The following is a 55113-nucleotide window of genomic DNA, read 5'->3' on the forward strand; positions in this document are numbered from 1 at the left end:
CCCTCCATAGGCCGTTTCCTTCCGAGAGCTTCTGTTTCTAGCGGCGCTTGATGCTCACCAGGAAGGTGCGCCAGGTCTGCGGGGTGAAGGTGAGGACCGGGCCGGTGGGGTCCTTGCTGTCGCGGACGCCGACGATGCCGGGCAGGTTGTCGGCGACCTCGACGCACTCACTGTTGCCGCTTCGGCTGGACTTGCGCCAGGTCGCGCCGGTCAGCTCCATGACGACATCACTTCCTTCATCAGCTCGACCGACTGGCGGCGGGGTAGGGCCTCGCTGCGGACGCTCTCCCACCTCGCCAGCAGGATAGCCACGTCCTCACCTTTGTCGACCGATGTGCCGCCGAGCTGGTGCTCCAGGTAACCGACCCAACCACCGTCATCGCCCCGCGCGAGGGTGAACGGTCCGGCCAGGCCGACGTGGCTGCTGATCTCCGTCGGAATGACGTGCACGCTGATGTGAGAGCGCTCGACACAGTCGACGAGGTGCGCGATCTGCTGAGTCATCAGGCCACGAAAGCCCTCGTCGGCGCGTCGGAGGACGGGCTCCTCGATCACTGCGACGAGTTTGGGCGGCTGCGATTGGTCGAGGATGGACTGTCGATCCATCCGGACCGCCAGCCGCTTCTCCACCTCGCCGTCGCTCAGCATGTCGTCGGCCCGGATCACGGCTCGGGCGTAGTTCTCGGTCTGAAGCAGGCCGGGAATCAGCGTGGGGTGGTAGCAGCGGAGTTGTCGGGCGGTGCGTTCGGCTTCCAGCCAGGGGCGGAACCAGCTCGGCTGGCGGTCGCGTTCGGCCATCTTGAGCAGCGAGGTGAGCAGGCCGCCCGTGTTCAGCACCTCGTCGGCCCGCTTGAGGAACAGGCGGTCGAGCGGTCGCTGGCCCAGCTCGACGGCCGACACCTGCGAGCCCGAGTAGTGGACCAGCTTCCCGAACTCCTCCTGACTCAGCTCCGCGTTCACCCGCAGCCGCCGCAGTTGGGTCCGGATCAGCTCCGAGGTCGGCTCAGCTTCCACAGTTCCTCCACGATCCGCCCGGCGTGGTGCCGACAGGTCCGGCCGGACGACTCCGTTTCCCGGGCCGCCCCACGGTCACCGTCGATGCCTTCCGACCGTAGTCGTGTCCTCACCAGACTGTCACGCAGCAGGTCGTCCGACCTGCTCCGGGGCCGCCCGTGGAATCCCCCGATACCGGGCGGCCCCGACTCACGCCTGAGGAGGTCGAGATGCGCGGTGGTCTGCCCGTACCCCGGCTGGGACCGCACGCCGACCGGCCCCGCGCCCATCCGGCGGACCGCACGCCCCACCTGCCCATCCGCCCGCTGTGGGTGTGCCGGGCGTGCGGGGGGCCGTGGCCGTGCGCGGAGGCGCGGCTGCTGCTGAAGATCGAGTACGGCGACCGCCCGGTCGACCTGGCGATCTACCTGTCCGGGCTCTACCACGAGGCGACGCACGACCTGTTCCGGCTGAATCCGCACGACGGCCCGACACCGCGCGAGCTGTTCGAGCGCTTCGTGGCCTGGGGTCCCTACCGCCGGCCGGCCGTCGATCCGCCGCCGACCCGATGACGTGCGCCACGTTCCCGTGCTGAGGGGCCCTGCCCGGCGGGCCGACGGTGCGAAACTACCGCTGTTAAGTAGGGGCCCTTCCTCTACCGGAGGCGATGACAAGGGGCCCTTCCTTGCACACCGGAGGGAGCAAGGGTGCGCTGGCGCAGTTTCGTCGCGGTCGGGGACAGCTTCACCGAGGGCATGGACGACGCGTACCCGGACGGCACCTACCGGGGCTGGGCCGACCTGGTCGCCACCCGGCTCGCCGCCGAGGCCGGCCCGGACTTCCGGTACGCGAACCTCGCCATCCGCGGCCGCCTCTTCCCCCGCGTGGTCGACGAGCAGGTGCCCGCCGCGCTGGCCATGAAGCCCGACCTGATCAGCTTCGCCGCCGGCGGCAACGACATCCTGCGCCGCACCTTCGACCCGGACAGCCTGCTCGCGCGTTTCGACGACGTGGTCGGGCAGCTTCGCTCCGGCGGTGCCGACGTGATCCTGTTCCGGTTCGCCGACGTGATGGCGCGGCTGCCCGGTCAGCGCCTGGTCGCCCCCCGGGTGGAACTGCTCAACCGGGCGGTCGGCGAGACCGCCGAGCGGCATGGCGCGATCCTGGTCGACCTGTACGCCGACGACACGTACCTCAACCCGATGCTGTGGAGCACCGACCGGCTGCACCTATCCTCGGCCGGGCACCGGCGGGTGGCCGCGCAGGTGCTGACCGCCCTCGGCGTCGGCTGTGACGAGGACTGGCTGCTGGTCCCCGAGCGCCCCCTGCCGAAGCCCTGGCTGACCGCCCGCACCGACGACCTCCGCTGGGCCACCCGACACCTGGCCCCCTGGCTCAAGCGCCGCCTGACGGGCCGCAGCTCCGGCGACACGGTAACGGCCAAACGCCCCACCCTGACCCCCCTGACCGACTGACCCCACCCCCCACCCCACCCCACCCCACCCCACCCTTGTCTCGTCGATCATGGAGTTAGCGGGTGCTTCGATCTCCGAATCGCCCGCTAACTTCATGATCAACGAAGCGAGCGCGGGGGTGCCGGGTGCGATCCGGCGTACCTTGGGGATCATGTCTGTGCCACGGGATCCTGATCCCCGACTCCAGTCCTACGCGGACCCGCAGAAGCTGGTCACCACCGGGTGGCTGGCGGAGCACCTGGGCGACGAGGGGCTCGTCGTCATCGAGTGCGACGAGGACGTGCTGCTCTACGACACCGGCCACATCCCCGGTGCCATCAAGGTCGACTGGCACCTGGAACTGAACGACCAGGTGACCCGCGACTACCTGGACGCCAAGAGCTTCGCCGAGCTGTGCGCGGCCAAGGGCATCGGCCGCGACGACACCGTCGTCTTCTACGGCGACAACTTCAACTGGTGGGCCGCGTACGCCCTCTGGGTCTTCACCCTCTTCGGCCACCCGGACGTGCGGCTGCTCGACGGCGGCCGGCAGAAGTGGATCGCCGAGGGGCGGGAGCTGACCCGCGACAAGCCGACCCGCCCGCGCGCGGAGTACCCCGTTCCGCAGCGCGACGACGCGCCGATCCGGGCATACCGCGAGCAGGTCATGGCGCACATCGCCGCCGGCCGGCCGCTGGTGGACGTGCGGTCGCCGGGCGAGTACACCGGCGAGATGCTGCACATGCCCGACTACCCGCAGGAGGGCGCGCTGCGCGGCGGGCACATCCCCGGCGCGGTGAACAAGCCGTGGAAGTCCGCGGCGAACGACGACGGCACCTTCAAGTCACCGGACGAGCTGCGGGCGATCTACGCCGACCAGCTCGGGCTGAGCCCGGACGACGACATCGTCGCGTACTGCCGGATCGGCGAACGGTCCAGCCACACCTGGTTCGTGCTGCGGCACCTGCTGGGGTACCCGCAGGTGCGCAACTACGACGGTTCGTGGACCGAGTGGGGCAACCTGGTCCGCGCCCCGGTCGTCAAGGGCGACCAGCCCGGCGGTCTGGAGAGCTGAGGATCATCAAGAAGGCCCTGTGTTCAACAGGGGCCTTCTCCTTCCGGCCGTCCCGTCAGGTAGCGCTGGATGGTCGGCCCGACCCAGGCGACCACCTCCGCCGGCGGCATCGCCACGACCGGCGGCAGCCGGACGATGTAGCGGGTGAGAGCGAGGCCGAGGATCTGGCTGGCCACCAGGCCGGCCCGGCGGCCGGTGGTCGCCGGGTCGGTGCCGAACGTGGCGACGGCCGTGCTGAGCTGGTCGGTGAAGATATGCCGGATCCGCTCGGCCGCGCCCGGGTTGGCGCTCGCCGCCCGGAGCAGCGCCGCGAGCGTCTCGTCGCCCTCCCAGCGGTTGAGGAAGTGGCGCACCAGGGCCTCCCCGAGCCGGTCGGGCGGCACCTGCGTCAGGTCCGGCAGGCGCAGGTCGAACTCGGCCGCCGCCGCGAACAGCCCCTCCTTGCTGCCGTAGTACCGCATCACCATCGACGGGTCGATCCGTGCGTCTGCGGCGATGGCCCGGATGGTGGCCCGGTCGTACCCGTCGGCGGCGAAGCGGGCCCGCGCGGCCCGCAGGATCGCGGCCCGGGTGGCGTCGGAACGGCGGGGGCGGGCTGGCACTGCCTCGGTCATGTCCACGACCGTATGCCAACGCGTGTTGACATCGCAACGCGAGGTGTCCTAGCGTTGCCAACAACGGTTGGCCAACGAATGTTGGCATAGATGATCGCGGAGGTGCCGGATGCTGCCGACGGAGACGGACGTACTGGTGGCCGGGGCCGGGCCCACCGGGCTGACCGCCGCGCTCACGCTGGCCCGGCGCGGGGTGCCGGTGACCGTGGTCGACCGGCTGGCCGAGCCGCCGGTGACCTCGCGGGCGGCCGTCGTGCATGCGTACACCCTGGAGGAGCTGGACCGGATCGGGGCCGGCGCCCCGCTCATGGCGCGCGGGGCGCGGGCGCCGGCGTTCACCGTCCAGGACCGTGACCGGGCTGACCCGGCTGGCCACCCTGCCGCCCGCCCGGCCCGCAACCTGCTGCTGCGCCTGCTCTCCGCCCTACCCCCGGCCCGCCGGCGGAGGTGGGGGTCGCCCGCAGCACCGGCCACGCCGCGAGCGTGACCAGCGCGTAGACCACCGCCGCCGTCGCGGCCACCGGCGCGACCCCGTACGCCGCCCCGGACAACCCGGCGAGCACCCCGCCGACCGGCGCGGTGAGCGACCCGATCATCCGCTGCGCCGAGCCCACCCGGCCGAGCAGCCCGGCCGGGACGCGCTGCTGCCCGTACGCCGCCCACAGGCTGTTCCACACCGTGGTGCCGGCGGCGAAGAGGGCGAGCGCGACCCCGCCCGGCACCGGGTGTCGGGCCAGCGCGAACCCGACCAGGGCGAACGTCTGGGCGGCGAGCACCACGCGGAGGGCGGGCACCGTCCCGAGCACCGCCGCCGTCCGCCCGGCCGCCAGCGCCCCACCGAGGCCACCCACGATCGCGGCGGCGGCGAACAGCCCGTAGCCGGCCGGGGGCATCCCCAGCACGTCGAGCGCGTAGAGCACCAGCACCGCCTGCAACCCGCTGATCGCGAGGTTGCTCCCGGCGGTCAGCAGCGTGACCCGCCACAACGTCGGCTCCCCCCGCATCCACCGGACACCCTCGACGGCCTCCGTCCACACCGACCGCAGTCGCCCGCGCCCCGCCGGCCGGTGCGTCGCGCGCGAACCGTGCGGGTGACCCGTCCGGGCGGGACCGACCGCGAGGACGAGGAGAGCGGCGGCGGCGAAGGTGAGGGCGTCGACGGCGAAGGGGAGTGCCGCGGCCAGAGCGAAGAGGACGCCGGCGGCGGGAGCGCCCAGGAAGCCTCCCGCCACCGCCGTGCCGGCCTGGAGGCGGCCGTTGGCGGCGGGCAGGGCGGCCGGCGGCACCACCGACGGCAGCAGCGCGAACGAAGCGGCGTCGAAGACGGTGCCCAGCGCGGCCAGCAGGAACGCTGCGGCCACCAGCACCGGGACGCTGGCCCGGTCGAGGACGATCGCCACGGCCAGGGCGGCCGCCACCGCGGCCCGTACCCCGTCCACCGCCGCCATCGTCCGACGGCGGTCCCAGCGGTCCGCGTACACGCCCCCGAGCAGCCCGAACAGCAGCGGTGGAAGTTGACCGGCCACCGTCACCGCGGCGATCACCCGGGGATCGCGGGTCAGGCCCGCGACCAGCAGGGCGAGCGCGGGCGTGCGCAGGGCGTCGCCGAAGCGGGAGGAGACGGCCGCGGTCCAGAGCAGGCGGTAGTCACGGCCGAGGGCGGGAGCGGTCATACCGGTGACCCTCCGGCCTCGACCAGGTCGAGGGTCAATCCGCACCGCTCCCACCACCCGGGCCGGTCCCGCTACGCTGCGCCGATGACGCAGGTGTGGCGGGACTGGGGTGACGTCCTGACCGCCACGGCGGTCGGCCTGCCGATGGTGGCGCTGCTCGTCGCCGTACTGGCCGGCCTCCGGCGGGACGCCCCGACGCGCCGTGCGGCGTGGTGGCGCAGCGTCGCCGAGGTCGGCGCGGTGGCCGGCACCCTCCCCTGGGTCTGGATGATCCTCACCCCGCGCGACGCGCCCCGCGAGCTCGACCTGGTGCCGCTGCGCGACCTGGCCGGCCTGCTCACCGGAGCCCCGGCCGCCGTCGTGGTCCAGGTCGTCGGGAACCTGCTGGTCTTCGCCGCGCTGGGCTTCTTCGCCCCGGTACGCGTACCCGCGCTCGCCGGCGCCGGCCGGCTCTTCCTGCTCGGCGCCGCCGGCTCGGTGCTGGTCGAGTCGGCGCAGTACGCGCTGGACCTCGGGCGGGTCACCTCGGTCGACGACGTGCTGCTCAACGCGGCCGGGGCGGCCCTGGCCGGGCTGCTCTCGCGGCCATGGTGGGCCACCCGCCGTACGGTCCCCGCGCGTGCCACCGTGCCGGCCGGATGTGAGCGACCGACCGGTAACCACGCCTCCACCTGAGGCGGCGCGCGGTCTACGCTTGCCCGGTGACGGTGGAGCAGCACGCGCGGGGCACGACGAACGGCGGCACGGGTTCCGGCCGGCGCCGGTCACGCAAGGACGAGATCCTGGAGATCGCGGTCGGGCTCTTCGCCGCCCGTGGCTACCACGGCGTCTCGATGGACGACATCGGCGCGGCCGCCGGGGTCACCGGTCCGGCGCTCTACCACCACTTCGCCGGCAAGGAAGCGATGCTCGTCGCCGCGCTGATCCCGGTCAGCGAAGGGCTGCTCGCCGGCGGCCGCGAGCGCTCCGCCGGCCACCCGGACGACCCGCGCGGCGCGCTCGAGTCGCTGATCGACTTCCACGTCGACTTCGCGCTGGCCAACCCGGCCGTGATCGCCCTGCACCTGCACGAGCTGGACCGGCTGCCCGACGAGCCGCGCCGCCGGATCCGCCGGCTCCAGCGGCTGTACGTCGAGGAGTGGGTGACCGTGCTGACCGCGCTGCACCCGGGCCTGCCCGACGGTGAGGCGCGGGTGCTCGCCCACGCGGCGTTCGGCCTGATGAACTCCACCCCGTTCCTCGGTGGCGAGGTGGACCGGCAGCGCCGGGCCGAGCTGCTGCGCGGCGCGACGCTCGCCGCCCTGCTCGCGCCCACCGGATCCTGACCTCCGACTCGTGAGTAACCGGTTCGGCGTGATTCCCTAGCTTCCGTTCGACCCCCGGACGCTGGAGGAAACATGATCGAGTCGCTGCTGGTCGCCAATCGGGGCGAGATCGCCCGCCGGATCATCCGTACCGCGAAGCGGCTCGGGGTTCGCGCGATCGCGGTGCACTCGGAGGCCGACGCCGGCCTGCCGTTCGTGACCGAGGCCGACGAGGCCGTCTGCGTGGGTCCGGCCAACCCGGCCCAGAGCTACCGCAACACCGAGGCGATCCTCGCCGCCGCCAAGTCCACCGGCGCGCAGGCGATCCACCCCGGCTACGGCTTCCTCTCCGAGAACGCCGAGTTCGCCCGTACCGTCGAGGCGGGCGGCCTGATCTGGGTCGGGCCCGGCGCGGACGCGATCAGCGCGATGGGCGACAAGATCAACGCCCGGAACCTGATGGCGGCCGCCGGGGTGCCGGTCGCCCCGGGCACCACCGACCCGGCGGCCGACCTGGACGCGGCGGTCGCCGCAGCGGCGGAGATCGGCTACCCGGTGATGGTCAAGGCCGCCGCCGGCGGTGGCGGCATGGGCATGGGCGTCGCCGTCGACGAGGCTGCCCTGCGCACCGAGTACGACAAGGTGCGCTCGTTCGCCGAGCGGATGTTCGGCGACGGCTCGGTGCTGATCGAGCGGTACTTCCCCCGGGTGCGCCACGTGGAGGTGCAGATCCTGGGCCTGGCCGACGGCCGGGTGGTGGCTCTGGGCGAGCGCGAGTGCTCGGTGCAGCGGCGCAACCAGAAGCTGGTCGAGGAGTCGCCGTCCCCGGCGGTGTCGCCGGAGCTGCGGTCGCGCTTCCTGGCCGCGGCGGTGCGCGCCGGTGAGGCCGTCGGGTACCGCAACGCGGGCACGGTCGAGTGCCTGCTCGACCCCACCACCGGGGAGTTCTTCTTTCTGGAGATGAACACGCGCCTCCAGGTCGAGCACCCGGTGACCGAGCTGGTCTACGGCGTCGACCTGGTCGAGGAGCAGCTGCGGGTGGCGGCCGGCCTGGCGCCGACGTTCGACCCGGACGCGCTCACGCCGCGCGGCCACGCGATCGAGCTGCGGATCAACGCTGAGGACCCGAAGCGCTTCCTGCCGGGCCCGGGCGGGATCACGACCTGGGTCGAGCCGACCGGCGAGGGGGTGCGCGTGGACTCCGGGTACGTCGCCGGCAACACGGTCACCCCGTTCTACGACAGCCTGATGGCGAAGCTCATCGTGAGCGGCAAGGACCGAGCGGAAGCGATCGCCCGCGCCAAGGCCGCGGTGGCGAGCTTCGAGCTGGCGGGCCCGAAGAACAACCTCCCCTTCTTCGCCGAGCTGCTGGAGAACCCTGAGTTCCTCTCCGGCGACTACGACACCGGCATCGTGGGCCGCATGCGCTGACCGCCGTTCTGCCTTGATCATGGAGTTAGCGGGTTCGTCTGCCCCATTTGTCCCCGCTAACTTCATGATCAACCGGAGTGGGGCGGGGTGGGTGCGCGCCGGGCGGGCGGGGTGGCAGGGTGGAGGCATCCAACGTGATGCCGTCACAGTGAGGTGACCCCTATGACGAGCCTGCCGGAGTTCGTGTCCATTCGGGAGGTCGGGCCTCGGGACGGGTTGCAGAACGAGGAACCCATCCCGACCGACGCGAAGGTGCGGCTGCTCGACGCGCTGTCGCGGACCGGCGTGAAGCGGATCGAGGCCGTCTCGTTCGTGCACCCGAAGGCGATCCCGCAGATGGCCGACGCCGACGAGGTGTGGCAGCGGGCCGCGAAGGTCGACGGGGTGCGCTACTCGGCGCTCGTCCCGAACACGCGGGGCGCGCAGCGCGCCCTGGCCGCCGGCTTCACCGAGATCGAGGTCGTCGTCTCGGCGAGCGACACGCACAACCGGCGCAACGTCAACCGCTCCACGGAGGAGTCGCTGGACGACATCTCGGAGCTGATCGACCTGCTGCACGGTGCCGGCGCGCGGGCCGAGGTCATCATCGCGACGAGCTTCGGCTGCCCGTACGAGGGGGACGTCGACCCGGCCCGCGTGGCGGGCATCGTGGACCGGGTGGTCCGCGACGGCGCCGACCGGGTGGCCTTCGGTGACACCACCGGCATGGGGACGCCGCGCCGGGTCCGCGAGCTGCTGACGGCGGTACGCGACCGCAACGCCCACGTCCCGGTGCTGCTGCACTTCCACAACACCCGGGGCACCGCCCTGGCGAACCTGCTGACCGCCCTCGAACTGGGCGTCACCGAGTTCGACGCCAGCGTCGGCGGCCTCGGTGGCTGCCCGTACGCGCCGGGGGCCAGCGGCAACCTCGCCACCGAGGAGGCCGTGCACATGCTGCACGACATGGGCATCGACACGGGGATCGACCTGGACGCCCTCATCGAGGTCGCCGAGCTCGCCGAGAACCTCACCGGAAAGCGCCTCCCGTCCGGCGTCCTCCGCGCCGGCCCCCGCACCCGCCTGACCCCGATCCCCTCCTGACCCGCCCCGGGGTGCCCCGCCCCCGTCCCCCGCCCCCCGCCCCCGCTGTCCCCGCGATCTTGCACTTTCTGCCCCGACGAACTCGGTCAAAGGGCGTATAAGGCTGGCCGGAAGTGCAAGATCGCGGAGAGGTGGGGGTGGGGCGCGGGCGGGGGTCGTCGCGGGGTGGCTCGGTGCGCTAACCTAACGATCGTTCAGGTCGGTTGGCGTGCTCACGAGGCGCGTGCGCGGCGGGCAGGGGGGAGCGTTGTGACGCTCGACGGTGAGGCACTGGAGCAGCTGCGCAAGCGCGCCAAGGCCGGCGGTGCGGACAAGTACCACGCGGCCAACGCCGCCAAGGGCAAGCTCTTCGCCCGGGAACGGGTCGCGCTCCTGGTTGACGAGGGCTCGTTCGTCGAGGACGGCCTGTACGCCAACGCGCTGGCCGAGGGCCTGCCGGCCGACGGCGTCGTGACCGGCACCGCCACCATCGACGGTCGGCCCGTCTGCCTGATGGCGAACGACTCGACGGTCAAGGCCGGGAGCTGGGGCGCGCGGACCGTCGAGAAGATCATCCGGATCATCGAGCGGGCGTACACGACCGGCGTGCCGATGGTGTACCTGGTCGACTCGGCCGGTGCCCGGATCACCGACCAGGTCGAGCTGTTCCCCGGCCGCCGGGGCGCCGGGAAGATCTTCTGGAACCAGGTCCGCGCCTCCGGGTCGATCCCGCAGGTCTGCGCCCTGTTCGGGCCGAGCGCGGCGGGCGGGGCGTACATCCCGGCGTTCTGCGACGTGGTCGCCATGGTCGACGGCAACGCCAGCATGTACCTGGGCTCCGACCGCATGGTCGAGATGGTGACCGGCGAGAAGACCACCCTCGAGGCGATGGGCGGGGCCAAGGTGCACTGCGCCGAGTCCGGCGTGGGTCACTTCCTCTGCAAGACCGAGGCCGAGGCGCTCGACGTCGTCAAGAGCTACCTGTCGTACCTGCCGGCGAACTGGACGCAGGCGCCGCCGACGGCCGAGGTCGTCGCCGCGCCGGAGAAGGCCGACCTCGCGGCACTGGTTCCGGCGAGCGAGCGGCAGGCGTTCGACATGCGGCGGTACGCGAAGGGCCTGCTCGACGAGGGCAGCTTCTTCGAGATCCAGGCGCTGTGGGCCAAGGAGTTGACGATCGGCTTCGGCCGGCTGAACGGTGAGGTTGTCGGCGTCGTCGGCAACAACTCGATGTTCAAGGGCGGCGTGCTCTTCGTCGACTCGGCCGACAAGGCGACCCGGTTCGTGCAGCTCTGCGACGCCTTCAACGTCCCGCTGCTGTTCCTCTCCGACGTGCCCGGGTTCATGGTCGGCAGCGCGGTGGAGAAGCAGGGCATCATCCGGCACGGCGCCAAGATGATCACCGCGATCTCCGAGGCGACCGTACCCAAGATCTGCGTCGTGGTCCGCAAGGCGTACGGCGCGGGCCTCTACGCGATGGCCGGCCCCGGCTTCGAACCGGACGCCACGATCGCCCTGCCCACCGCGAAGATCGCGGTGATGGGCGCCGAGGCGGCCGTCAACGCCGTCTACGCCAACAAGATCGCGGCGATCGCGGACGAGGCCGAGCGGGCCGCGTTCGTCGCCGCGAAGCGCGAGGAGTACGAGCGGGACATCGACATCGTCCGCCTCGCCAGCGAGCTGGTGGTCGACGCGATCGTCGAGCCGCATGAACTGCGCGCCGAGCTGATCCGGCGCTTCGCGGCCGCCTGCGGCAAGGAGCGGCACTTCTCCCGGCGCCGGCACGGCGTCACCCCGGTCTGACGCGCCGCCGGCCCCACCCGGCCGGCCCGCCACCGCACCGACCCATCCCGGCGTCACGAGCGCCCGGCGGCCCTTCCACACCAGGAGGAATCCCATGGACTTCCGGCTCACCGAGGAGCACGAGGCGCTGCGGCAGAGCGTGCGGGAATTCGCCCGCGAGGTGGTCGCGCCGGTCATCGCCGAGCACTACGAGCAGCACACCTTCCCGTACGAGGTGGTCCGCCAGATGGGGAAGATGGGCCTGTTCGGGCTGCCCTTCCCGGAGGAGCACGGCGGCATGGGCGGCGACTACTTCGCGCTCTGCCTGGCCCTGGAGGAGCTGGCGCGGGTCGACTCCAGCGTGGCGATCACCCTGGAGGCGGCGGTCTCGCTCGGCGCGATGCCGATCTACCGCTTCGGCACCGAGGAGCAGAAGGCGCAGTGGTTGCCGAAGCTGTGCAGCGGCGAGGCGCTGGCCGCCTTCGGCCTGACCGAGCCGGGCTTCGGCTCGGACGCCGGCGGCACCCAGACGCGGGCCGTGCTGGACGAGACGACGAACGAGTGGGTGATCAACGGCTCGAAGGCGTTCATCACCAACTCGGGCACCGAGATCACGGTCCTGGTCACCGTCACCGCGGTCACCGGCACGAAGCCGGACGGCTCGAAGGAGCTGTCCACGATCATCGTCCCGTCCGGGACCCCCGGCTTCACCGTCGCCCCCGGCTACTCCAAGGTCGGCTGGACCGCCTCGGACACCCACGAGCTGACCTTCGACGACTGCCGGGTGCCGGCGGCCAACCTGCTCGGTGAGCGCGGCCGTGGCTTCGCCCAGTTCCTGCGGATCCTCGACGAGGGCCGCATCGCGATCGCCGCGCTCGCCGTCGGTCTCGCCCAGGGCTGCGTGGACGAGTCCGTCAAGTACGCGAAGGAGCGCCACGCCTTCGGCCAACCGATCGGCAACTACCAGGCCATCCAGTTCAAGATCGCCGACATGGAGATGAAGGCGCACACGGCCCGGCTGGCGTACTACGACGCCGCCGCCCGGATGCTCGCCGGGGAGCCGTTCAAGCGCCAGGCCGCGATCGCCAAGCTGCACGCCAGCACCATCGCGGTCGACAACGCCCGCGAGGCGACGCAGATCCACGGCGGCTACGGCTTCATGAACGAGTACCCGGTGGCCCGCTTCTGGCGGGACTCCAAGATCCTGGAGATCGGCGAGGGCACGTCCGAGGTGCAGCGCATGATCATCGCGCGCGATCTCGGTATGTGACGGACACCACGGGCCCGACCTTTTGTGTGGTCGGGCCACCTTGCCCGTCGGCGTTGCTGTCGGATATCCGCAGCGCGGGGTCGGCAGGACGACGATTCGCTGTCGGCGGTCGGACGTCATCCGTACCCTTCCTGCCCATGACCCCGGATCATGATCGTTCGCGGAGACCGGGCGGCCTCACCGGGCTGCCCGACCTTCTCCGTGGACACCGGCTCGCCGCCGGCCTCACCCAGGCCGAGTTGGCGTCCCGGGCCGGCATCGGCGTACGGACCGTGCGTGAGCTGGAGCGCGGCCGCTCCCTTCGGCCGCAACGCACGACGGTCGAGCTGCTCGCCACCGCGCTCGGGCTGGCCGAGCCGGCCCGCTCGGCGTTTCTCGCCGCGGCCCGCCCGGTGCCGGTTCCCCGGTCCGCCCCGGCCGACCCCCCGCCGGCCCGCCATCACGACGCCGACGCCGCCGCACCCGTCGCGCTGCCACCCGCCGCCGAGCTGATCGGCCGGGAACGCGACGTGGCCGAGCTGGTCAAGATGCTCACCGACGAGCCGGCACCCCGGCTGGTCAGCCTGGTCGGGCTGGCCGGGGTCGGCAAGACCGCACTGGCCCTGTCGGTCGCCCACGCGGTGGCCGGACACCACCCGGGCGGGGTGGCCGGCGTGCTGATCGGAGAGGGGTCGGACGCCGCCGACGTGCTCGCCGCCTCGATCGCGGTCTTCGAGGTGTCCCGCCTCCCCGACCTCGCCGTACGCCTCGCCGGGCGGCCGGCGCTGCTCCTGATGGACGCGGTGGAGCGGGCCCCCGACCCGGTCGCGGAGACCGTGCGCCGGCTCGCGGTCGCGGTGCCGTCGCTGCGGGTGCTGGTCACCGGCCGGCATCCGGTCGGGTTGCGCGGTGAACGGGTCCGCCCGGTCTCCCCGCTGGACGTCCCGCCGCCCGGCCAGGACCACGCCGGGCCCGCCGCGCTCGCCGGATATCCGGCGGTCGCGCTGTTCGCCGCCCGCCTCGCCCAGGTACGCCCCGACCCGCCCACCCCGGCCGAGTTGCCGGCGATGGCACGGCTGGTCCGCCGCCTCGGCGGGCTGCCCCTGGCCATCGAACTGATGGCGGCGCGGGGCCGCATCCTCGACCTCAACGAACTGCTCGACCGGTACGGCGACCGCGTCCTGGACCTGGCCACCTCCTCCGGGGCGGCCGAGCGGCCGGGCTGGGACGCCACCGACCCGGCCGTGGCCGAGACGCTCCGGGACGCGGTGGCGACCAGCTACCTGCTGCTCGCGCCGGAGGAGCAGGCCGCCCTGCGGCGGCTCGCCGTCTTCGGCAACCGCTGGTCCATCGAGCTGGCCGAGGAGGTGCTCGCCGACGACGGAGACCCGGCCGGAGCGGTCGTTCCGGATCCGGTGCCGCTGCTGGACCGGCTGCTCCAACTGGGGCTGCTGAGCGTACGCGGCAGCGGGCCGTTCCGGTTCCGGCTGCTCGACGCCGTGCGGGACTTCGCCGCCGAACAGGCCGCCGGCGCCGGTGAACTCACCTGCGTGCGGCGGCGCCACGCCCGGGCGATGGCCCGGCTGGTGACCCGTACCGCGCCGGAGCTGGTCGGCGTCCACCTGACGGCGGCGGTGCACCGGCTGGACGAGGTGAGCGGTGACATCAGCTCCGCGCTGGCGCACGCCGCCGTCGACGACCCGGTGACCGCGCTGCGGCTGGCCGCCGGGCTCTCCCGGTGGTGGCGATTCCGGGGCCGGGACGTCGCCGGCCGGCGGTGGTTGCGGCGACTGCTCGCCGACCCGCGTACCGCCGACGCCGACCCGGTGCTCCGGGCGTGGGCGTCCCTGGGGGTGGCCCGGCTGGCCGCCGAACACGGTGCCGGGGGCGAGGAGATGCCGTCCGCCCGGGCGGCGCTGGCCGCGTTCCGCGAGGTGGGCGACGTCACCGGGGAGCTGGAGGCGCGGACGGTCCTGTGCGCGCTGCTGATCGGTACCGGCGGTCACGACGAGGCGCGGGAGCAGGCCGAGGCCGTGCTGACGCTCGCCACCCGGCACGGGCGGACGCGGGACATGGCGGTGGCGCAGAACAACCTCGCCTGGCACGGCATCCGGGTGGGCGACCTCGTGGCCGCGCGGCGCCGGCTGGCGGCGGTCGACCGGCTCGCCACGCAGTCCGGGGAGCAGCGACTGCGGGTGCTCGCCCAGGCGAACCTCGCCGAGGTCGCCCGCCTGGAGGGCCGGTACGCCGACGCGGTCGACCGGGGCCGGCGGACACTGTCGGCGTTGACCGGACTGGGTGATCCCGGGCACCGCCGCCGGGTGCTGGGCACCGTCGGGTTGGCGCTGGCGCAGGACGGCCGGACAGCCGAGGCGGCGGAGGTGCTGGCCGAGCTGCGGCCGACGGGAACGCCGGGGGCGTCCGGCACGCCGGTGGGGAACGGCCCGGGCGCGGCGCACGGGCCGTCCGGTGGGCCGGGGCGGACGGCTGCGTGGTCCGGGCCGGGAACGCTCACCGACCCGGCGGACGGCATCTGCGCACTGATCGAGGGCAACCTTGCGCTGCACCGGGGCGACCGGGAGCTGGCGGCCGAGTGGTTCGCCGCCGCGGCCGAGGCCGCCGCCGACAGCCAGGACCGTCGTGACCTGGTGGAAGCGCTGGTGGGACTGGCCGCCAGCACGGCGGATCCGGCCGCGCTGGACCGGTTGGACGAGGTCTGCCGCAGCAGCGGAATCCGGCTGCTGCCGCACGAGGAACAGCTCCTGTACGCCCTCGCGGCGGCTCGCGGGAGGTAGCGCCCCCGGACCGGCCGTGGGGACGGGGACCGGGGGTGGCGCGAGCGACGAAGCCCCCTCTTGCTACCCCTTGCTCATCGCTCGCGCCGTTTCCCCCCGGTGCGTCCCCGCTGCACGAAGATTAGCCACCGCCGGTGTACCGCCCTGCCCGGTTTGATCGCCTATCGCCCGGGTGTACGGCGGTTCTGCCGGTCTTTCTGCCGGTGGCCGCCAAGGGCGGTCAGCAACGGCTCCCGGAGGCCGCGTGCTCGGTCGGGAGCGGGTCGGTGCTGCCGGCCGTGGCACCTGGGTGGACGGCGTCCCGCACCCGGCGCAGGCCGTCGAGGAGTGCCTTGAGCGCCTCGGGTTCGAGCTGCCCGGTGAACCACTCCTCGATGATGCGCAGGTGGCCCGGGAGCACCTCGTCCAGCCGCTTCAGCCCGCTGGCCGTGACCACCGCGTACGAGCTGCGGCGGTCGGACGGGCAGGCGCGTCGGGTCAGCAGCCCGTCCCGTTCCATCCGGTCAACCACCCGGGTGACCCCGCTCGTGGAGAGGGAGGTCTGGGCGGCGAGGTCGGTCATCCGCAGTTGGTTGCCCGGAGAGCGGGCGAGCCGGGTGAGCACCTCGAACTCAACCGGTGACAGGCCGTGCTCGTCGAACTGGGCGGCGAACCGGGCCGACAGCCCGGCGTACGCCTCGACGAGCAGGCCGACGGCGGTGATCCGGGGATCGTCGAACACATTCTGGTTCACCAGGTCATCTTAGCAGTCCTTGACACACGGAATATTGTCGCCGCTATAGTTGCTGAAGCAGCCGTTGGCCTACTCAACAATCTCCCCGGAGGGAAGCACTCATGACCAGCAGCACCGAACCGGTTACCCGCGACTGGGAGGGCCTCACCATCCCCGCCGCCGGCACCTATCTGCTGGACGTCGCCCACAAGCGCGTCGGCTTCGTCGCCCGGCACATGATGGTGAGCAAGGTACGCGGTGAGTTCACCGACGCCACCGCGACCATCACCGTCGCGGAGGACCCGATACAGTCCTCGGTCACCGCCACCATCCAGGCGGCCAGCATCGACACCGCCCAGGCCGACCGCGACGCGCACCTGCGCAGCCCGGAGTTCCTGGACGCCGAGCAGTACCCGACGCTGGAGTTCCGCAGCACCGGCGTGAAGTCCCGTGACGGCAACGAGTTCGTCCTCTCCGGTGAGCTGACCATCCGGGGCGTGACCCGGCCGGTCGACCTGGAGGTCGAGTTCGAGGGCGTCGGCCGCAGCCCGTTCGGCCAGGACATCTTCGGTTTCTCGGCGAGCACCGAGATCGACCGCGAGGACTTCGGCCTGACCTGGAACGTCGCCCTGGAGACCGGGGGCGTGCTGGTCGGCAAGAAGATCAAGATCGAGATCGAGGGCGAGGCCGTCCGCCAGGCCTGACCGCCGCCCACGTACCAGAAAGGCCCGCGCCGCGGCGCGGGCCTTTCGCGTCGGTGCGATTTGTCACGACATGTTCGTGGGCCGTGGTGATGGTCAACCGCCCGACCAGGGTAGGGATCCCGCCAGGAGCACGTACGGCCGCAGACCTGGCCCGCCCGGCGCACCGAGCGCCGGCTCAGCCTCTGGCCCGGCGCCGTGGGCGCTCTTACCGTGGATGGTTCACAATGCGCTGCGGAACAACATCGTTCCGTCGCGCCGGCGCCGGGAGGACACATGGGCAGGGACGTCGAGCAGGGCGCCTTCTCCCGCGAGGACCGGGTCCGCTACCGGCAGAAGGTACGTCGCTGCCTGGACGTCTTCGCCCTGATGCTGGACGACTTCGGGTTCGACGCCGACCGGCCGATGACCGGCCTGGAGATCGAGCTCAACCTGGTCGACTCCGCCGCCGAGCCGGCGATGCGCAACGACCAGATCCTCGCCGACATCGCCGACCCGCTCTTCCAGACCGAGCTGGGGCAGTTCAACCTGGAGCTGAACGCGTTGCCCCGGCTGATCGAGGGCACCGGGTTCGCCGACTACGAGCACGACCTGCGGAGCAGTCTCACCCGCGCCGACGAGCGGGCCGCCAAGTCGGACGCGAGGATCGTCCTGGTCGGCATCCTGCCCACGCTCACCGAGCGCCACCTCGTCGCCGACAACCTCTCCACCAACGAGCGCTACCGGGTGCTCAACGACCAGATCGTCGGGGCCCGCGGCGAGGACATCGAACTCGACATCCGGGGCATCGAGCGGCTCCAGACCCACACCGACTCGATCGCCCCCGAGGCGGCCTGCACCAGCCTCCAGTTCCACCTCCAGGTCGCGCCGGACAGCTTCGCCGACTACTGGAACGCCTCCCAGGCGATCGCCGCCGCCCAGGTGGCGATCGGAGCGAACTCCCCGTACCTGTACGGGCGGCAGCTCTGGGCGGAGACCCGGATCGCGCTGTTCCAGCAGGCCACCGACACCCGGCCGGACGAGCTGAAGGCCCAGGGCGTACGGCCCCGGGTGTGGTTCGGCGAGCGGTGGATCACTTCGATCTTCGACCTGTTCGAGGAGAACGTCCGCTACTTCCCGCCGCTGCTGCCGATCTGCGAGGACGAGGACCCGGTGGAGGTCCTGCACGCCGGGGGCGTGCCGCAGCTCGGCGAACTGCGCCTGCACAACGGGACCGTCTACCGCTGGAACCGGCCGGTGTACGACATCATGGACGGCCGCCCCCACCTGCGGGTGGAGAACCGGGTGCTGCCGGCCGGGCCGACCGTGGTCGACATGCTTGCCAACGCCGCGTTCTACTTCGGCCTCGCGCGCGGGCTGGCCGAGGCGGACCGGCCGATCTGGAGCCAGCTCACGTTCAGCTCGGCGGAGGAGAACTTCCACGCCGCCGCCCGCCGGGGCATGGACGCCGTCCTGTACTGGCCCCGGCTCGGCGAGGTGCCGGTGACGAAGCTCGTCCTCGACGTCCTGCTGCCGACGGCGGCGACCGGGCTGGACCGGTTCGGGGTCGCCCCCGCCGAACGGGACCGCCTGCTCGGGGTCATCGAGCAGCGCTGCCGGACCGGCCGCAACGGTGCGGTCTGGCAGACGGAGACGGTGTGGGCGGCCGAGCGGCACCGGAACATGAGCCGGGACGCCGCCCTGCACCACATGGTGCAGCGGTACGCCGACCTCCAGCGCGGCAACGAGCCCGTCCACACCTGGCCGGTCGGCTGACCGTACCGCCCCGTTGGCGGCCGACGCCGTGATCGAGCGTGACCTTGGCGGGGCCTCCGCCGGTGGTCAGTCCCGGCGGGGAGGCCGGGCACGGCGGCCGGCCGTTCGCGTCGACATCTCGTCCGTTGTCCCGGCACCGTCGGTCGCGTCGGCCGTGCCGGTCGTTGCGGCGGAGGCGTCCACCTGCTCGATCTCGCCGGCTCGCTGGGTGGGCAGCCGGTCGGTGACGCTCGCCTTCTTCCCGCTCGCCCGGGCGGCTGTGGTGCGGCCGCGCCGGGTGCCGCCCGTGGCATCCCCGGCGGACGTCGACCCGCCGGGTGCCGACTCCGCCAGGGTGTCCCCGCCGCCCGCGCCGCCCGCCACGACGTCGCGCGAGGAGCCGGTGGTGTCCCGGCCACCCGTCGCGCCGGTCGCTCCGGTGCCGGCCTCGTCCGGACCCGCGCCGGATTCGGGCGCGGTGCGCTGCCGCGGCACACGGGCGGCCGGACGGCGACCGGCTCGCTGGCCGAGCGTGGCGACCAGGGCCGAGCCGCCGAGACCGACGATGACGGCGTACGGGGCGATGAGATGCGCCGACACCTGCTCCGGGCCGATCGCGGTCAACCCCGGGACGGCGAGCAGGTAGGCGACCGCGACGAGCAGCGGGCCGGCCGCACCGGAGGCGGTCGTGCCGACCCGGCGGTCCGGGTCCCGCGCCGCGCGCCGCGCGGCCAGGATGCCGATGACCAGCGCGGAGCCGAGCGACAGCAGCGCGCCCGGCCAGTAGAACCAGTCGCGGATCCACAGCTCGTCGCCGCCCGCGCTCAGCTGCCAGATGCCGAGTTGAGCGCTGGTGAGGCCGCGCCCCGCGAGGACGCCGTCGACCACTGCCACCACGGCGAGCAGCCAGAGCCAGCCGACGGTGGCGATCACGTTGCCGGCGGCGGCCCGGGAGTGCAACGCCCACACGGCGATCGCGACCCCGACCAGCACCCCCAGGGCGGCGTAGACGGCGGCGACGTCGCGGGGCGCCGAGATGTCCGGCACCACGGCGACCCGGGCCGGTACGGCCACCAGCAGCACGGTGATCAGGGCGCCGACCCCGGCGGCCACGGCCAGCGTGAACCGGCCCAGCGTCCCGCCGTCCGCGCCCCGCGTGGCACGGGCGTCGGCCGTGCCGGCGGTCCCGGGGACCGCCGTCGGGACGGTGCCGGTGGCGGACGACCCGGCCGGCGTGGCACCGACCGCGCTGTCCACTTCGCCGGTCGGGGAGTCGCTCCCGCCGCCGAGTGAGCCGGCGACGGAGGCCCCGGCAGTGTCGTCGGACCCGGCCGCCCCGCGCGCCCGCAGGCGCTGCGCGCAGACCGCGCCGAGCACCGTGGAGGTGGCGGCGATCCAGGTGGCCCAGATCAGACTGGCCGTCCAGGCCGTCGCGGCGGCCGCCCCGTCGGACGGCGGAGCCCAGTTGATGATGCCCAGCCCGTAGCCGAAGCCCAGCTGCGCGGCACCCGCACCGGCCGCGACGCCGAGCGCGGTCGTGATCGATCCTCCCCAGCCCCTGGCCATGCCCGGGAGCGTAACGTCCCGTGGTCGGCGCGGCGAGTGGTGACGGTCGACCGTCACGCAGCGCGGTTGGGCCGGCCGGGTACGGTCGCCGATGACTGAGAGACCGCAGGTTTCCCGACGGTCTCGGGAAGCGGTGGGGGAATGACGGACGGGAACGCGACGCCCGGCGCCCGGCACGACCGGGTGACGCTGGTGCTCGGCGGTGGGCTGGCGACCGTGCTGCTCGCCGCGATCGGCGCGACGACCGGCTGGATCCTGGCCGGCGAGGACGACCGGCGCGCCACGTCGACGGCGGGTGCGAGCGCGACGCCGACCGCCGCCCCGGTCACGGCCACGTCGTCCCGGCCCATTCCGTCGCGGTCCACGCCGTCGCGTCCGGCGGTCACCGGGCCGACCGTGCCGGACGTGGTCGGCCGCGACTTCGACGACGCACGGGACGAACTCGAGGAGCGGGGGCTGCGGTGGCGCCTCGTCTTCGAGGGGGGCAGCGGGCGGGCCGTGGAGCGCACCTACCCGAAGGCCGGCACGGCGGTCACCCCGGGACGGACGGTCACCCTGTACGTGAGCGGCCCGCCGCCGGTCGTACGGGTGCCGGACGTGGTGGACGAGGACTGCGCCGAGGCGGCCGAGGAACTCGCCGGGGAAGGGTTCCGCGTCGTGTACACGCTGCGCCGCAGCGGCACGGTGCTCAAGCATGATCCGGCCGGCGACAGCCAGGCTCCCTGGGGTGACCCGGTCGCCCTGTGGTGCGGCGAGCCCGCCGACGGCACGCCGTCGCCCAACCCGTGACGCGCTGATCCCGGCTGACAGCCGTGCATTTCGCTAGGTTGACGTCAGGCCGCGAGCGGAGGACGTGGGATGAGCGACGATCGTCAGGAGCCACCCGCCGGAGAGCACGACGACCGGACCCGGCCGCTGCCCCCGACCGGGGCCGAACCCGCCGACCGTACGCAGCGGTTGCCGCGACCGGAGGACAGACCGGCGGGGGCGTCCGGCGACGAGACCCGGCCGATGCCGGTCGACCGCACCGCGCCGATGCCGCCGGAGGCCCGTGGCCCGGCCGCGTGGTCGGGGCGGGCCGGGGTGCCACCGCCGCGGCCGACCGAGTACCGGGAGACGACCGAGTGGTACGCCGAGGACCAGGGGGGCCGCCGCTGGTGGCTGCCGATCCTGTGGGGCGTGCTCATCCTGCTCCTGCTCGGCGCACTCGGCGTCGGCCTGTGGCTGGCCCTGGCCGCCGACGACGACGAGCCGACCGGTCCCGAACCCTCGCCGTCGGTGTCGCTGACCCGGGCCTCCCCCACGACGGCCGCGCCGACGACCTCGGCCGCGCCGACGACCGCCTCCCCGTCGCCGACCGAGGCGGGCGAGGTGCCGATGCCGCCGGTGGTCAACCTGCCGCTGGCGACCGCCCGCGCCATCCTCGACCGCGCCGGGCTGGACTACCGCATCGAGTACCGGACGTCCGACCGGCCCGCGGGGACGGTGTTGGACACCGATCCGGACGCCGGCGACCTGGTGGAGGAGGACGAGGAGGTCACCCTGGTGGTGTCCCGGCCCGAGCCGTCACCGACCACGGCCACGCCGAGCCCGGAGCCGACGCCCACCTCCTGAAGGGGGCGCCGCTCACCACATCCGGCGTCTCGTGCCGACCAGGCCCAGCCCGGCGAGCGAGATGGCCAGCCCGAAGATCCCGGACCAGAACAGCGAGCGCCGGACGTCGTCCGGTGACTGCGGCGCCGCCTGGGCGCCACCCACGCCGGCCGCCGGCCCGGCGTCGGCCGGCGGAACCTCGGTGGGTACGCCGAGATCCTCGTCGGGGGTGTCGGGGTCCGGGTCGCCCCCGAATCCGTAGACCGGCTCCTCCTCGACCACGGTGATCTCCGGGGCGGGGACCGGTGCCGTCAGTCGGGTGGAGGAGAGAGCGGGGTCGCGGACCACAACCACGAGGGTGGTGGCGGCGCCGACGAGCGCCAGGAGTCCGAAGGCGTAGGCGATACGGGAGCGGTGCCGCCGCGCGGCGGGCTGATAGACCATGGCCATCCCAGGTTCGGGGTCCTGGTCGCGCGGGGTGGAGCTGCCGGGGCGGGCGTACCGCTGATTCTATGGCCGCGGCACGCCCTCCGGTGGCGGATCGCGGGAGGTCAGCCCACCCGGACGGGGGTGCGGGCGACCGGCCGGCGCGCCGTCCGAACGGTGTGCGGACGGTGCTGGGGCGCGGTCTGGACCTGGTGCAGACCCTCCCGCTGGACGAAGATCGACCGCCGGCTGACCGCGTCCCCCGATGCGTTCAACTCGTAGCCGTCGAGCCAGAGCCAACCGTCGTAGGTCGGCCAGTCGAGGACCCGGATCACCCGGAAGGTGATGGGCCGGAGGAACTGGACACTCGCCGCGCGAGTCACGTGCAGTACGTCACCGGAGCGGGGAAGCACATGGGCTCCTGGGAGGGAGGGCCGGCGGGCGAGCCGGCGGGAGCTTGATCGGGGGACGTCTCTGGTCCGGCCTCGGGGTCGTGCCTCGTGGAACCGGTGGTGCTGGTGGTGGTCGGGCCGTACCCGCTGGTGGCGCGCCGCCACCCGACCAACACCCGGCTGCTCCGGGTACCGCTCCCGCCGCCGCAGCCATCAGGCGTGCAGCGGTGGGGTCATCACCCCGGGGCAGGTCTGGTTGCCGTGGCCCGGGTGCGCCCACCGCCTCGCGTCCCACTGGTGGTGATCTCACCACGGCGGGGGAGTGGACGGAGACGGTGAGTGACCCGTGCCATACGGACAGAGTGCATCAGCGGCGTGCGACATGCAAGTTGCACGTCGACTTTTGCCGATACGCGAGCGGCTCGCGCAATGCAACGCTTGAAGCCGTTCGCGTTCGGACGGCACACTGAGGACCGGTTTCGCCCGTCGCGGCCGGTCGACGACCGGCACCACCCACCCCGCCGCGAACGCCCGTCCACCGGCGCGCCTGCCGGCACGACGACACGGGCGGGCGGTGTGTCGAGGTGGAGGGGGACGGGGTTGGCCAGCAGCCGGCGGTCCGACCAGCAGCCGAGGTGTCGCCGTGAGCGCGAGGAGTGAGCCGGGGTCGCTGCCCCGGGGTCCCGGGCCCTGCCGTGAGCGCGGGGTGGCGCCGTGACTGAGCGGCGGAGCCCGACGATCCGCCGTCGGCGGCTGGGCGCGGAGCTGCGCCGGCAGCGCGAGGCGGCGGGCATCACCATCGAGGCGGTCGCGGAGCAGCTCGAGTGCTCGGCGTCCAAGATCTCCCGCATCGAGACCGGCCACACCACCGCGACGCCCCGGGACGTCCGGGACATGCTCCGCATCTACGGCGTGGTCGGCGCCGAGAGCGACGAGCTGGTGCAGATCGCCCGGGAAGCCCGGCAGAAGGGCTGGTGGCACCCGTACAGCACGGTGCTGGTCGGGGCGTACGTCGGCCTGGAGGCGGCCGCCAGCTCCATCCGGGCGTACGAGCAGCAGGTCGTGCCCGGCCTGCTGGAGACCGAGGAGTACGCGAGCGCGATGATCCGCGCCGCCCGACCCGACTTCACGCCGGAACAGGTCGCACAACGTGTCCGTGTCCGGCTGGGTCGACAGTCGTTGCTGACTCAGGATGATCCGGTCGATCTGTGGGTGGTGCTCGATGAGGCGGTGGTGAGCCGGCCGGTGGGCGGGGACGCGGTGATGCGTGACCAGCTCAGACGGCTGGTGGAAGTGGCCGAACTGCCGAACGTGACGTTGCAGATCCTGCCTTTCGAGGTGGGGGCGCACGCCGGCATGGACGGCACCTTCACGATCCTGAGCTTCCCCGAGCCCGGTGATCCGGATGTCGTGTACGCAGAGAACGCCACGGGTGGGCTCTTCCTCGAGAAGAGTGACGAACTACAGAAGTACAGCTTCATCTTCGATCACATCCGCGCAGCGGCCATTCGTCCCGAGGAGTCCGTCGCACACATCGCGAAACTGGCAGAGGAGCCGCTGTGGAAATGGCGACCAAGAAGTTCCCCGTGGACCTGACGCAGGCCACCTGGTTCAAGAGCTCGAAGAGCGGGCCGAACTGCGACAACTGCGTGGAGGTGGCGTACGTGACGGGGGCGGTCGGCGTGCGGGACTCGAAGGACAAGTCGGGTCCGGCCCTGATCTTCAGCCCGGGTGGGTGGCGTGCCTTCGTCACCGGCACCCGGGGCGGCGTCTTCGGCCGGGACTGACCGTCGACCGTGTGTCCCCGTCCGGCCCGACCGGGCGGGGCCATCGGCGTGCCCGCACCACCGGCCGTTCGGCGGCTCGGCGCATGACCGCCGGTGTCCCCGTCGCCACATCGGTCCCGTCTCGTTGAACCGGTCGGTACGGCGTTGGTCGACAACCGCCGTACGGATCGGCGACCGAGCGAGGCAGGCGAGACGGATGACGACGATCGGGTCAGACAACCTCACCAACGGTCCGGGCAAGCCGGAACGGTTCGGGGGCAAGTACCGCGGGGCGCGCCGCGACACCGTGCTGACCGAGGTCGTGTCGTCGGAGGCCGAGGTCGGCGAGCGGGAGGCGCCCGCCCCGGAGCCCGCCGGCCCGCCGCTCACCCTGCCCTCGCTGGACCCGAACCCGCTGACCGAGCCGTCCTACCCGTCCGGCGGCTGGCGGGCGGAGCACCAGGAGTCGCTGGTCGACCACCCGCTGCTGCGCGGCCTGCTGATGGAGTTGCCGCCGAAGGGCAGCGTCCCCCCGCCCGGCTGGCTGGACCGGTGGTTCGAGGCGACCCGGGCCATCCTCGAACTGCTATACGTGCAGGGCTCCGGCCGTTCGCGCTGACGCCGTCCGCGCCGGGGGTGTCGCCCGCTCCACCAGGCGGTTGTGCCGCAGCGCGTGACGGACGCCGATCGCGACGACACCGAGCGCGCCGACGGTGATCGCGGGACCGGTCGCGTCGGCGCCGGTGAGCGCGTCGGGCGCGAGCGCGGCGGCCAGCGCCGGCAGGATCGCCAGGCCGGTGAGCTGCACCGGGAGCCCGACCAGCGGATGGGCGGCGGCGGCGCGCAGGCCGTGCGGCGCGGGTGTGGCCGGCGCCGCCGCGAAGGCACCGGCCCCCGCCCGGACGCGACGGACGCGGCGGACGGTGCAGGCCGCGACCGCGAGCGTCGGGACCACGGCGAGGCCCAGCCCGGCGGCGGCGCGGTCGGCCGGGGACGAGCCGCCGCTGGGGAGCCCGACGACCAGCACGGTCGCCGTGAGGACGAGGCCGGTCGCCGTCAGGGCGAGCACCCGGCCGGCCTGCCGGCGCAGGCCGCGGGCGTACTCCGCCCGGGGCAGCCGGTCCGCGAGCCAGCCGGCGGCCAACCACACCACGGCGAGCGGGAGCAGCACGACGAGCTGAATCTCCATGGTGTACAGACTTGCCCGGTCCGGCGTCGCGCGAATCCGGGCCGGTCCCCCGTTGACCCCGTAACCGGCCCCGTAGGGGTCATCCTGCCGGTGTTATGGACAACTCGGCATGTTCAATTCGCGGTTCACCGCGCTCTACCCTCAGCTCGATCAGCGGTCATCGATTCACTCGCCACGAACGGGTGGACGGTCGACGGCCGTTCGGAGGGAGGTAGGACATGGGTATCCCACGCAGGTCCGTCCTGGTCGGGGTGGCCGCGCTGGCCATGGTGGTCACCGCGACACCGGCTCTCGCCGCCGAGCCGGTGGGTACGGTCCGCAGCGCCGGCGGCGCCACCGCCGTCGCGGACAGCTACATCGTGGTCTTCAAGGACAGCGCGGTCAGCCGGGCGGCCGTCGGGTCGTCGCTGAACCGGCTCGTCAGCAGGCACGGCGGCACCGTGGCCCGGACGTACAGCGCGGCCCTGCGCGGTGCCGAGATGCGGATGAGCGCGCAGGCGGCCGCCCGGATGGCCGCCGACCCGGCGGTGGCGTACGTCGAGCAGAACCACACCGTGTCGATCAACGGCACCCAGACGAACCCCCCGTCCTGGGGCCTCGACCGGATCGACCAGCGGAACCTGCCGCTGAACAGCTCGTACACGTACCCGAACACCGCGGGCAACGTGACGTCGTACGTCATCGACACCGGCATCCGGACGACGCACTCGGACTTCGGCGGCCGGGCGACCTGGGGCACCAACACCGCCGACAGCAACAACACCGACTGCAACGGCCACGGCACGCACGTCGCCGGCACCGTCGGCGGTACGGCGTACGGCGTCGCGAAGACCACCCGCCTGGTGGCCGTGAAGGTGCTCAACTGCCAGGGCAGCGGCACCAATGCCGGGGTCATCGCCGGCATCGACTGGGTCACCGCGAACGCGGTCAAGCCCGCCGTCGCCAACATGAGCCTGGGTGGCGGGGCGAGCACGGCCACCGACGACGCCGTGATCAACTCGATCAACTCCGGCATCACGTACGCGGTCGCCGCCGGCAACGGCGACTTCCTCGGCAACCGGCAGAACGCCTGCAACTACTCCCCGGCCCGGGCCGGGCCGGCGATCACCGTCGGTGCCACCCAGAACAACGACGCCGCCGCGAGCTTCTCCAACTTCGGCACCTGTGTGGACATCCTGGCGCCGGGCGTGAACATCACGTCCGCCTGGCACACCAACGACACCGCGACGAACACCATCAGCGGCACCTCGATGGCGTCGCCGCACGTCGCCGGGGTCGCGGCGCTGGTGCTCTCGGCCAACCCGTCCTGGACCCCGCAGCAGGTCCGGGACTACCTGGTCAACAACGCCACCCCGGACGTGGTCACGAACCCGGGCACCGGCACCCCGAACCGGCTGCTCTACGTGGTCAACGGCGACACCCCGCCGCCGCCCAACGACTTCTCGGTCTCGGTGTCGCCGACCTCCGGCTCCACCGCGCCCGGCGGCTCCGTCACCACGACCGTGGCCACCGCCACCACCAACGGTTCCGCGCAGTCGGTGAGCCTCTCGGCCAGCGGCCTGCCGTCCGGTGCCACCGCCACGTTCAACCCGGCGACGGTCACCTCGGGCGGGTCGTCGACGCTGACCATCAGCACCTCGGCCAGCACCCCGGCCGGCACGTACACCGTGACCGTGACCGGCACGGCCGCCTCCGGCACCCGGACCGCGACGTACTCGCTGACGGTCACCGGCACCGGCGGCGGTTGCTCCGGGACGAACGGCACCGACGTGGCGATTCCGGACACCGGCGCGACGGTGGCCAGCCAGATCACGATCTCGGGCTGCAACCGGAACGCCTCGGCGACCTCGACGGTCGCGGTGAACATCGTCCACACCTGGCGCGGTGACCTGGTCGTCGACCTGGTTGCCCCGGACGGCTCGGCGTACCGGCTGAAGAACAGCAGCTACTGGGACAGTGCCGACAACGTCAACGCCACCTACACGGTGAACCTGTCCACCGAGGCGGCGAACGGCACCTGGCGACTCCAGGTGCGGGACGTCTACGCCGGTGACACCGGCTACATCAACACCTGGACCCTGACCCTCTGAGACCTGGTTCCCACAGGCCGGGGCCCCTTCCGGAACACCGGGAGGGGCCTCGTGCCGTCCGGGGACGGGTCGTCAGACCGCGAAACCGGCGGGGCGCTCGGTGGCGGGGGCGGGTGGCTCCGCCTTCCACAGGCCGGTCTTCTGGGCGGCCAGCCGGGCGAGGTACACCGGGTTGAGGATCACGTACCGCCGCCAGAGGCGCTTCGGCTCCAGGCCCAGCCGCCAGAACCATTCGAGGCCGGCCCGCTGCATCCACGGCGGCGGCTGCTTGAGCAGGCCGGCGTGGTAGTCGAAGGCGGCGCCGACCGCCATCAGCGGCATGTCGAGCAGCGGCCGCATGGCGTACGCGAAGACCTCCTGGCGGGGGCAGCCCAGCCCGACCAGGACGAGCCGGGCCCCGCTGGCCTTGATGCGGTCGGCGATCTCCACGTCCTCGCCGGGCTGGACGGCGCGGAACTTGGACGGCTCCACCCCGGCGATCTTCAGGGCCGGGAACATCCGCTCCAGCGCCGGGATCAACCGGGCGAGGGTCTCCTCGGTGGACCCGTACAGGTAGACCGGGAGACCCTCCTCGGCGAAGCGGCGGAGCACGTGCAGGGTCAGCGTAGGGCCGTAGACCCGGTCGGTCAGGCCCGCGCCGTGCAGCAGGTTGAGCGCCCAGCGCACCGGCTGCCCGTCGGGCGTGACCACGTCGAAGGAATTGAGGCGGGCGTTGTGCGCGGGGTCGAGCACCCCGGTCATCACGCCGTGCACGGCGAGGGCGGTGAGCGCCAGCGGCCGGCGCTCGTGCGCCGCCGCCACGACCGCCTCGGTCGCCTCGGCGTAGTCGGTGGCGTCGACCAGGACACCGAGGACGTTCCGCTTGCCGCGCCCGCTCATGCCTGGGGCACCCACTTGTCCACGTTGGCCTCGTGAATCTCGCGCATGATCATGGGTACGTCGTAGACCTGCTTCCACTCCGGATAGTCGGACTGGAAGGCCTCGTTGGAGCCGATCCACCACTTGTGGTCGCCGATGCGGTTGGCCTCGACGTACTCGGAGATCATCTCCTGGCCGGTGATCTGCTCGGCCAGGGCGAAGGCCTCCCGCATCGAGGTGTTGGAGTGCCGCCCGCCGCCCAGGTTGTAGACCGCGGCGGAGCGCGGGTTGCGGAAGAACGCCTCGAACGCGGAGACCACGTCCGAGCTGTGGATCGCGTCCCGGACCTGCTTGCCCTGGTACCCGTAGATCCGGTACTTCCGGCGCTCCATGTTGGCCCGCATCACGTAGCCGAGGAAGCCGTGCAGTTCGGTGGCGGAGTGCGCCGGCCCGGTCAGCGTCCCGCCCCGGAAGCAGGCCGTCCGCATGTCGAAGTAGCGGCCGTACTCCTGCACCATCACGTCCGCGGCCACCTTGGACGCACCGAAGATCGAGTGCAGGCAGGCGTCGATCGACATGTCCTCCCGGATGCCCTGCTCGTACGGGTGGCCCGGCTCGATCTCCCAGCGGGTCTCCAGCTCCACCAAGGGCAGGCTGTTCGGCCGGTCGCCGTAGACCTTGTTGGTGGAGCAGTGGATGACCGGGGCCTCGATGCAGTGCTCGCGGACGTTCTGCAGGACGTTGAGGGTGCCGGCGGCGTTCACGTCGAAGTCGGTGAACGGGTCACGGACGGCCCAGTCGTGCGACGGCTGCGCCGCGGTGTGGATCACCACGGCGATGTCGGTGCCGTAGCGGCGGAAGAGCTTCGCGAGGCCGTCCCGGTCCCGGATGTCGACGCTGTGGTGCGAGTACGCCCGCCCCAGCTCGTCGTTCAACCGACGGACGTTCCAGGCGGTCGAGGCTTCCTCGCCGAAGAACTCCTGTCGCATGTCGTTGTCGATGCCGACCACGTCGAGCCCGAGGCCGGCGAAGTGCCGGACCGCCTCGGAGCCGATCAGCCCGCCCGACCCGGTCACGAACGCGACACTCACACGACACCCCATCGTCCGTCGGTGGCAGAAACCATCGGAGCATAGCGTGACGTAGGACATGCCCCGATACGCCACGAGGGCCCCGCTTGCGCGGAGCCCTCGTCATGGTGGGGAAGGGGGGAGTTGAACCCCCACGCCCTTTCGGGCACACGGACCTGAACCGTGCGCGTCTGCCATTCCGCCACTTCCCCGTGGCTTCGACCCGGAACACTGTACTGCGTCCCGCCCGCCGTCTCCAGCGGGCCCGGCCATCCTACGCGGCTCCCGGTCGTTGTCGCGAACGGTTACCCTGTGTGGCGGTTACCGTTCGTGGCGGACGAAAGAGTAGCACGACGAAATCGGCCCGGCCGAACGGGCCGCCACCAGACGGCCGAGCGGCGTGTGAGCTGCGCGCGCCCCGGCCGGATACCATCATGTCCTCGGGACCCGAGGAGGAGCCGGTGAGCGTGCTGCAACGCTTCGAGAAGCGTCTGGAAGGCCTGGTCGAAGGGGCCTTTGCCAAGGTCTTCAAAGGGGTGGTCCACCCCGTGGAGATCCTCAACGCCATGCAGCGGGAGGCCGAGGCGCACAAGGCGATCCTGGCCGGTGGGCGCACGTTGGTGCCCAACCGCTACGTGATCGATCTCTCGCCGTACGACCACAGTCGTCTGGCGCCGTACGCCGCCGCGCTGGCCCAGGAACTGGCCCAGTCGCAGGCGGAGTTCATCGGCGAGCAGGCGTGGACGGTCTACGGCGACGTGATCGTCGAGATCGAACGGGGTGAGGGCCTCGACACCGGCATGTTCCGGGTCACCGCCGAGGTCTACACCGGTGGCGAGGTCGCCCCGGCGCCCGCCCCGGGCTACGACGCCGGCCCGCCGGCGTACCCCGCGTACGACCAGGGGGGCGGCTACGGTCCGCCGCCCGGCCACGGTGGCGGCCGCAACGTGCGGCTCGTCTCCGGTGACGGGCGCACCTACCCGCTCCAGATGGGCTCGACCGTCATCGGCCGTGGCGACCAGGCCAACCTGCGCCTGCCCGACGTCGGCATCTCCCGCCGGCACGCCCGGCTCGACTTCGACGGCGGCCAGGTCGTGCTGACCGACCTCGGGTCGACCAACGGCACGATGGTCAACGGCCAGCGGGTCTCCGCCGTCGCGCTCAACCCCGGTGACATGATCCAGCTCGGCACCACGACGCTGACCTTCCGCGTGGACGGCTGATCCGCCTTGCCGGAACTCGTCATCACCGTCGCCCGGTTCGGGTTCCTGATCCTGCTGTGGATCTTCGTGTTCACGGTGGTCGGAGTGATCCGCCGCGACCTCTTCGCGGGTGCCCGGTCGGGCCGGCTGGTGGCGGCGCCGCGCGCCGTCGGCGCCTCCCTCGGGCAGCCGTCGAAGCCGGCCAAGGTGAAGCGGGGGCGGGCGGCGCACCAGCTGGTGGTGACCGCCGGTCAGCTGGCAGGCACCCGCATCACGCTCGGCGAAGCGCAGATCACGATCGGTCGCGCCGAGGACTCCACCCTCGTGATCACCGACGACTACGCCTCCGCGCGACACGCCCGGCTGGTGCCGCGCGACGGGCAATGGTTCGTCGAAGACCTCGGTTCGACTAACGGCACTTACCTGGATCGCGCTAAGGTCACCGGACCAACCCCCGTCCCCCTCAGCGTGCCGATCCGGATCGGCCGCACTTCACTCGAATTACGGCCATGACTCTGACCCTGCGCTATGCGGCCCACAGCGACCGCGGTCTGATCCGAGACGGTAACCAGGACTCCGTCTACGCCGGGCCGCGGCTGCTTGCCGTCGCCGACGGCATGGGCGGCATGGCTGCCGGTGACGTCGCCAGCAACATCGTCATCGGTGCCATGGCGCCGCTCGACGAGGACGTCCCTGGTGACGCCCTGGTCGACGCGCTCCGCTCCGCCGTCAACAACGCCACCCAGCAGCTCCGCGAGACCGTGGACGCCAACCCCCAGCTGGAGGGCATGGGCACCACCCTCACCGCGATCCTCTTCTCCGGCAGCAAGCTGGGCATGGTGCACATCGGTGACTCGCGGGCGTACCTGCTGCGCCAGGGCGAGTTCGCCCAGATCACCAAGGACGACACCTACGTCCAGATGCTCGTCGACGAGGGCCGGATCAGCGCCGAGGAGGCGAGCAGCCACCCGCAGCGGTCCCTGCTGACCCGGGCACTCGACGGCCGGGACATCGACGCGGAGTACTCCGTCCGTCAGGTGCTCCCCGGTGACCGGTACCTGATCTGCAGCGACGGCCTGTCCGGCGTGGTCAGTGCGGACACCATCGCGGAGACGATGCGCGAGTACGTCGACCCGCAGCAGTGCGTCGAGCGGCTGGTGCAGCTCGCGCTGCGTGGCGGCGGCCCCGACAACATCACCGTGATCATCGCCGACGCGACCGACCAGGACATCGTCGAGGCGAGCCCGATCGTCGGTGGCGCCGCCTCCCGGGACCGGGGCATGGCCACCTCCGCCGACGTCTCCACGCCGGCGGCCCGCGCCTCGGCGCTCTCCGCGCCACGACCGGCCGCGCCCGAGGAGCCGGCGGCCGGTGCCGACGACGAGCCGGAGCGCCGCCGGCACCGGCCGGTACGCGCCGCGGCGATGACGCTGGCGCTGCTCGTCCTGCTGGGCGGGGCGGTGTTCGGCGGGTGGAGCTACACGCAGCGGCAGTACTACGTGGGTGCCACCGAGGACGGGCAGGTCGCCGTCTTCCGGGGCATCCAGGGGCAGATCGCCGGCATGGACCTCTCCACCGTGCACTCCACCAGCCCGGCCGAGCTGGAGGACCTCACCCTCGCCGCGCAGGAGCAGGTCAAGCAGGGCATCCCGGCGAAGAGCGAGCCGGACGCGGAGCGCCGCCTGGCCGAGCTGACCGCCGACACGCCGACGAACCCCAACCTCAAGCCGACCTGCCCGCCGAGCCCGACGCCGAGCGCGGTCACCGTCACGGCCACGCCGACGCCGACCGTGGCGCCGGGGACGGGCGCGCCCACCGCCAGCGCGACGCCGAGCACGCCGGCCGCGACCGGCCTGCCGGCCGCCCCGACCACCACGCCCGACGCCCTTCCCTCGGATCCGGTCACGCCGACCGTCGACCCGGCCGCCTGCCGGTCGCCCGAGTGAGCGTCGGCTCGACCCGTCAGGACGATCCGTGACCGCAGCGGCCACCCCGGCATCCCCGCCCGCCACCACGGGTGGGCAGCCCGGTGTGCGCCTGGCCCGGTCCCGGCGTAACGCCGAGCTGTCCCTGCTGCTGCTCGCGATGGTGCTGGTCGCCGCGTACGCGGCGATGGTCGAGGCGAACGTGCTCGAAACGGTCACCCCGGACTTCTGGGTGCCGGCCGCCGCGCTCAGCGCGGTCTTCCTCGGCCTGCACGTGGCGATCCGGTTCCTGGCCCCCTTCGCCGACCCCGCCCTGCTGCCGGCGGTCGCACTGCTCAACGGTCTCGGGGTCGGGTTCCTGCGCCGGCTCGACCTGGCCCGGGCCACCCCCGTCGAGCGGGCCGACCTGGCGATCTTCGCCGGTACCGGGGGCCGGCAGCTCGCCTGGACGCTGGCCTCGGTGGTCCTCGCCGCCGGGCTACTTCTCGTGGTCCGCGATCACCGCTCGATCTCCCGGTACGCGTACACCCTGGGGCTCGCCGGCATCGTGCTGGTGATGATCCCGGCGGTGCTGCCGTCGAGCATCTCGGAGATCAACGGCGCCAAGCTCTGGGTGCGTGTCGGCAGCTTCTCCATCCAGCCCGGCGAGTTCGCCAAGCTGGCCCTGCTCGCCTTCTTCGCGTACTACCTGGTCCGCAAGCGGGAGGTGCTCTCGCTGGCCAGCCGCCGGATCCTCGGCGTCGACTTCCCGCGCGGGCGGGACCTCGGCCCGGTCGTGGTGGTCTGGCTGATCAGCCTCCTGGTCCTCGTCTTCGAGAAGGACCTGGGCACCTCGCTGCTGTACTTCGGCATGTTCGTGGTGACGCTGTACATCGCCACCGAGCGGGTCAGCTGGCTGCTCATCGGTCTCGTGCTCTTCTTCGGCGGCGCCTACCTGGCGTACGTGCTGGGCAGCACCGTCGGCGGGCCGTTCGCCAACTTCTACCTGCGGGCCGAGATCTGGCTGGACCCGTTCGCCGACCCGTACGAGGACGGTTACCAGCTCGTGCAGGGTCTGCTCGCCCTCGGCACGGGTGGCCTCTTCGGGGCCGGGCCCGGCGGCGGCCAGCCGCTCAAGCTGCCCGAGGTGCAGAACGACTTCATCTTCGCCGGCATCGGAGAGGAGATCGGGCTCTTCGGCCTCTCCGCCCTGCTGGTGATCTATTTGCTCATCGTCGAGCGCGGGCTGCGCGCCGCCCTGGCGGTGCGCGACTCGTTCGGCAAGCTGCTCGCCGGCGGCCTGGCGTTCACCCTCGGCCTCCAGGTCTTCGTGATCGTCGGCGGGATCAGCAAGCTGATCCCGCTCACCGGCCAGACCACCCCGTTCCTCTCCGCCGGTGGCTCCTCGCTGATGGCGAACTGGCTGCTGATCGCACTCCTGCTCCGGGTCTCCGACGGCGCCCGCCGGCCGGTGACCGGCGGAGGCGGCGGGGTGGCCCGGCCGGCGGGCGCCCCGCCGGAGCAGCTGCACGGTGCCCCCACGGAGGTGATCAAGCCGTGAACGCACCCCTGCGCCGCGTCGGCGTCGTCGTGATCGTCCTGTTCGGGCTGCTCTTCGCGAACCTGAACTGGATCCAGGCCTACAAGGCGGACGAGTACCGCAACAGCGACTACAACGGTCGCGTCCAGGTCGCCGAGTACAAGCGCAAGCGCGGCAACATCGAGGCCGGCGGTACGGCGTTCGCCGTCAGCAAGGAGACCAGCGGCGAGCTGACCTTCCTGCGCACGTACCCGGGCGGGGCGCAGTACGCCCACGTCCTCGGGTACAAGCCGGTCAACCTGGCCGACACCGGCATCGAGAAGTCGGAGAACGACTTCCTCGCCGGCACCAGCGACCAGCTCATCGCCAACCGGGTCAAGGACCTGTTCACCGGTGACCAGACCGCCGGCGGCAACGTGCTCCTCACCATCTCCAAGCGGGCACAGGACGTCGCGTACAAGCAACTGCGCGACAACGAGAACGGCGTGACCAAGGGCGCGGCCATCGCGATCGACCCGCGTACGGGTGCGGTGCAGGCGCTGGTCTCCATGCCGAGCTTCGACCCGAACCCGCTGGCCAGTCACGACACCGACGAGGCCACCGCCGCGTACAACCAGCTGGAGCGGAACCCGGACGGCCCGCTGAAGAACCGGGCGCTCGGCGAGGTGCTTCCCCCAGGCTCCACCTTCAAGATCGTGGTGGCCGCCGCCGCCCTGGAGAACGGGGTCACCCAGGAGACCCAGATCCCGGCCGGGGCCAGCTACACCCCGCCGACCTCCGGCTCGCCGATCCGCAACGCCGCCCCGTCGATCTGCCCCGAGTCGCAGGTCACCCTGATGAACGCGGTGACCGAGTCGTGCAACACCGGCTTCGCCCAGCTCGGCGTCCGGCTCGGTGCCGACGCCATCAAGGAGAAGGCCCGGCAGTTCGGCTTCGAGCAGGACGACCTGACCGTCGGCCGGCTCGGTGAGGGTGGCCACCCGGTCGCGGCCAGCCGGACCGGCAGCATGGAGAACGCCGACGGCGGCGACGACCCGGCGGCGCTCGCCCAGTCCTCCATCGGGCAGCGCGACGTGCGGATGACTCCGCTCCAGGGCGCCCTGATCGCGGCCACCGTGGCCAACGGCGGCAGCCAGATGCGGCCGTACCTGGTCCGCCAGCTCCTCGGCCCGGACCGCACCACCGACTACTACACCGCCAACCCGCGTGAGCTGCGCCGGCCGATCAGCGGCCAGGTCGCCACCGACCTGCGCGAGATGATGGTGAGCGTCGTCGAGAACGGCACCGGCCGGAACGCGCGGATCAGCGGCTACACGGTCGGCGGCAAGACCGGCACCGCCCAGTCCGGCCCGAACACCCGCGACCACGGCTGGTTCATCGGCTTCGCACTGGACAAGGACGGCAACCCGGTCTCGGCGGTCTGTGTCCTGCTGGAGGAGGCCGGCAGCGGCGGCAGCGCCGAGGCGGCCCGGATCGGCGGCCAGATCATGCGGGCGGCGATCGCCGACCCGGGGAGTCGCTGACATGCTCAGCCCCGGGGTGCAGCTCGGCAACCGCTACCGGCTCGACGAGCGGATCGCGAGCGGCGGCATGGGCGACGTCTGGCGCGGCACCGACCAGGTGCTCGGCCGGACGGTCGCCGTGAAGAGCCTGCTCCCGGCCCTGCTGGACGACCCGGACTTCGCCGAGCGGTTCCGCGGCGAGGCGCGGACGATGGCCACCATCAACCACCCCGGCGTGGTGGACGTCTACGACTTCGGCAGTGACCAGCAGATCGCCTTCCTGGTGATGGAGTACGTCGAGGGCGACGCGCTCTCGGCGACCCTCGGCCGGGTCGGGCGGCTCACCCCCGCCCGCACGATGGCGCTGGTCGCCCAGGCGGCCGACGCGCTGCACGCCGCCCACGTCAAGGGCATCGTGCACCGGGACGTGAAGCCCGGGAACCTGCTCGTCCGGCCGAACGGCACCCTCGTGCTCACCGACTTCGGCATCGCCCGCTCCGACCTGGTCGCCCAGCTCACCGCCGCCGGGTCGGTGCTCGGCACCGCCTCGTACATCTCGCCCGAGCAGGCCACCGGCGGGGTCGCCACCCCCGCCTCGGACGTCTACGCGCTCGGCGTCGTCGCGTACCAGTGTCTCGCCGGCCGGCGGCCGTTCGAGGGTGACAACCCCCTCGAGATCGCCATGCGGCACGTCCAGGAGACGCCCCGGCCGCTGCCCGCCGACATCCCGCCGCAGGTGCGCGCCGTCGTCGAGCGGGCCATGGCGAAGGACCCGGCGGCGCGCTGGCCGAGCGCGGCCGCGCTGGCCGGGGTGGCCCGCCAGTTGAAGGTCCAGCTCTCCCAGGCCGCTCGCGCGTCCGGCCGGGCCAACCCGGTGTCCGCCGCGCCCGCGTCGCCGGCCCCCGGCCGGGCCCAGGTGCCGCCCCCGTCGGCGGCCCGCCCGCCGGTGGCTCACCGCCCGCCGGCGACCGCGCCGCAGGCGCCCCGCCCGCCGGTGTCACCGCCCCGTCCGCCGGTGGTGGCGCACGCTTCGTCGGCCCCACGGCCGCCGGCCGCGCAACCGGGCCGGCCCCACGGCCCGGCGACCGTGCCGTCGGCGCCGACCCGACCGGGGTACGCTCCGAAGCCCGCTCCTCCGCCGCCGCGGCGCCGGTCCCGGCCCGGGATGGTGTTCCTCGTCATCCTCCTGGCCGTACTGGTACTGGTCTGCTCCGGCGTGATTTCCTACAACCTGCGGTCGTCGGCGCTGCCCGGTGAACCCGGCACGTCGGCACCGCGGACGGTGACGTCCGGCGCGCTGCGGCTCGACGGACGCGACGATCCGGCCGGGACGTCGTACCGTCGACAGCAACTGCCCCGGCCGGGCGGCGACGTGACGACGACGAGCGAAGGACGACAGACGCGATGACAGCGCAGGCCCGCCTGCTCGGTGGCAGGTACCAGGTCGGCGAGCTGCTCGGCTACGGCGGCATGGCCGAGGTGCACCGCGGTCGCGACCTGCGGCTCGGTCGGGACGTCGCGATCAAGATGCTCCGGACGGACCTGGCCCGGGACGCCACCTTCCAGATGCGGTTCCGGCGGGAGGCGCAGAACGCCGCGTCCCTCAACCACCCGGCCATCGTCGCCGTCTACGACACCGGCGAGGAGCAGGCGCCCACCGGCGAGACGCTGCCGTTCATCGTGATGGAGTTCGTCAACGGGCGCACTCTCAAGGAGGTGCTGGGCGCCGAGGGCCGGCTCCAGCCGCGGCGGGCGCTGGAGATCTGCGCCGACATGTGCGCGGCGCTGGAGTTCAGCCACCGGCACGGCATCATCCACCGCGACATCAAGCCCGGCAACGTCATGCTCACCCAGACCGGCCAGGTCAAGGTCATGGACTTCGGCATCGCCCGGGCCCTGGCCAGCGGTGCCACCACGATGACGCAGACCAGCGCCGTGATCGGCACCGCGCAGTACCTGTCGCCGGAGCAGGCCCGGGGCGAGGCGGTCGACGCCCGCTCCGACGTCTACGCCGCCGGCTGCGTGCTCTTCGAGCTGCTCGTCGGGCACCCGCCGTTCGTCGGGGACAGCCCGGTCAGCGTCGCGTACCAGCACGTACGGGAGGCGCCGCCCACGCCGAGCGACCTCAACCCGGAGGTCAACCCGGCCGTCGACGCGATCGTGCTCAAGGCCCTGTCGAAGAACCCCCTGAACCGCTACCAGAGCGCCGGCGAGATGCGCGCCGACCTGCTGCGCGCCGCCGCCGGCCGTCCGGTGCTCGCCACCCCGGTCATGCGCGAGGAGGAGACGACCCAGCTGGCGCCGGCCGGCGCCGGTTACCCGCCGGTCGGTCCGGCTGGCCCGCGCACCCAGCAGATCCCGGCCCGGGTCGGCGACCCCCGCCGCCGCAAGGCGTCGTCCTGGCTGATCGCGACGTTCGCCGCGCTCGGCGTGCTCGCGGTGATCGCCCTGGCCGCCGCGTTGCTGTGGAACCGGGAACCCAACCAGGCGATCGTCCCGCAGGTCACGGGGATGACCCAGGAGCAGGCGTTCGCGGAGATCCGGAAGGCCAACCTGACGCCGGATGCCGGCGACCCGGTCTTCAACGCCACCTGCACGAAGGGGCAGGTGACGAGCCAGGATCCCGGTCCGAACGCCCGGCTGGAACCGGCTCAGGTCGTCACGGTCCGGGTCTGCGGCGGTCCCCAGGAGGTGACGGTCCCCGCCAACCTCGTCGGCGGCCAGTACAACAGCGCCGCCGAACGGCTCAAGGAACTCAAGCTCGTGCCCAAGCGGAAGGACGTCAACAGCGACAAGCCGGAGGGCATCGTCACCAAGGTGACGCCGGACTCCGGCAGCTCGGTTGCGGAGGGCACCGAGGTCGTTCTCGAGGTTTCGAAGGGCAACGTCCGCGACGTGCCGGACGTGGTGGGCGAGACCCGCGAGGACGCGGAGGACGAGCTTCGGGATGCCGGCTACAAGGTCCGGGTCCAACGGGGAGACGCGGTGCCGCCGGAGGAAGCCGGACGGGTCGTCGCGCAGGACCCGAAGGGGGACAGCCCGCTCGCCCAGGGCGGGACGGTGACGATCGTGGTCACGGTGCCGCAGGAGGAGCCGACCCAGGAGCCGACGCAGACTCCGACCGCGACCCCGACGACGACGCCGACCCCTCCGCCGGGTGGCCGCGCGGGTGGCCTCCCGCTGTTCCCCACCACGTCGCCGACCCGCCAGCCGACCGACTGACGCGACCCGCGCCCTGTTGCCGGGACGCGCTGAGGACCTGACCGTCCGGCGTTCGAGGCTCAGGCGGCGTTGAACGCGGCGCGGCGGCGGGCGTCCACCTCGGCGGCCAGCTCGGGCGCGCGCTCCAGCGCCTCGGCGTACCCGCAGGACGCCAGCCAGTTGGCCAGCATCAGGTGACCGCCCTCGGTCAGCACCGACTCGGGGTGGAACTGGACGCCCTCGATCGGCAGCGTCCGGTGCCGCATCGCCATCACCACGCCGGAGCCGGTCCAGCCGGTGACCTCCAGCTCGTCGGGCAGCGTCTCGGGCAGGACGGCCAGCGAGTGGTAGCGGGTCGCGGTGAACGGGTCCGGCAGGCCGGCCAGCACGCCGACGTCGTGGTGCCGCACCTCCGAGGTCTTGCCGTGCAGCAGCTCCGGCGCCCGGGCGACGGTCGCGCCGAACGCCTCCCCGATCGCCTGGTGGCCGAGGCAGACGCCGAAGAGCGGCAGTGTGCCCGCGTACTCCCGGATGACGTCGAGGCAGATGCCGGCGCGGTCCGGGCTGCCCGGCCCCGGTGAGAGCAGGACGCCGTCGGCACCGACCTTGCCGACCTCGGCGACGCTGATCTCGTCGTTGCGGCGTACCTCGCAGTCCACGCCGAGCTGGCCCAGGTACTGGACGAGGTTGAAGACGAACGAGTCGTAGTTGTCGATGACCAGGACGCGCACGGGTCACTCTTCCGGGGAGGGCGTGGGTGGCGGGGTGTTGTTCTCGTCGGTGTCGTACGGCAGGTCGTGCTCGTCGCCGGTGGGTGTCTCGGCGTCGCCGGGCAGCGGGTCGCCGGGTACGCCGGAGTCCTGGGTGACCTGCACGTCGTCGAACGGCAGCAGCGGTTCCGCCCAGGGGAAGACCACGTACCAGAGCAGCGCGACCATGGCCGCGGCCAGCAGCAGGCTGCCGCTGAGCTTGCCGGGCAGACCGAACGGCAGTTTCCGCCAGATCCAGGCGTACATGACCCCTCAGTTCCCCAGCTCCGCCGGGCGACCCGCCGACTTGGCCTGCGTACGGGTCAGCTCCGCGTGGATGATCAGGCGTTCGTAGTTGTCGAACTTCGGGTTGCAGGTCGTGAGGGTGAGCATCGCCGTGGTCGGCCGCGCACCGGGCTTCCCCGGCACCGGGGCCACCACCTCCACCTGCGTCGGCGTGACGATGTGGTTGCGCGTCACCCGGTAGACGTACCAGTTGTCGCGGTCCTCCACCACGATGGCGTCGCCCTCGTCCAGCTCGTCGAGCCGCCAGAAGGTCGCCCGGTTACGGTGGCCGGCCACGGAGAAGTTGCCCACCTTGCCGGGCATCGCGCTCTTCGGGTAGTGACCGGGCGCGTACCGGATGTCCTTCTGCGTGACGCCCTCGACGACGACCCAGTTCTTGTCGAGCTTCGGGATGTAGAGCCCGGCGATCGGCTTGCCGTGGACGGGCGCCGGCGGCTTGGCGGACGCGGACGGGCCGGCGGACGGCGCGACGGTGGGGTCGCCGGTCGGGCCCCAGGCCTGGGCGAGTTGCTGGCTGAGGTCGTTCTGGTGGGCGTCGACGATCGCCGACTTGCCCCAGACCTCGTACCCGGCGAACAGGAGCACCACCAGGCCGAAGGTGATGAGCAGTTCCCCGGTGACGCGGACGCCGGCGCGCAGGCGGGACCCGAGCGTCGGGCGGGTCAGCTCCGAGTAGACGCTCCGGTAGCCCTCGCCGGTCTGCTCCGGGCGCAGCTTGACGACCCGTTCGCCGCGGCGCGGCGGGGGCGGTTCCGAGGGTGTGCCGTCGTCGGCCGGCTCCTCGGTGCGGGGTGGGCGGGGGACGGCACCCATCAGGGCGGTGGAGTCGAGCGCGGGAGCCGGCGGGGTACGACCGGGCACCGCCGGGATCAGTGCGGTGGCGTTCGGGTCACCGGGCCGGGCCGGGGAGACCGGAGCGGCGTCGGTGCGCGGGATCCCGCCCCCGGCGCTTCCGGCACCCGGGCGGGCGGACGTCGCCACCGGGATGACGGCGGTCGGCGCGTCGTCGGCCCGGCTGGCCCGGTCGCGAGGCGGCATCGGGGCCTCACGGTCGACGCCGGAGCCGGCGGCGACCGGCCGTGCGTTGTCGCCGGAGCCGGCGGCGACCGGCCGTGCGTTGTCGCCGGAGCCGGCGGCGACCGGCGGTGCGTCGTCGCCGAAGCGTTCCCGCTCCGCCGGCCGGGCCGCGTCGCCGAGGGCTGCGGGCCGCGGCGGGGCCGGCTCGGGTGCGGCGGACGGCAACGGGCCGGGCTGCGGGGGCGCGGTCGGGCGGGTGGTCTCCGCGTGGACGGGCGGACGCTGCCCGAACGGGTCCGGGCGTCGCGTGGGGTCCTGCGGTGGGGGAAGCGGTGCGGCCCCCGCGCCGGGCCACCGCGGCGGAGCGGCGCGATCGGGCCGGGGAGCGCCCTCGGCCGCGGGGGTGGCGGGGCTTCCGACGGCAGGCGAGGTGGGCCAGGTCTGCTCGGGGGGTGCGGTCTCGTACCGGGTGAACTCCGGTCGGATGCCGCCGACCGGGGCGGCGCCGGCCCTGACGTCGTGCGGGGCGGCGCCGGCGCGGGGATCCTGCGGTGCGGATCCGGCCCGGGGGTCGTGCGACGGGATGCCGGTCCGCGGATCGTGGGGCGTGGTGCCGGGGCCGCCGTGGAGCGGGGAGCGGGCGTCGTCGGCCGGCGGTGCGGCCGGAGCCGGGGCCGGGCGGTGCGGTGCGGGTGGCCGGGGTGGCAGCATCGGTTCGGGCCAGCGTCCGGCCGGCCGGTTCGCCGCGTACGGCGGTGTGCCGGACGGCTGCGGCGGCTGGTTCGGCGGGGGGACCGGAGCCGCCGGTGGGTGCTCCGGACGGTGGGGATCGCGGGCCGGTCGGTCGACCTTGCGCAGGAACGCGGTGGGCTCGTCGCTCCGGTCCCGGTGCCGGCCGTCCCGGTCGTCCCACCAGTCGTCCGGTGCCCTGGTCACCTGGGCACCGTCGCCGAGCGCAGTGTCGTCGAGCCATCGAATGCCGGCACCGTGACGGTGGAGATCGTCTCCGTGTACCCGAGCTTGTAGGTGTCGACCAGGTCCCTGAACAACCGGACTCCCTCAGACTCGGCGAGGGCCCGCGTGAGGGCGGCGGGATCGCCGATCGCTACGATCTTGAACGGAGGGGAGTACACCCGGCCGTGCAGCAGCAGGGTGTTACCGACGCAGCGTACCGCGCTGGTGGCGAGCACGCGGACGTTCATGATTGACATGGCCTCCGCGCCGCCGGCCCAGAGCGCGTTCACCACGGCCTGCACGTCGCCCTGGTGGACGACCAGGTCGTCGTTCGTCGCTCCGGCGGGCAGGGTGCCGTCCCCGCGGCGCGGGGCGTCGTTGAGTTCCACGATCACGCCGGGCCCGGTGAGCGCGGTGAAACCGGCGGACTCTCGGTTGGCGGCCGCGCGGACCTGCTGCTCCTTGATCGGCCCGTCCGACTCGGCGAGGGCGGTGGTACGGCCCTCGACCTCCTCGCGGAGCGCGGCGGCCCGCTGCTCGCTCGCCGCCACCTCGTCGCGGCGGTCCTGGATGAGCTGGTTGAGCTGGGGGCGCCGGTCCTCGCGCAGGGTCGTCCCGCCGGCGGTGGTGGCCGTCGTGGTGAAGAGCAGCCCGGCGGCCGCCGCGATCAGCGGCACGCCGATCGACCATCCGGGGCGTCGCTGCCGGGGGCGCCGCAGCAGCGCCGCGCCGGCCCGCCGGAGGGCCTTCTGCCAGGAGGCCGCGCCGGATGTGTACTCCACGGGGTGTTCCTCCCCCTCGTCACGTGCCAACCCGTCCCGGCGACGCCGCCGGCCGGCGACCCGGCCGACCACGATCGGGGCGTCCGAGGACCGGAGAAGACCCTTTCGTGGCCTGGACGGGTCTTCGGGACTACGCTAGCTGTCGAACATTATTGGCCAAGGACCGTCGCCCTCGCGCCCGGTTGTCAGGCCGGACGAGGTCGTCACCCCCTCTGGAGAGCGTCGTGCCCAAGTCTCAGGTCCGCAAGAAGAAGGTGTACACCCCGCCGACGGACGTTCGTCCGACGGCGACGGCGGCGACGCGCAAGCCTAGCCCGGTCTGGCTGCCCATCACGGCGGTCGCGCTCATCGTCGCCGGCATCGGCTGGCTGGTGGTCTACTACCTCTCCGAGCAGGAGTACCCGGTCATGTCGTGGGGTTACTGGAACCTCGCGGTGGGCTTCGGCGCCATGGTCGCCTCCCTGATCCTGCTCTCGCGCTGGCGCTGACCTCCCTGGATCTCCCCGTCCCGGCCGATGCCGGGAGGAACACGTCACTCGGCACGGCCCCTGCCCGGCAGCGCCGGGCAGGGGACCCTATGGTGTGCGCAGGGCGGCGTGGCCGAGGTGCGAGAAGACTCACGTTACCGCTGGGTAACCTTGCGCGTAGGCTGCACTGCATGACCGAGCGGAGCGAGGTCATCGACCGGTCCGGTCGAGGGTGCGGCAGCGGCGACTCGCCGACCGCCCCCTGATCCGGGCACCGGTCGCCGAGCCGCTCGAGGCAGTAGCAGACCGGGGAGGGCCGACTCGATGGGCAGCGTTCAGATCGTCACCACGATCGTCGCGGCCGCCATCACCGCCGTGGCGGTGTGGCTCGCCGTACGGGCGGTCATGAAGATGACGGCAGTCATCCGGCTGGGTCAGCCCGACCCGACGCGCTTCGGCGACAAGGCCACCCGGGCGAAGACCATGCTGGCCGAGACCGCCGGCCACACCCGGATGCTGCGGTGGAGCGTCGTGGGCGCCGCGCACTGGTTCGTGATGGTCGGCTTCATCGTGCTGTCGCTGCTCGTGCTCGAGGCGTACTTCGAGGTCGTCTCCGCCACGGGCGGGCTGCCGCTGGTCGGCGGGTGGGCCCTCTACGGCCTGGTCACCGAGTGGCTCGGCATCCTCGGCATCGTCAGCATCCTGGTGCTGATCACGATCCGGCTCAGGAACCGCCCGACCCGGCCCGGCGGCAAGTCCCGGTTCACCGGCTCGACCATGTGGCAGGGCTACTTCGTCGAGGCCATCATCCTCGCCGTCCTGATCATGGGCTTCCTCATCCGGGGCTTCAAGGTCGCCACCGACCACTTCGAGTACCCGGTCTGGGCGGCCCCGCTCAGCCACGCGGTCGGCGGTCTGCTGCCGAACTGGGAGGCCGGCGTCAGCATCGCCGCCGTCATCAAGATCGTGATTTCGATGACCTGGCTCATCGTGATCTCGCTGAACGTCACCATGGGTGTCGCCTGGCACCGCTTCCTGGCGTTCCCCAACATCTTCTTCAAGCGCAACCCGGGCCGGAAGGGCTCCGGCCTCGGCGCGCTGAAGCCGATGACCAGCAACGGCAAGCCCCTCGACTTCGAGGAGGCCGACCCGGAGAAGGACCAGTTCGGTGTCGCCCAGGTCGAGCAGTTCACCTGGAAGGGCCTGCTGGACTTCAGCACCTGCACCGAGTGCGGACGCTGCCAGTCGCAGTGCCCGGCGTGGAACACGGGCAAGCCGCTGTCGCCGAAGCTGCTGGTGCTCAGCCTGCGCGACCACGCGTACGCGAAGGCCCCCTACCTGCTGGCCGGCGGTGGCAAGGACCTGACCGGTGAGGAGAAGGCGACCGCCGCGCAGCTCGCCCACGTGGACGTGCTGGCGCTCGCCGAGGCCGACAAGCCGCTGATCGGCACCGCCGAGGAGAACGGCGTCATCGACCCGGACGTGCTGTGGTCCTGCACCACCTGCGGCGCCTGCGTCGAGCAGTGCCCGGTCGACATCGAGCACGTCGACCACATCGTCGACATGCGCCGCTACCAGGTCCTCATCGAGTCGAGCTTCCCGTCCGAGGCCGGCGTGATGCTCCGCAACCTGGAGAACAAGGGCAACCCGTGGGGCGCCCCGCAGAACACCCGCGAGGACTGGACCAAGGGCCTGGACTTCGAGGTGCCGCGGGTCGGCGAGGTCGACGACTTCGAGTACCTGTTCTGGGTCGGCTGCGCCGGCGCCTTCGAGGACCGGGCCAAGAAGACCACCCGGGCGGTCGCCACGCTGCTCAACGAGGCGGGCGTCACGTTCGCGATCCTGGGCGAGGGCGAGACCTGCTCCGGCGACCCGGCCCGCCGGATCGGCAACGAGTTCGTCTTCCAGATGCTCGCCCAGCAGAACGTCGAGACCCTGAACGAGGCGTTCGAGGGCCGCGAGAAGAGCAAGCGGAAGATCGTCGCGACCTGCCCGCACTGCTTCAACACCCTGGGCAACGAGTACGGCCAGCTCGGCGGCGAGTTCGAGGTGGTCCACCACACGCAGCTGCTGGCCCACCTGGTCGCCACCGGCAAGCTGACCCCGGTGCAGCCGGTCGACGGCGGCGTCACCTACCACGACCCCTGCTACCTGGGCCGGCACAACCGGGTCTTCGCCGCGCCGCGCGAGGTGCTGGGCGACGCCATCAAGGGCGAGATCACCGAGATGCCGCGCAACAGCGAGCGCTCCTTCTGCTGCGGCGCCGGCGGCGCCCGGATGTGGATGGAGGAGCGGATCGGCAAGCGCATCAACGTGGACCGGGTCGAGGAGGCCATGGCCACCGGTGCGAAGACCGTCACGGTCGGCTGCCCGTTCTGCTCGACGATGCTGAACGACGGCGTGAACGGCAAGGGCGCCGGGGAGCAGGTCGAGGTGGTCGACGTGGCCAGCGTGCTGCTGCGCTCGGTCAAGCCCCAGCAGGCGCCGGGCGAGAAGGAGAGCGAGCCGGTCGCCGGCTGACGCGTACGCCTGATCCGACGGCGGCGGCACCCGACGGTGCCGCCGCCGTCGTCGTGTCGGGACGTGGTCGTCACGATGACGGCCGCGGTGACCAAGCCGTCCAGCACCTGCTCGGACAGGTCCGTGGCGAGCCCGCTGGCCCGTGACGGGGCATCTCCTGACGGTGACCTCGCCGGGCCAACCGGTGTCGTATCGACGACTGTCACCGTCCCCGGCGTCGTGCACCCCGTGTGCGCGCACGGTTGCGCTGCAGTGATGAGGACGTCGGCCACCTTGATTCCGTTACGGACCTTCCCTAGTGTGGGTCGTCGGCCGCTGTGGATCGTCTGCCTCGCCCCTCTTCCCCGTCGCGAGGCGCCCGGCGGTCAGGTTGCAAAAGGAGTCGGTGCCGGTGGCAACCACGCCCCCTCATCATTCCGCTCCGGGACGGTCCCGCCGTCCGGGCGGCCTGCGCCGGGCCGTCCACCGTCTGCTCACCCTGGTCGCCGCCGCTGCCATCGGTGCCGGCGCGCTCGCCGCGCCCGCGTACGCGGAGCCGTCGGTGGACGAGATCGAGGCTGCGATCGACAAGCAGTGGGAGCAGCTGGAGCCCACCATCGAGCAGTACAACAAGGTCCGGGCGCAGAAGAAGGCCAACGTCAAGAAGGCGGCGGAACTCCAGAAGAAGATCACGCCGCTCGCCATGGAGAGCGAGATGGCGATGAACCGGGTCGGCGACCTCGCCTCCCGGTACTACATGACCGGCCCGTCCCAGGAGATCAGCGCGCTGCTGGTCAACTCGGATCCCGATCTCCTCGGTGAGCAGCTCGCCATCCTGGAGCGGCTGGCGGCCCACGAGCGCAAGGAGCTCGAGGGCGTGTTGGCGATCCGCAAGAAGTACGACGACCAGAAGCGCAAGCTCGACGCGCTGATCGCCGAGGAGGCGAAGCAGGAGCAGGAGCTGCAGGCGAAGAAGAAGAAGATCGACGCCGAGATCAAGCGACTCGAGGCCTCGCTGCCGGTCACCACGGTGAAGACCGAGGGGTGCCCGACCATCAACGGCGTGGTCAGCGAGGCGGCCCGGATCGCCATCCGGACCGCCTGCGCGCAGATCGGCAAGCCGTACGTCTGGGGTGCCGCCGGTCCGAACGGCTTCGACTGCTCGGGCCTGACCCAGTACGCGTACAAGGCCGCCGGCATCTACCTGACCCATCACACGGGCAACCAGTGGAACGAGGGCAAGGCGATCCCGAGGTCGGAGGCTCGCCCCGGTGACCTCGTGTTCTTCTACAGCGACCTGCACCACATGGGCCTGTACCTCGGCGGCGACAAAATGGTGCACGCGCCACGGACCGGTAAGGACGTGATGGTCGCCAGCATCAACTACATGCCGGTCGCCGGCTTCCGCCGACCCAGCTGATCCGTCCACCTCGGACCGAGGGCCCCGGGCATGTCGTCCGGGGCCCTCGTCGCGTTCCGGGGTGTCGCTGTGTCGTACGCCGGCCGCACGGAGCGTCGCGGTGCGGACGCGGCGGTGCCGGCCTTGCTTCGGGTGCGGGCCTGTTCCGGCCGTGTGTCAGCGGGTCGGCCAGGTGCGCCAGTTCTGCCAGGAGCGGCTCGGCGTCGGCCCACGCTGCCCCTGGTACCGCGACCCGTAGACCGCCGACCCGTACGGATGCTCGGCCGGCGAGGAGAGGCGGAAGATGCAGAGCTGGCCGATCTTCATGCCCGGCCACAGCGTGATCGGCAGGTTCGCCACGTTCGACAGCTCCAGCGTCACGTGGCCGGAGAAGCCCGGGTCGATGAAGCCGGCGGTCGAGTGGGTGAGGAGCCCCAGCCGGCCCAGCGAGCTCTTGCCCTCCAGACGGCCGGCGAGCTGGTCGCCGAGCGAGATCACCTCGAGCGTCGAGGCGAGCACGAACTCGCCGGGGTGCAGCACGAAGGGCTCGCCGTCCGGCACCTCGACCACCGACGTCAGGTCGTCCTGCTGCCGGGACGGGTCGATGTGCGTGTAGAGGTGGTTGTTGAAGACCCGGAAGAGCTTGTCCAGCCGTACGTCGATGCTCGACGGCTGCACCAGCGTGGGGTCGAACGGCTCCAGCGCCAGCGTGCCGGCCTTGATCTCGGTGACCAGGTCGCGGTCGGAGAGCAGCATCGCACCACCATAGCGAGCGCGGCGGCGGAGTCGGGTGGCGGCGTGCTCTTCGTACATTTGTTCGATAGAATGCCGGCATGGCTTCCTGGTCCGAATTCGCCGCCGACGAGCCCCGCCTCGCCGACGGGATCCGTCGTCTCCTCCAGCAGTACGGGCCGGGCCTGGGCTACCTGGCCACGGTCCGCGCCGACGGCGGCCCCCGGGTGCATCCGGTCTCTCCGGTCGTCACCGACGAGGGCCTCTTCTGCTTCGTGATCGACTCGCCGAAACGGCGCGACCTGGAGCGCGACGGGCGCTACGCGCTCCACTCCTTCCCCGCCGAGGAGAGCGACGACGAGGCGTACGTCGCGGGCCACGCCCGCCCGGTGACCGATCCGGCCCGGGTGGCCCGCCTGGCCCGCCTGCACCGCGCGGCCTCCCAGGTCGACTGGCGGCTCTTCGAGTTCACCATCGACGTCGCGATGCTCGCCCGCCACGACTCCGCCGGCGGGATCGCGCGGCCGGCCGTCCAGGTCTGGCTCGATCCGGGCGCCCACCGCGCGCCCGACGCCCACGTCGCGTTCGCTCGTCCCGCGGCCTGACGCTTCGGAAACGGGCCGGAAAACGCCGGTGCCGGCTCCGAGGTTCGGAGCCGGCACCGGATCGGGTACGCCGGGAGCTACGCCGCCCGGTACGCGTTCCAGGCGGTCAGCATGCGGCTGGCCTGGCCCGCGGTGAACTGGTACATGCAGTTGTCGTACGTGTAGTCCATGAAGTTGGTGATCGGGTCCAGACCCGGCGCTGTGCAGGTGTCGCGACCCGTCGGGCACTCGAAGGCCGGGGAGGCCTCGGCCGGGGTGTCGCTGACGCTGTCACCCGAGCCGCCGCACCCGCCCTGGAAGGTGTGGTAGAGGTTCAGCCAGTGGCCGACCTCGTGGGTGCCGGTGTCGCCGAGGTTGTAGTTGGTCGCGGTGCCACCGGGCAGCGACTCGCTCAGCACGACGACGCCGTCCATCTTGTCCAGCGACCGCTTCGGGAAGGTCGCCCAGCCGAGCAGGTCGTCGCTCAGTTCGCCCAGGTAGATGTTGAGCGTGCTCTTGCCGCCGGTGCGCAGCGAGGTCTTCATCGCCCGCTCCGCCGAGGAGCCCTGCACGATCGGGTACCAGCTCGGGTTGGTGACCCGGTTGATCTTCTGGAGCGAGAAGGCGAAGGCCGTGGACGCACCGCCGGTCGCCCCGCTGAACGACTGGTTCAGCACGTTGATCTGCGAGGTGATCATCGAGTCCGGGATGTTGCCGCCGGCCCGCGTGGCGTCCCGCTGGATCACGTGCACCACGACGGGGATGGTGACCGACGCGGTGGCTGCGGACACCGTAGAGCGCACACCCTTCCGCTTGGCGCGCTCCTGGATCAGGTCGGCCAGCTCGCCCTCACGGGCCTGCACCTGGCCGAGGGTCAGCTGGTTCGGGTCGTGCTTGGCCGCGGCGCCCGGTCGGGCCTTTGCCTTGGCCATCGCGCCACCCAGGAAGCACGTCTCGCTCACCGCGGGGGCGGCGAGAGGCGTGCTGGCGGGAGCGGCGGTCGGCAGGAATCCGACCGTCGCGACACCGAGGAGCAGAGCGAACGACGTCGACGCGATGCCGGCGTTACGACGAGTCAGCAGGTTGGGACGGAGTCCCATGGGCCCACCTCTTTCTGGCGGCGCAGCAGGGGGTGTGTCGCGCCGTGGCTGGAAACGTGTGGCAGACGTTACAACCCATAGACAGATTTGAGAACGACCATATATTGCCGGGAAGAAACTTTTTGCTGCCACGGGTTGACCCATGATCGATGTTCGAGTGGCCGGTGTCCAGCCCGTCCCGGTCCCCGGGTGGCTGGTCGGCGGCGCCGGCCGTGTCGCCGGGTACCTGGGTGCAGGGAGGGCCCGGCCTCAGGTACAGTGGTGCCGCCTGCGGGTGTAGTTCAATGGCAGAACATCAGCTTCCCAAGCTGACAGTGCGGGTTCGATTCCCGTCACCCGCTCCGGGTTGAGGCCCAGGTCAGGACACATTCCCGACCTGGGCCTCATTCATGCCGTTCGCTTCTTGGGTTTGTCGTGCCCCTTGCGTGCCCGATCGCGGCTCTTCTTGATCTGGTCACTGAGGCCGTCTGCGATGTGCTCGTCACGCTCGCGTGCGGTGTGCTGGTAGATCAGTGCCGCGCGGGTCGAGGCGTGGCCCATCCGGGCCATCAGGTCGGCGAGGCTCGCCCCGGTTCGTGAAGCCAGGGTGTTACCGGTGTGTCGCAGGTCGTGGAAGTGGAAGCCGGGCAGGCCGACCGCCGCGACAGAGCGCCGCCAATCGCTGGTGCGCTGGAAGTTGGAGCGGCGCAGGACCGCGCCGGTCGCTCCGGTGAAGACCAGCGCGTCCTGGTCGTCGTCGACGAACTCGTCCAGGTGCTCGCGCACGTCGCGACGGATCGCCGCCGGGATGGTGATGGACCGCAGGCCGGCATCGGTTTTGGGCGGTCCGAAGGTCAGGGTGCCGTCTTGGCGCTCGACCAGGGTGGCGCGGACCGTGAGAGTCCGACAGCGCGGGTCGAAGTCACGGCGGCGCAGGGCTGCCAGCTCGCCGTAGCGGAGGCTGGCGAAGGCGGCCAGCAGGATCAGCACGCGCAGCCGGCGCGGCACGATGTCGGCGAGCCGGAAGACCTGGGCGACAGTTGCGGTGGGCCGCTCGGCCGGCCGTTCAATGCCCGCGCCCTGAATGCGGCAGGGGTTACGCCGGATCAGTTCGTCATCAACGGCGGTGTTCAGCACGGCTCGCAGGAGTCGGTACGCCTTGGCGGCCATGGTGGCGCTCACGCCGTCGGCGAGCAGGTCGGCCCGCCATGCCCGGATGGCACCGGGCGTCAAGTCGTTGAGGAAGTAGGCACCGATGCGCGGTGCGATGTACTTGCGGTGCAGCCACCGGTAGAGGTCGAGGGTCCGGGGGCGCAGGCCGGGACGGTGCTCGATCCATTCTGTGAGGTAGTCGCCGAGCGCTACCCGGCCGAGGTCGGGGTTACGCCAGGTTCCCCGGATGATGTCCGACTCGACGGCTGTGAGCCAGCGGTCGGCGTCGGTCTTGGTGGCGAAGGTGTGTGGTGCCGGTCGGTCGATGCCGTCAGGGTCGCGGTAGCGGGCCTGGAAGCGACCGGACGGCAGTTTGCGGACGCGGCCGAAGCGGCGCTTGCTAGGCATAGGTGGGTACTCCCTTCGTGTAGGTGAGGACGGGTCGGATCGGGTCAACCTGGCCTTGGCGGATGTAGTCGGCGATGTCGTCGGGGTGGAACCGGACGTACTTGCCGACCTTGTAGAAGCGGATGCGGCGCTCGGACACGAGGCGGCGCACGAAGCGCACTCCGGTGCCGAGACGTTGCGCGGCTTGCTCGACGGTGAGCATGTCGACGTCGCGAGGTTCGTTCAGAACGGTCTCCTTTCTCATTGGTCAGGCGACGGCCGGCGCGGTGTCGGCCGGGGGTGTGGCGAGTTCGTGGGCGAGTTCTTCGCGGCCGGCGGCGTGTCGCTCGTGGGCGAGGGCGGCGGCGGTGTTGGCGAGCAGCGCGTCACCGGTGGTGTGCCAGCCGACCCCGGCGAAGGTGAGGGTGCCGACGACGAGGGTGGTTTCTTCGTCGAGGTGGTCGACCGCCCGGATGGGCTCGCCGGCGGCCTGGTCCTGGTCCTCGCTGCGCCGGTACGTGACGCGGGTGTCGCGCAGGAGTTGGAAGGTCACCGAGTAGCGGCGGGCCTTGGTGAGGAAGTGGCCGCCGAAGCCGAGCATGTGCGCCCACCGGCGCAGCCGGCCGTAGGGGTTGGTGCTGGCCGGTTTCGTCGGTTCGGCGTCAAGGGCGGCTTGACGCTCGGCGACGCACACGGGGCAGGCGGCGTAGCGGGTGTGAGTGCCGCAGTCCGGGCACTCCCAGCGGTCGACAAAGCCGGGCCGGGGTCGGTGATCCCGAGGCCGCTTCGACAGCGGGACGGGGGTGCCGGTGGGTCGGCCGAGTCGCCAGCAGGCGTCGATGAGGCGGGCGGTGTGGTCACCGTCCGGGTCGGCGTAGTCGCCGATGCTGTCCGCTGTCAGGCGGGTGGAGCTGTGCCCGGTGGCCTCGGTGCTCTTGGTGGCGTACTTGGCAAGGTAGCCGGCGACCATGCTGTCGGTGACCTCGCCACGGCCGGTCAGAGAGATGGGCCGGATGTCGAGCTGCTCGCCCCAGACGATCCGCCAGCCTTCCGGGCGGTCGGGGTGGGCGGGAGTGGTGTAGGCGACCTGGGCGGCGGCGTGGCGGAGGGCGTCGTCGAGGTCGGCGGCGGTGAACCCGGGCGGCGGGGGGACGACGGCGGCCGGGTCGGTGGGGTCGACGCCGTCCAGGCGTATCAGGGCGTGGAAGTGGACCGCGCCGCGTGCCTGGAATTCGGCGGCTTTGCCGTGGGAGAGCCGCACGGGTGGGACCTTGCGCACCTTGCCGGAGGGGGTGACGACGGGGACCCGCGGGATGCCGCGTCGGCGGGCGAGTTGGGCGAGCCAGCGTTCCGCGGCTTGCTTGGTGCGCCGCCATAGCTCCCCGGCGAACAGGTTCCAGACCACCTGGTGGTCGTGGTCGTAGCAGTCCAGGCACAGCGGCTGGCCGAGCACGGCGTCATCCGGCTCGTGGCGCGCCCAGCAGACGGCGGGGCGGCCGTGGGGGCAGAGGCCGGCGGCGGGGTCGGTGGTGCGGCGGGCGTGGCAGGGGTCGGGCCGGCAGTCGCAGCGTCGCCGGTCGGCGCAGGTGTGCCGCTTGACGGCCCGGTTGTGCACGGGGCCGAAGGACGGGGCGGTGAAGGTGGCGAACACGGCCGGGTGCCGCGACACGGTGTCGGGGACGCCCTTGCCGCCGACGAGGCCGGCGCGCAGAAGTTGGTAGGCGTCGCGCTGGTAGGTCTGCGCGCAGGCCGGGCAGACGCGGGATCGGCGGTTGCCGCACGCCTTGTAGATCGCGGCGTCGGGCATGGCGTCGGTGTGCCGCTGGTCGAGCACGCGCCCGGTGCCGGGCTCGACGGTGAACAGGTGGCCGGCGAGCCGGATGGGGCGGGTGCAGCCGGCGGCGGCGCGGACGTGTTCCAGCCAGCCGAAGTAGTCCGGTTGGGTGGCCCGTTGGAAGGCGGAGCCGGCGGCGGTGTAGCCGTGCACGGGCATGGTGTCGGCGTTCGAGCCCACACCCCGGGCCGTGGTCCGGGGTGTGGGGTCCAGCGTCGACGCCATCAAGCGGCCACCTCGGGCCGGGTGGTGATGGTGTGTTGGGTGACGATGAGTCGGCAGGCGCCGCACTGGCGGTCGGCCGGTTCGTGCCGGTAGCAGGGGATGGTGGCGGTCACGCCGCCGCAGCGGATGGTGACCGGGGTCCGGCAGGGGCCGCCGGGGATGACGTGGATGACCGTGCGTCGGGTGTCGTAGATGTGCGGCTCGCCGGACCAGGCCGGGCAGGTGTGGGTGACGTGCACGATGTCGACGACGTGGATGGTCACCGGGCACCACCCGTCACGGGGGTGCCGTTCACGGCGGCCGGGGTGTGGCCGCTCAGGGTGTGCAGCAGTTCCCGGGCGATGTCCGGGCCGACCGACAGCAGCCCGGCGAGCTCGTCGACGGTGATGGGGCGGCCGGTGCTCTGCTCGTGCCGGCCGATGACGAACCGGGCGGTGGGTACCAGGTGCGCGGGCACCTCGGGCCGGGCGATCGGCACCGGGTTGACGGGTGCCTCGATGACAGCCGGCGCAGCCGGCGGCGGGGTGTCGACAGCCGGCGACGGTGCCGGGGTGGTGTCGACGGCCGGCGCGGCGGCCGGGGTGTCGGTGGGGTTGTTGTCGTCCTGGTTCTTGGCCGCCAGGTCGCGGGCGGCGGTGAGCAGGGCGGAGGCTTCGGCTTCGATGGCGGCGAAGTCGGGTCGGATGCGTCCGGCGACTAGCTCGACGCCGATGACGAGGACGACGACCAGGGCGAAGACGAGCCGCAATCCGAGGCTGCCGGGGGAGGCGAAGTTGATGGTGGCCGACAGCAGGGCGGCACCGGAAAAGACTGCCAGTGCTCCCCGTTTGGCGTCGCGGGCGATGCCGGAGGTGCGGACGACGGTCAGCATCGACACCATCGCGGCGTCGAAGATCAGCGGCACCAGGTACGCGAAGTAGCCGGCTTTCTGGGTCCACAGGTAGTGGGCCTGGTGCAGGTAGCTGGTGGCGAGCGCGCCGAGCAGAACGAACCGGTTGTACCGCTTGATCGAGCCGATTGCCTTGAGCATGGTGGGCACGGCATTGCGGGCGTACTCGGCGGCGAACTGTTCAGTCACGGTGTGCGGGTCAGTGGGCATGGGGAGTCACCTCCGCAGCAGCGGGGAGCGTGTCGAGGGGGATGAGGTCGACCACGCCCGCGCAGTGGGCGCACATGATCGGGGCCAGCCCTCGGGCGGCGAGCTGCTGGCGGAAGCAGGGCAGGCAGGTGAAGGCGGCCGGGAACAGTCCCTCGCCCTCACACAGCACGCAGCGGCCGAAGCAGACCGGACAGGGCTTGTAGACGGGGCCGAGGACGTCGTGGATGCCGGCGGGCGTGTTGCCCTCGATGCACCACACGCAGGGATCGGCAAGGTTGAAGCTCATCGGGTGCCTCCGTGGCAGTCGAAGCAGCAGCCGTAGCGGCGGGAGATGTAGTAGGGGCGCACGACGCCGCACAGGCGGCAGGTGCGGCGAGCCCGAAGCGCCTTGCCGATGGCCTCGCGCTGGGCGGGCGTGGCGGTCCGCTTCGGTGCGGCGAGGTCGAGGCGGTAGAGGTAGGCGACGCGCTTGCCGCGCCGCCACAGGATCTGGGCCACCGGGTCGTGGCCTCCCGGACGCAGGCCGGCGGCGCGCAGTTGCCGGCGGGTGGCCAGGCCGTCCGGTGCCGTTTGGTAGGGGAAGGTGGGGAACCCGTAGCGGGTGCCGGTCGGGTCGTAGAACTCGACCCGGATGCCGGTGCGCTCGGCCAACTGGTCGAGGTCGGGACTGCGAAGGTCGGTCACGGCTTCTCACCGCCCCACCGCTGCTGGGCGGCCTGCTTGGAGATGCCGAGCCGAGCGCCGATCTCCGCCCAGGAGTAGCCGAAGGCGCGGAGGCCGATCACTGCCTCACCGATGGCGTCGTCGAGCTGGGCGGACAGGGCGACCAGGTCGCGGAGGGCTTCCACGTCGCCGGCGGCGACGCGGCGGCCGTGGGCGCGGATGATGCGGCGGGCGAACGCGGCGAACTCGTCGTTCTCGACGACCTCACGCCGCTTGCGCCGGGACGGGGTGTGCGTCAAGGACGCCT

The 55113-nt window shown here is 72.4% G+C and carries 54 protein-coding genes, 2 tRNA genes and 1 pseudogene (1 of these 57 running past the window's edge); 31 read left to right on the forward strand and 26 right to left on the reverse strand.

Translation table 11 applies throughout. The features are described 5' to 3' along the window. Window positions 1–37 precede the first annotated feature (37 nt). Both HCJ94_RS01115 and HCJ94_RS01120 read right to left on the reverse strand, forming a co-directional pair. Window positions 38–220, reverse strand: a complete 183-nt coding sequence (locus HCJ94_RS01115) for a DUF397 domain-containing protein (RefSeq protein WP_167999044.1) — start codon at window positions 218–220, stop codon at window positions 38–40. Then, window positions 211–1014, reverse strand: coding sequence for a helix-turn-helix domain-containing protein (locus HCJ94_RS01120; RefSeq protein WP_167999045.1), 804 nt, complete (start codon window positions 1012–1014; stop codon window positions 211–213). The genes HCJ94_RS01115 and HCJ94_RS01120 overlap by 10 nt, the downstream gene beginning before the upstream one ends. Before the next feature lie 209 nt (window positions 1015–1223). On the opposite strand from HCJ94_RS01120, the gene HCJ94_RS01125 reads away from it, so the two are divergent. The 3 genes from HCJ94_RS01125 to HCJ94_RS01135 all read left to right on the forward strand — a co-directional run bounded on the left by HCJ94_RS01125 (window position 1224) and on the right by HCJ94_RS01135 (window position 3522). Then, entirely contained in the window at window positions 1224–1565 is a 342-nt protein-coding gene (locus HCJ94_RS01125; protein WP_167999046.1) for a hypothetical protein, read from the forward strand. Between the two features lie 135 nt (window positions 1566–1700). Continuing rightward, window positions 1701–2468 carry an SGNH/GDSL hydrolase family protein gene (locus HCJ94_RS01130; RefSeq protein WP_167999047.1) on the forward strand — a complete coding sequence of 256 codons (768 nt, stop codon included), beginning with the start codon at window positions 1701–1703 and terminating at the stop codon, window positions 2466–2468. A gap of 151 nt (window positions 2469–2619) precedes the next feature. Next, window positions 2620–3522: a sulfurtransferase gene (locus tag HCJ94_RS01135; protein WP_167999048.1), complete on the forward strand. Its 903-nt coding sequence runs from the start codon at window positions 2620–2622 to the stop codon at window positions 3520–3522. 23 nt (window positions 3523–3545) lie between these two features. Here HCJ94_RS01135 and HCJ94_RS01140 read toward each other — a convergent pair whose 3' ends face one another. Next, window positions 3546–4136: a TetR/AcrR family transcriptional regulator gene (locus HCJ94_RS01140; protein ID WP_205800416.1), complete on the reverse strand. Its 591-nt coding sequence runs from the start codon at window positions 4134–4136 to the stop codon at window positions 3546–3548. A gap of 109 nt (window positions 4137–4245) precedes the next feature. On the opposite strand from HCJ94_RS01140, the pseudogene HCJ94_RS29835 reads away from it, so the two are divergent. After that, window positions 4246–4461 (forward strand): annotated as a pseudogene (locus HCJ94_RS29835) (FAD-dependent oxidoreductase); the annotation flags it as partial. 10 nt (window positions 4462–4471) lie between these two features. Here HCJ94_RS29835 and HCJ94_RS01145 read toward each other — a convergent pair. Continuing rightward, window positions 4472–5809: an MFS transporter gene (locus HCJ94_RS01145; protein ID WP_167999050.1), complete on the reverse strand. Its 1338-nt coding sequence runs from the start codon at window positions 5807–5809 to the stop codon at window positions 4472–4474. An 84-nt stretch (window positions 5810–5893) separates the two neighbouring features. On the opposite strand from HCJ94_RS01145, the gene HCJ94_RS01150 reads away from it, so the two are divergent. From HCJ94_RS01150 to HCJ94_RS01180, 7 genes are all read left to right on the forward strand, one after another. Beyond that, the gene (locus HCJ94_RS01150) at window positions 5894–6484 is read left to right on the forward strand and encodes a VanZ family protein (protein WP_167999051.1); all 591 of its coding nucleotides are present in this window, start codon (window positions 5894–5896) and stop codon (window positions 6482–6484) included. A gap of 26 nt (window positions 6485–6510) precedes the next feature. Beyond that, window positions 6511–7134 (forward strand): TetR/AcrR family transcriptional regulator, encoded by a 624-nt coding sequence (locus tag HCJ94_RS01155; RefSeq protein WP_167999052.1) that lies wholly within the window; start codon window positions 6511–6513, stop codon window positions 7132–7134. Between the two features lie 72 nt (window positions 7135–7206). Further along, window positions 7207–8544: an acetyl-CoA carboxylase biotin carboxylase subunit gene (locus tag HCJ94_RS01160; protein ID WP_167999053.1), complete on the forward strand. Its 1338-nt coding sequence runs from the start codon at window positions 7207–7209 to the stop codon at window positions 8542–8544. A 162-nt stretch (window positions 8545–8706) separates the two neighbouring features. Next, window positions 8707–9627, forward strand: a complete 921-nt coding sequence (locus HCJ94_RS01165; RefSeq protein ID WP_167999054.1) for a hydroxymethylglutaryl-CoA lyase — start codon at window positions 8707–8709, stop codon at window positions 9625–9627. Window positions 9628–9876: 249 nt separating this feature from the next. Continuing rightward, window positions 9877–11409 carry an acyl-CoA carboxylase subunit beta gene (locus tag HCJ94_RS01170; protein WP_167999055.1) on the forward strand — a complete coding sequence of 511 codons (1533 nt, stop codon included), beginning with the start codon at window positions 9877–9879 and terminating at the stop codon, window positions 11407–11409. Between the two features lie 94 nt (window positions 11410–11503). After that, on the forward strand, window positions 11504–12658 hold the full coding sequence (locus tag HCJ94_RS01175) for an acyl-CoA dehydrogenase family protein (protein WP_167999056.1): 1155 nt from the start codon (window positions 11504–11506) through the stop codon (window positions 12656–12658). A gap of 137 nt (window positions 12659–12795) precedes the next feature. Continuing rightward, window positions 12796–15432, forward strand: coding sequence for an ATP-binding protein (locus tag HCJ94_RS01180; protein ID WP_167999057.1), 2637 nt, complete (start codon window positions 12796–12798; stop codon window positions 15430–15432). Window positions 15433–15652: 220 nt separating this feature from the next. Here the strand turns inward: HCJ94_RS01180 and HCJ94_RS01185 are convergent, their stop codons facing one another. After that, window positions 15653–16165 carry a MarR family winged helix-turn-helix transcriptional regulator gene (locus HCJ94_RS01185; RefSeq protein WP_167999058.1) on the reverse strand — a complete coding sequence of 171 codons (513 nt, stop codon included), beginning with the start codon at window positions 16163–16165 and terminating at the stop codon, window positions 15653–15655. A gap of 101 nt (window positions 16166–16266) precedes the next feature. On the opposite strand from HCJ94_RS01185, the gene HCJ94_RS01190 reads away from it, so the two are divergent. Continuing rightward, a complete protein-coding gene (locus HCJ94_RS01190; RefSeq protein WP_167999059.1) occupies window positions 16267–16848 on the forward strand; it encodes a YceI family protein in 582 nt (193 codons plus the stop codon). A 273-nt stretch (window positions 16849–17121) separates the two neighbouring features. Beyond that, entirely contained in the window at window positions 17122–18600 is a 1479-nt protein-coding gene (locus HCJ94_RS01195) for a glutamate-cysteine ligase family protein (RefSeq protein WP_167999060.1), read from the forward strand. 66 nt (window positions 18601–18666) lie between these two features. Here the strand turns inward: HCJ94_RS01195 and HCJ94_RS01200 are convergent, their stop codons facing one another. After that, window positions 18667–20145: a hypothetical protein gene (locus HCJ94_RS01200; protein WP_240943732.1), complete on the reverse strand. Its 1479-nt coding sequence runs from the start codon at window positions 20143–20145 to the stop codon at window positions 18667–18669. A 141-nt stretch (window positions 20146–20286) separates the two neighbouring features. Between HCJ94_RS01200 and HCJ94_RS01205 the strand changes: the two genes are divergently transcribed. Continuing rightward, window positions 20287–20934: a PASTA domain-containing protein gene (locus HCJ94_RS01205; RefSeq protein ID WP_167999061.1), complete on the forward strand. Its 648-nt coding sequence runs from the start codon at window positions 20287–20289 to the stop codon at window positions 20932–20934. Window positions 20935–21003: 69 nt separating this feature from the next. Then, window positions 21004–21759: a PASTA domain-containing protein gene (locus HCJ94_RS01210; protein WP_167999062.1), complete on the forward strand. Its 756-nt coding sequence runs from the start codon at window positions 21004–21006 to the stop codon at window positions 21757–21759. 12 nt (window positions 21760–21771) lie between these two features. On the opposite strand, the gene HCJ94_RS01215 is transcribed toward HCJ94_RS01210, so the two are convergent. Both HCJ94_RS01215 and HCJ94_RS01220 read right to left on the reverse strand, forming a co-directional pair. Beyond that, window positions 21772–22188, reverse strand: coding sequence for a hypothetical protein (locus HCJ94_RS01215; protein ID WP_205800417.1), 417 nt, complete (start codon window positions 22186–22188; stop codon window positions 21772–21774). Between the two features lie 101 nt (window positions 22189–22289). Beyond that, window positions 22290–22577 carry a hypothetical protein gene (locus HCJ94_RS01220; RefSeq protein WP_167999064.1) on the reverse strand — a complete coding sequence of 96 codons (288 nt, stop codon included), beginning with the start codon at window positions 22575–22577 and terminating at the stop codon, window positions 22290–22292. Between the two features lie 693 nt (window positions 22578–23270). Between HCJ94_RS01220 and HCJ94_RS01225 the strand changes: the two genes are divergently transcribed. The 3 genes from HCJ94_RS01225 (at window position 23271) to HCJ94_RS01235 (ending at window position 24941) form a co-directional block, all read left to right on the forward strand. After that, complete coding sequence (locus HCJ94_RS01225) at window positions 23271–24152, forward strand: helix-turn-helix domain-containing protein (RefSeq protein ID WP_167999065.1); 882 nt, start codon at window positions 23271–23273, stop codon at window positions 24150–24152. Then, the gene (locus HCJ94_RS01230) at window positions 24122–24343 is read left to right on the forward strand and encodes a DUF397 domain-containing protein (RefSeq protein WP_167999066.1); all 222 of its coding nucleotides are present in this window, start codon (window positions 24122–24124) and stop codon (window positions 24341–24343) included. The genes HCJ94_RS01225 and HCJ94_RS01230 overlap by 31 nt, the downstream gene beginning before the upstream one ends. 196 nt (window positions 24344–24539) lie before the next feature. Beyond that, entirely contained in the window at window positions 24540–24941 is a 402-nt protein-coding gene (locus HCJ94_RS01235; protein WP_167999067.1) for a hypothetical protein, read from the forward strand. Here the strand turns inward: HCJ94_RS01235 and HCJ94_RS01240 are convergent. Continuing rightward, window positions 24909–25511 carry a hypothetical protein gene (locus HCJ94_RS01240; RefSeq protein ID WP_167999068.1) on the reverse strand — a complete coding sequence of 201 codons (603 nt, stop codon included), beginning with the start codon at window positions 25509–25511 and terminating at the stop codon, window positions 24909–24911. The two genes, HCJ94_RS01235 and HCJ94_RS01240, sit on opposite strands and share 33 nt — an antisense overlap. Before the next feature lie 218 nt (window positions 25512–25729). Here HCJ94_RS01240 and HCJ94_RS01245 point away from each other — a divergent pair, with 218 nt between their 5' ends. Continuing rightward, entirely contained in the window at window positions 25730–27601 is a 1872-nt protein-coding gene (locus tag HCJ94_RS01245) for a S8 family peptidase (protein ID WP_167999069.1), read from the forward strand. Window positions 27602–27673: 72 nt separating this feature from the next. Here the strand turns inward: HCJ94_RS01245 and HCJ94_RS01250 are convergent, their stop codons facing one another. The 3 genes from HCJ94_RS01250 to HCJ94_RS01260 form a co-directional block, all read right to left on the reverse strand. Beyond that, window positions 27674–28480, reverse strand: a complete 807-nt coding sequence (locus HCJ94_RS01250; protein WP_167999070.1) for a WecB/TagA/CpsF family glycosyltransferase — start codon at window positions 28478–28480, stop codon at window positions 27674–27676. Continuing rightward, window positions 28477–29550, reverse strand: coding sequence for an NAD-dependent epimerase/dehydratase family protein (locus HCJ94_RS01255; RefSeq protein ID WP_167999071.1), 1074 nt, complete (start codon window positions 29548–29550; stop codon window positions 28477–28479). Before HCJ94_RS01255 ends, HCJ94_RS01250 begins: the two co-directional genes overlap by 4 nt. 105 nt (window positions 29551–29655) lie before the next feature. Continuing rightward, window positions 29656–29741 (reverse strand) — tRNA-Leu (locus HCJ94_RS01260). Between the two features lie 222 nt (window positions 29742–29963). Between HCJ94_RS01260 and HCJ94_RS01265 the strand changes: the two genes are divergently transcribed. The 7 genes from HCJ94_RS01265 to pknB are packed head-to-tail and all read left to right on the forward strand — an operon-like array spanning window position 29964 to window position 38899. Then, a complete protein-coding gene (locus HCJ94_RS01265; protein ID WP_167999072.1) occupies window positions 29964–30752 on the forward strand; it encodes an FHA domain-containing protein in 789 nt (262 codons plus the stop codon). 6 nt (window positions 30753–30758) lie between these two features. Then, window positions 30759–31244 (forward strand): FHA domain-containing protein FhaB/FipA, encoded by a 486-nt coding sequence (locus HCJ94_RS01270; protein ID WP_167999073.1) that lies wholly within the window; start codon window positions 30759–30761, stop codon window positions 31242–31244. After that, complete coding sequence (locus tag HCJ94_RS01275) at window positions 31241–32677, forward strand: PP2C family protein-serine/threonine phosphatase (RefSeq protein WP_167999074.1); 1437 nt, start codon at window positions 31241–31243, stop codon at window positions 32675–32677. Before HCJ94_RS01270 ends, HCJ94_RS01275 begins: the two co-directional genes overlap by 4 nt. 28 nt (window positions 32678–32705) lie before the next feature. Further along, window positions 32706–34196 (forward strand): FtsW/RodA/SpoVE family cell cycle protein, encoded by a 1491-nt coding sequence (locus tag HCJ94_RS01280; protein ID WP_167999075.1) that lies wholly within the window; start codon window positions 32706–32708, stop codon window positions 34194–34196. Then, entirely contained in the window at window positions 34193–35698 is a 1506-nt protein-coding gene (locus HCJ94_RS01285; protein ID WP_167999076.1) for a peptidoglycan D,D-transpeptidase FtsI family protein, read from the forward strand. The genes HCJ94_RS01280 and HCJ94_RS01285 overlap by 4 nt, the downstream gene beginning before the upstream one ends. 1 nt (window position 35699) lies before the next feature. Continuing rightward, on the forward strand, window positions 35700–37085 hold the full coding sequence (locus tag HCJ94_RS01290; protein WP_167999077.1) for a serine/threonine-protein kinase: 1386 nt from the start codon (window positions 35700–35702) through the stop codon (window positions 37083–37085). Further along, on the forward strand, window positions 37082–38899 hold the full coding sequence (gene pknB / locus HCJ94_RS01295) for a Stk1 family PASTA domain-containing Ser/Thr kinase (protein WP_167999078.1): 1818 nt from the start codon (window positions 37082–37084) through the stop codon (window positions 38897–38899). Before HCJ94_RS01290 ends, pknB begins: the two co-directional genes overlap by 4 nt. 59 nt (window positions 38900–38958) lie before the next feature. Here the strand turns inward: pknB and HCJ94_RS01300 are convergent, their stop codons facing one another. From HCJ94_RS01300 to HCJ94_RS01315, 4 genes are read right to left on the reverse strand one after another with little or no spacing between them, the layout of a single operon-like run. Continuing rightward, window positions 38959–39609: an aminodeoxychorismate/anthranilate synthase component II gene (locus HCJ94_RS01300; RefSeq protein ID WP_167999079.1), complete on the reverse strand. Its 651-nt coding sequence runs from the start codon at window positions 39607–39609 to the stop codon at window positions 38959–38961. 3 nt (window positions 39610–39612) lie between these two features. After that, the gene (locus HCJ94_RS01305; protein ID WP_167999080.1) at window positions 39613–39894 is read right to left on the reverse strand and encodes a hypothetical protein; all 282 of its coding nucleotides are present in this window, start codon (window positions 39892–39894) and stop codon (window positions 39613–39615) included. 6 nt (window positions 39895–39900) lie between these two features. Continuing rightward, window positions 39901–41886, reverse strand: a complete 1986-nt coding sequence (locus tag HCJ94_RS01310; RefSeq protein WP_309227097.1) for a class E sortase — start codon at window positions 41884–41886, stop codon at window positions 39901–39903. Continuing rightward, window positions 41883–42686: a DUF881 domain-containing protein gene (locus tag HCJ94_RS01315; protein ID WP_167999081.1), complete on the reverse strand. Its 804-nt coding sequence runs from the start codon at window positions 42684–42686 to the stop codon at window positions 41883–41885. Before HCJ94_RS01315 ends, HCJ94_RS01310 begins: the two co-directional genes overlap by 4 nt. 224 nt (window positions 42687–42910) lie before the next feature. Between HCJ94_RS01315 and HCJ94_RS01320 the strand changes: the two genes are divergently transcribed. The 3 genes from HCJ94_RS01320 to HCJ94_RS01330 all read left to right on the forward strand — a co-directional run bounded on the left by HCJ94_RS01320 (window position 42911) and on the right by HCJ94_RS01330 (window position 47072). Then, window positions 42911–43174 (forward strand): cell division protein CrgA, encoded by a 264-nt coding sequence (locus tag HCJ94_RS01320; RefSeq protein ID WP_167999082.1) that lies wholly within the window; start codon window positions 42911–42913, stop codon window positions 43172–43174. A 303-nt stretch (window positions 43175–43477) separates the two neighbouring features. Continuing rightward, the gene (locus tag HCJ94_RS01325) at window positions 43478–45673 is read left to right on the forward strand and encodes a (Fe-S)-binding protein (RefSeq protein WP_167999083.1); all 2196 of its coding nucleotides are present in this window, start codon (window positions 43478–43480) and stop codon (window positions 45671–45673) included. Window positions 45674–46058: 385 nt separating this feature from the next. Next, window positions 46059–47072 carry a C40 family peptidase gene (locus tag HCJ94_RS01330; RefSeq protein ID WP_167999084.1) on the forward strand — a complete coding sequence of 338 codons (1014 nt, stop codon included), beginning with the start codon at window positions 46059–46061 and terminating at the stop codon, window positions 47070–47072. A gap of 156 nt (window positions 47073–47228) precedes the next feature. Here HCJ94_RS01330 and dcd read toward each other — a convergent pair whose 3' ends face one another. Continuing rightward, window positions 47229–47807 (reverse strand): dCTP deaminase, encoded by a 579-nt coding sequence (gene dcd, locus HCJ94_RS01335; RefSeq protein ID WP_167999085.1) that lies wholly within the window; start codon window positions 47805–47807, stop codon window positions 47229–47231. A gap of 77 nt (window positions 47808–47884) precedes the next feature. On the opposite strand from dcd, the gene HCJ94_RS01340 reads away from it, so the two are divergent. Next, the gene (locus HCJ94_RS01340; RefSeq protein WP_167999086.1) at window positions 47885–48388 is read left to right on the forward strand and encodes a pyridoxamine 5'-phosphate oxidase family protein; all 504 of its coding nucleotides are present in this window, start codon (window positions 47885–47887) and stop codon (window positions 48386–48388) included. Between the two features lie 77 nt (window positions 48389–48465). On the opposite strand, the gene HCJ94_RS01345 is transcribed toward HCJ94_RS01340, so the two are convergent. Then, window positions 48466–49467: a zinc metalloprotease gene (locus HCJ94_RS01345; RefSeq protein ID WP_167999087.1), complete on the reverse strand. Its 1002-nt coding sequence runs from the start codon at window positions 49465–49467 to the stop codon at window positions 48466–48468. A gap of 270 nt (window positions 49468–49737) precedes the next feature. Between HCJ94_RS01345 and HCJ94_RS01350 the strand changes: the two genes are divergently transcribed. Beyond that, window positions 49738–49808: transfer RNA gene (locus HCJ94_RS01350), tRNA-Gly, on the forward strand. A 46-nt stretch (window positions 49809–49854) separates the two neighbouring features. Here HCJ94_RS01350 and HCJ94_RS01355 read toward each other — a convergent pair. The 8 genes in view from HCJ94_RS01355 to HCJ94_RS01390 are tightly spaced (at most 45 nt apart) and all read right to left on the reverse strand, a layout consistent with a single transcriptional unit that may run on beyond the window. Then, the gene (locus tag HCJ94_RS01355; protein ID WP_167999088.1) at window positions 49855–51006 is read right to left on the reverse strand and encodes a tyrosine-type recombinase/integrase; all 1152 of its coding nucleotides are present in this window, start codon (window positions 51004–51006) and stop codon (window positions 49855–49857) included. After that, window positions 50999–51208 carry a helix-turn-helix domain-containing protein gene (locus HCJ94_RS01360; RefSeq protein ID WP_167999089.1) on the reverse strand — a complete coding sequence of 70 codons (210 nt, stop codon included), beginning with the start codon at window positions 51206–51208 and terminating at the stop codon, window positions 50999–51001. Before HCJ94_RS01360 ends, HCJ94_RS01355 begins: the two co-directional genes overlap by 8 nt. A 45-nt stretch (window positions 51209–51253) precedes the next feature. Next, window positions 51254–53044: a replication initiator gene (locus HCJ94_RS01365; RefSeq protein WP_167999090.1), complete on the reverse strand. Its 1791-nt coding sequence runs from the start codon at window positions 53042–53044 to the stop codon at window positions 51254–51256. Continuing rightward, complete coding sequence (locus HCJ94_RS01370; protein ID WP_167999091.1) at window positions 53044–53307, reverse strand: hypothetical protein; 264 nt, start codon at window positions 53305–53307, stop codon at window positions 53044–53046. Before HCJ94_RS01370 ends, HCJ94_RS01365 begins: the two co-directional genes overlap by 1 nt. Continuing rightward, entirely contained in the window at window positions 53304–54143 is an 840-nt protein-coding gene (locus HCJ94_RS01375) for a DUF2637 domain-containing protein (RefSeq protein WP_167999092.1), read from the reverse strand. Before HCJ94_RS01375 ends, HCJ94_RS01370 begins: the two co-directional genes overlap by 4 nt. Continuing rightward, window positions 54133–54429 (reverse strand): hypothetical protein, encoded by a 297-nt coding sequence (locus HCJ94_RS01380; protein WP_167999093.1) that lies wholly within the window; start codon window positions 54427–54429, stop codon window positions 54133–54135. Before HCJ94_RS01380 ends, HCJ94_RS01375 begins: the two co-directional genes overlap by 11 nt. Next, the gene (locus HCJ94_RS01385) at window positions 54426–54827 is read right to left on the reverse strand and encodes an RRQRL motif-containing zinc-binding protein (protein ID WP_309227098.1); all 402 of its coding nucleotides are present in this window, start codon (window positions 54825–54827) and stop codon (window positions 54426–54428) included. Before HCJ94_RS01385 ends, HCJ94_RS01380 begins: the two co-directional genes overlap by 4 nt. Next, window positions 54824–55113, reverse strand: the 3' portion of a protein-coding gene (locus HCJ94_RS01390; protein WP_167999094.1) for a hypothetical protein. It continues 13 nt past the right edge of the window; 290 of the gene's 303 nt are visible here — the last part of the coding sequence; the start codon falls outside the window, past its right edge; its stop codon occupies window positions 54824–54826. The genes HCJ94_RS01385 and HCJ94_RS01390 overlap by 4 nt, the downstream gene beginning before the upstream one ends.

This window comes from Micromonospora thermarum, from assembly GCF_012034245.1.
GTDB classification, from domain to species: Bacteria; Actinomycetota; Actinomycetes; order Mycobacteriales; family Micromonosporaceae; genus Micromonospora; species Micromonospora thermarum.

What these genes read in the sequence shown, in the direction of transcription:
- HCJ94_RS01115 (WP_167999044.1), bottom strand. Translation starts at nt 220, where the DNA reads ATGGAGCTGACCGGCGCGACCTGGCGCAAGTCCAGCCGAAGCGGCAAC.
- HCJ94_RS01125 (WP_167999046.1), top strand. Translation starts at nt 1,224, where the DNA reads ATGCGCGGTGGTCTGCCCGTACCCCGGCTGGGACCGCACGCCGACCGG.
- HCJ94_RS01135 (WP_167999048.1), top strand. Translation starts at nt 2,620, where the DNA reads ATGTCTGTGCCACGGGATCCTGATCCCCGACTCCAGTCCTACGCGGAC.
- HCJ94_RS01140 (WP_205800416.1), bottom strand. Translation starts at nt 4,136, where the DNA reads ATGACCGAGGCAGTGCCAGCCCGCCCCCGCCGTTCCGACGCCACCCGG.
- HCJ94_RS01145 (WP_167999050.1), bottom strand. Translation starts at nt 5,809, where the DNA reads ATGACCGCTCCCGCCCTCGGCCGTGACTACCGCCTGCTCTGGACCGCG.
- HCJ94_RS01150 (WP_167999051.1), top strand. Translation starts at nt 5,894, where the DNA reads ATGACGCAGGTGTGGCGGGACTGGGGTGACGTCCTGACCGCCACGGCG.
- HCJ94_RS01160 (WP_167999053.1), top strand. Translation starts at nt 7,207, where the DNA reads ATGATCGAGTCGCTGCTGGTCGCCAATCGGGGCGAGATCGCCCGCCGG.
- HCJ94_RS01165 (WP_167999054.1), top strand. Translation starts at nt 8,707, where the DNA reads ATGACGAGCCTGCCGGAGTTCGTGTCCATTCGGGAGGTCGGGCCTCGG.
- HCJ94_RS01175 (WP_167999056.1), top strand. Translation starts at nt 11,504, where the DNA reads ATGGACTTCCGGCTCACCGAGGAGCACGAGGCGCTGCGGCAGAGCGTG.
- HCJ94_RS01180 (WP_167999057.1), top strand. Translation starts at nt 12,796, where the DNA reads ATGACCCCGGATCATGATCGTTCGCGGAGACCGGGCGGCCTCACCGGG.
- HCJ94_RS01190 (WP_167999059.1), top strand. Translation starts at nt 16,267, where the DNA reads ATGACCAGCAGCACCGAACCGGTTACCCGCGACTGGGAGGGCCTCACC.
- HCJ94_RS01195 (WP_167999060.1), top strand. Translation starts at nt 17,122, where the DNA reads ATGGGCAGGGACGTCGAGCAGGGCGCCTTCTCCCGCGAGGACCGGGTC.
- HCJ94_RS01200 (WP_240943732.1), bottom strand. Translation starts at nt 20,145, where the DNA reads ATGGCCAGGGGCTGGGGAGGATCGATCACGACCGCGCTCGGCGTCGCG.
- HCJ94_RS01205 (WP_167999061.1), top strand. Translation starts at nt 20,287, where the DNA reads ATGACGGACGGGAACGCGACGCCCGGCGCCCGGCACGACCGGGTGACG.
- HCJ94_RS01210 (WP_167999062.1), top strand. Translation starts at nt 21,004, where the DNA reads ATGAGCGACGATCGTCAGGAGCCACCCGCCGGAGAGCACGACGACCGG.
- HCJ94_RS01215 (WP_205800417.1), bottom strand. Translation starts at nt 22,188, where the DNA reads ATGGCCATGGTCTATCAGCCCGCCGCGCGGCGGCACCGCTCCCGTATC.
- HCJ94_RS01230 (WP_167999066.1), top strand. Translation starts at nt 24,122, where the DNA reads ATGGCGACCAAGAAGTTCCCCGTGGACCTGACGCAGGCCACCTGGTTC.
- HCJ94_RS01235 (WP_167999067.1), top strand. Translation starts at nt 24,540, where the DNA reads ATGACGACGATCGGGTCAGACAACCTCACCAACGGTCCGGGCAAGCCG.
- HCJ94_RS01240 (WP_167999068.1), bottom strand. Translation starts at nt 25,511, where the DNA reads ATGGAGATTCAGCTCGTCGTGCTGCTCCCGCTCGCCGTGGTGTGGTTG.
- HCJ94_RS01245 (WP_167999069.1), top strand. Translation starts at nt 25,730, where the DNA reads ATGGGTATCCCACGCAGGTCCGTCCTGGTCGGGGTGGCCGCGCTGGCC.
- HCJ94_RS01250 (WP_167999070.1), bottom strand. Translation starts at nt 28,480, where the DNA reads ATGAGCGGGCGCGGCAAGCGGAACGTCCTCGGTGTCCTGGTCGACGCC.
- HCJ94_RS01265 (WP_167999072.1), top strand. Translation starts at nt 29,964, where the DNA reads ATGTCCTCGGGACCCGAGGAGGAGCCGGTGAGCGTGCTGCAACGCTTC.
- HCJ94_RS01275 (WP_167999074.1), top strand. Translation starts at nt 31,241, where the DNA reads ATGACTCTGACCCTGCGCTATGCGGCCCACAGCGACCGCGGTCTGATC.
- HCJ94_RS01290 (WP_167999077.1), top strand. Translation starts at nt 35,700, where the DNA reads ATGCTCAGCCCCGGGGTGCAGCTCGGCAACCGCTACCGGCTCGACGAG.
- pknB (WP_167999078.1), top strand. Translation starts at nt 37,082, where the DNA reads ATGACAGCGCAGGCCCGCCTGCTCGGTGGCAGGTACCAGGTCGGCGAG.
- HCJ94_RS01305 (WP_167999080.1), bottom strand. Translation starts at nt 39,894, where the DNA reads ATGTACGCCTGGATCTGGCGGAAACTGCCGTTCGGTCTGCCCGGCAAG.
- HCJ94_RS01325 (WP_167999083.1), top strand. Translation starts at nt 43,478, where the DNA reads ATGGGCAGCGTTCAGATCGTCACCACGATCGTCGCGGCCGCCATCACC.
- dcd (WP_167999085.1), bottom strand. Translation starts at nt 47,807, where the DNA reads ATGCTGCTCTCCGACCGCGACCTGGTCACCGAGATCAAGGCCGGCACG.
- HCJ94_RS01340 (WP_167999086.1), top strand. Translation starts at nt 47,885, where the DNA reads ATGGCTTCCTGGTCCGAATTCGCCGCCGACGAGCCCCGCCTCGCCGAC.
- HCJ94_RS01345 (WP_167999087.1), bottom strand. Translation starts at nt 49,467, where the DNA reads ATGGGACTCCGTCCCAACCTGCTGACTCGTCGTAACGCCGGCATCGCG.
- HCJ94_RS01355 (WP_167999088.1), bottom strand. Translation starts at nt 51,006, where the DNA reads ATGCCTAGCAAGCGCCGCTTCGGCCGCGTCCGCAAACTGCCGTCCGGT.
- HCJ94_RS01360 (WP_167999089.1), bottom strand. Translation starts at nt 51,208, where the DNA reads ATGCTCACCGTCGAGCAAGCCGCGCAACGTCTCGGCACCGGAGTGCGC.
- HCJ94_RS01365 (WP_167999090.1), bottom strand. Translation starts at nt 53,044, where the DNA reads ATGGCGTCGACGCTGGACCCCACACCCCGGACCACGGCCCGGGGTGTG.
- HCJ94_RS01375 (WP_167999092.1), bottom strand. Translation starts at nt 54,143, where the DNA reads ATGCCCACTGACCCGCACACCGTGACTGAACAGTTCGCCGCCGAGTAC.
- HCJ94_RS01380 (WP_167999093.1), bottom strand. Translation starts at nt 54,429, where the DNA reads ATGAGCTTCAACCTTGCCGATCCCTGCGTGTGGTGCATCGAGGGCAAC.